The organism is Novosphingobium sp. (assembly GCF_031417815.1).
In the GTDB taxonomy this organism is placed as follows: domain Bacteria; phylum Pseudomonadota; class Alphaproteobacteria; order Sphingomonadales; family Sphingomonadaceae; genus Novosphingobium.
The window spans coordinates 55,618-109,816 of sequence record NZ_JANOWI010000015.1; the positions used below are offsets into that span (position 1 = coordinate 55,618).

General features: G+C 65.3%; 64 protein-coding genes and 1 tRNA gene (2 of these 65 running past the window's edge). 24 read left to right on the plus strand and 41 right to left on the minus strand.

Annotated elements, in window-relative coordinates; all coding sequences use genetic code 11:
- The 3 genes from smc to RMN99_RS03260 all read left to right on the plus strand — a co-directional run.
- Positions 1-2,964: the 3' portion of a chromosome segregation protein SMC gene (gene smc, locus RMN99_RS03250; RefSeq protein WP_309621856.1), read on the plus strand. 462 nt of this gene lie to the left of the window's left edge; 2,964 of the gene's 3,426 nt are visible here — the last part of the coding sequence; the start codon falls outside the window, past its left edge; its stop codon occupies positions 2,962-2,964.
- 126 nt (positions 2,965-3,090) lie between these two features.
- Positions 3,091-3,372 carry a BrnT family toxin gene (locus RMN99_RS03255; protein WP_309621857.1) on the plus strand — a complete coding sequence of 94 codons (282 nt, stop codon included), beginning with the start codon at positions 3,091-3,093 and terminating at the stop codon, positions 3,370-3,372.
- The gene (locus tag RMN99_RS03260; protein ID WP_309621858.1) at positions 3,332-3,613 is read left to right on the plus strand and encodes a BrnA antitoxin family protein; all 282 of its coding nucleotides are present in this window, start codon (positions 3,332-3,334) and stop codon (positions 3,611-3,613) included. The genes RMN99_RS03255 and RMN99_RS03260 overlap by 41 nt, the downstream gene beginning before the upstream one ends.
- On the opposite strand, the gene soxR is transcribed toward RMN99_RS03260, so the two are convergent.
- A complete protein-coding gene (soxR, locus tag RMN99_RS03265) occupies positions 3,610-4,050 on the minus strand; it encodes a redox-sensitive transcriptional activator SoxR (protein ID WP_309621859.1) in 441 nt (146 codons plus the stop codon). The genes RMN99_RS03260 and soxR overlap by 4 nt on opposite strands.
- 106 nt (positions 4,051-4,156) lie before the next feature.
- Between soxR and RMN99_RS03270 the strand changes: the two genes are divergently transcribed.
- Positions 4,157-4,528 (plus strand): VOC family protein, encoded by a 372-nt coding sequence (locus RMN99_RS03270; protein ID WP_309621860.1) that lies wholly within the window; start codon positions 4,157-4,159, stop codon positions 4,526-4,528.
- Here the strand turns inward: RMN99_RS03270 and RMN99_RS03275 are convergent.
- The 3 genes from RMN99_RS03275 to ubiA all read right to left on the minus strand — a co-directional run bounded on the left by RMN99_RS03275 (position 4,525) and on the right by ubiA (position 6,509).
- Positions 4,525-5,154: an SOS response-associated peptidase family protein gene (locus RMN99_RS03275; protein WP_309621861.1), complete on the minus strand. Its 630-nt coding sequence runs from the start codon at positions 5,152-5,154 to the stop codon at positions 4,525-4,527. The genes RMN99_RS03270 and RMN99_RS03275 overlap by 4 nt on opposite strands.
- Position 5,155: 1 nt before the next feature.
- Entirely contained in the window at positions 5,156-5,494 is a 339-nt protein-coding gene (locus RMN99_RS03280) for a hypothetical protein (protein ID WP_309621862.1), read from the minus strand.
- A 106-nt stretch (positions 5,495-5,600) separates the two neighbouring features.
- Entirely contained in the window at positions 5,601-6,509 is a 909-nt protein-coding gene (gene ubiA, locus RMN99_RS03285) for a 4-hydroxybenzoate octaprenyltransferase (RefSeq protein ID WP_309621863.1), read from the minus strand.
- A gap of 47 nt (positions 6,510-6,556) precedes the next feature.
- On the opposite strand from ubiA, the gene RMN99_RS03290 reads away from it, so the two are divergent.
- The gene (locus tag RMN99_RS03290) at positions 6,557-7,306 is read left to right on the plus strand and encodes a 16S rRNA (uracil(1498)-N(3))-methyltransferase (RefSeq protein ID WP_309621864.1); all 750 of its coding nucleotides are present in this window, start codon (positions 6,557-6,559) and stop codon (positions 7,304-7,306) included.
- Here the strand turns inward: RMN99_RS03290 and RMN99_RS03295 are convergent.
- The gene (locus RMN99_RS03295) at positions 7,303-9,243 is read right to left on the minus strand and encodes a hypothetical protein (protein WP_309621865.1); all 1,941 of its coding nucleotides are present in this window, start codon (positions 9,241-9,243) and stop codon (positions 7,303-7,305) included. The two genes, RMN99_RS03290 and RMN99_RS03295, sit on opposite strands and share 4 nt — an antisense overlap.
- Before the next feature lie 166 nt (positions 9,244-9,409).
- Between RMN99_RS03295 and RMN99_RS03300 the strand changes: the two genes are divergently transcribed.
- A complete protein-coding gene (locus RMN99_RS03300) occupies positions 9,410-10,780 on the plus strand; it encodes a glutamate--cysteine ligase (protein WP_309621866.1) in 1,371 nt (456 codons plus the stop codon).
- On the plus strand, positions 10,780-11,079 hold the full coding sequence (locus RMN99_RS03305; protein WP_309621867.1) for a putative quinol monooxygenase: 300 nt from the start codon (positions 10,780-10,782) through the stop codon (positions 11,077-11,079). The genes RMN99_RS03300 and RMN99_RS03305 overlap by 1 nt, the downstream gene beginning before the upstream one ends.
- Here the strand turns inward: RMN99_RS03305 and RMN99_RS03310 are convergent.
- The 5 genes from RMN99_RS03310 to RMN99_RS03330 form a co-directional block, all read right to left on the minus strand.
- A complete protein-coding gene (locus RMN99_RS03310; protein WP_309621868.1) occupies positions 11,076-12,425 on the minus strand; it encodes an isoprenylcysteine carboxylmethyltransferase family protein in 1,350 nt (449 codons plus the stop codon). The genes RMN99_RS03305 and RMN99_RS03310 overlap by 4 nt on opposite strands.
- 51 nt (positions 12,426-12,476) lie before the next feature.
- Entirely contained in the window at positions 12,477-13,823 is a 1,347-nt protein-coding gene (locus RMN99_RS03315; protein WP_309621869.1) for a PQQ-binding-like beta-propeller repeat protein, read from the minus strand.
- Positions 13,824-13,846: 23 nt separating this feature from the next.
- Positions 13,847-14,638, minus strand: coding sequence for a tetratricopeptide repeat protein (locus RMN99_RS03320; protein ID WP_309621870.1), 792 nt, complete (start codon positions 14,636-14,638; stop codon positions 13,847-13,849).
- A gap of 116 nt (positions 14,639-14,754) precedes the next feature.
- Complete coding sequence (locus RMN99_RS03325) at positions 14,755-15,882, minus strand: glycosyltransferase family 4 protein (RefSeq protein WP_309621871.1); 1,128 nt, start codon at positions 15,880-15,882, stop codon at positions 14,755-14,757.
- 5 nt (positions 15,883-15,887) lie between these two features.
- Positions 15,888-16,781, minus strand: coding sequence for an alpha/beta hydrolase (locus tag RMN99_RS03330; protein WP_309621872.1), 894 nt, complete (start codon positions 16,779-16,781; stop codon positions 15,888-15,890).
- A 153-nt stretch (positions 16,782-16,934) separates the two neighbouring features.
- Between RMN99_RS03330 and astD the strand changes: the two genes are divergently transcribed.
- Positions 16,935-18,350, plus strand: a complete 1,416-nt coding sequence (gene astD / locus RMN99_RS03335) for a succinylglutamate-semialdehyde dehydrogenase (protein ID WP_309621873.1) — start codon at positions 16,935-16,937, stop codon at positions 18,348-18,350.
- Between the two features lies 1 nt (position 18,351).
- Here astD and RMN99_RS03340 read toward each other — a convergent pair whose 3' ends face one another.
- Positions 18,352-19,101: a hypothetical protein gene (locus RMN99_RS03340; RefSeq protein WP_309621874.1), complete on the minus strand. Its 750-nt coding sequence runs from the start codon at positions 19,099-19,101 to the stop codon at positions 18,352-18,354.
- Between the two features lie 258 nt (positions 19,102-19,359).
- Here RMN99_RS03340 and rarD point away from each other — a divergent pair, with 258 nt between their 5' ends.
- On the plus strand, positions 19,360-20,268 hold the full coding sequence (rarD, locus tag RMN99_RS03345) for an EamA family transporter RarD (protein ID WP_309621875.1): 909 nt from the start codon (positions 19,360-19,362) through the stop codon (positions 20,266-20,268).
- Here rarD and pyrC read toward each other — a convergent pair.
- Positions 20,245-21,282 (minus strand): dihydroorotase, encoded by a 1,038-nt coding sequence (gene pyrC / locus RMN99_RS03350; RefSeq protein ID WP_309621876.1) that lies wholly within the window; start codon positions 21,280-21,282, stop codon positions 20,245-20,247. The genes rarD and pyrC overlap by 24 nt on opposite strands.
- Before the next feature lie 86 nt (positions 21,283-21,368).
- Here pyrC and RMN99_RS03355 point away from each other — a divergent pair, with 86 nt between their 5' ends.
- Entirely contained in the window at positions 21,369-22,079 is a 711-nt protein-coding gene (locus tag RMN99_RS03355) for a folate-binding protein (protein WP_309621877.1), read from the plus strand.
- Here the strand turns inward: RMN99_RS03355 and RMN99_RS03360 are convergent.
- Positions 22,067-22,663, minus strand: coding sequence for a helix-turn-helix domain-containing protein (locus tag RMN99_RS03360; RefSeq protein ID WP_309621878.1), 597 nt, complete (start codon positions 22,661-22,663; stop codon positions 22,067-22,069). The genes RMN99_RS03355 and RMN99_RS03360 overlap by 13 nt on opposite strands.
- Positions 22,664-22,691: 28 nt before the next feature.
- Here RMN99_RS03360 and RMN99_RS03365 point away from each other — a divergent pair, with 28 nt between their 5' ends.
- A complete protein-coding gene (locus RMN99_RS03365; RefSeq protein WP_309621879.1) occupies positions 22,692-23,585 on the plus strand; it encodes a metal-dependent hydrolase in 894 nt (297 codons plus the stop codon).
- 167 nt (positions 23,586-23,752) lie between these two features.
- Here RMN99_RS03365 and RMN99_RS03370 read toward each other — a convergent pair whose 3' ends face one another.
- The 3 genes from RMN99_RS03370 to rplU all read right to left on the minus strand — a co-directional run bounded on the left by RMN99_RS03370 (position 23,753) and on the right by rplU (position 25,228).
- The gene (locus RMN99_RS03370; RefSeq protein ID WP_309621880.1) at positions 23,753-24,307 is read right to left on the minus strand and encodes a GNAT family N-acetyltransferase; all 555 of its coding nucleotides are present in this window, start codon (positions 24,305-24,307) and stop codon (positions 23,753-23,755) included.
- A gap of 218 nt (positions 24,308-24,525) precedes the next feature.
- Positions 24,526-24,792, minus strand: a complete 267-nt coding sequence (gene rpmA, locus RMN99_RS03375; protein WP_309621881.1) for a 50S ribosomal protein L27 — start codon at positions 24,790-24,792, stop codon at positions 24,526-24,528.
- A 19-nt stretch (positions 24,793-24,811) separates the two neighbouring features.
- Positions 24,812-25,228 (minus strand): 50S ribosomal protein L21, encoded by a 417-nt coding sequence (gene rplU, locus RMN99_RS03380; RefSeq protein ID WP_309621882.1) that lies wholly within the window; start codon positions 25,226-25,228, stop codon positions 24,812-24,814.
- 186 nt (positions 25,229-25,414) lie between these two features.
- On the opposite strand from rplU, the gene RMN99_RS03385 reads away from it, so the two are divergent.
- Complete coding sequence (locus RMN99_RS03385; RefSeq protein WP_309621883.1) at positions 25,415-25,930, plus strand: hypothetical protein; 516 nt, start codon at positions 25,415-25,417, stop codon at positions 25,928-25,930.
- Here the strand turns inward: RMN99_RS03385 and RMN99_RS03390 are convergent.
- From RMN99_RS03390 to coxB, 17 genes are all read right to left on the minus strand, one after another.
- Positions 25,927-26,370: a molybdenum cofactor biosynthesis protein MoaE gene (locus RMN99_RS03390; protein ID WP_309621884.1), complete on the minus strand. Its 444-nt coding sequence runs from the start codon at positions 26,368-26,370 to the stop codon at positions 25,927-25,929. The two genes, RMN99_RS03385 and RMN99_RS03390, sit on opposite strands and share 4 nt — an antisense overlap.
- A gap of 4 nt (positions 26,371-26,374) precedes the next feature.
- Positions 26,375-26,611 carry a MoaD/ThiS family protein gene (locus RMN99_RS03395; RefSeq protein ID WP_309621885.1) on the minus strand — a complete coding sequence of 79 codons (237 nt, stop codon included), beginning with the start codon at positions 26,609-26,611 and terminating at the stop codon, positions 26,375-26,377.
- A gap of 1 nt (position 26,612) precedes the next feature.
- Positions 26,613-27,629 (minus strand): GTP 3',8-cyclase MoaA, encoded by a 1,017-nt coding sequence (gene moaA, locus RMN99_RS03400; RefSeq protein WP_309621886.1) that lies wholly within the window; start codon positions 27,627-27,629, stop codon positions 26,613-26,615.
- Complete coding sequence (locus RMN99_RS03405; protein ID WP_309621887.1) at positions 27,626-27,976, minus strand: Rossmann fold domain-containing protein; 351 nt, start codon at positions 27,974-27,976, stop codon at positions 27,626-27,628. Before RMN99_RS03405 ends, moaA begins: the two co-directional genes overlap by 4 nt.
- On the minus strand, positions 27,976-28,347 hold the full coding sequence (locus tag RMN99_RS03410) for a dihydroneopterin aldolase (protein ID WP_309621888.1): 372 nt from the start codon (positions 28,345-28,347) through the stop codon (positions 27,976-27,978). Before RMN99_RS03410 ends, RMN99_RS03405 begins: the two co-directional genes overlap by 1 nt.
- Positions 28,348-29,238 (minus strand): RsmD family RNA methyltransferase, encoded by an 891-nt coding sequence (locus RMN99_RS03415; protein ID WP_309621889.1) that lies wholly within the window; start codon positions 29,236-29,238, stop codon positions 28,348-28,350.
- Positions 29,238-30,638, minus strand: a complete 1,401-nt coding sequence (thrC, locus tag RMN99_RS03420; protein ID WP_309621890.1) for a threonine synthase — start codon at positions 30,636-30,638, stop codon at positions 29,238-29,240. Before thrC ends, RMN99_RS03415 begins: the two co-directional genes overlap by 1 nt.
- Before the next feature lie 71 nt (positions 30,639-30,709).
- A complete protein-coding gene (locus tag RMN99_RS03425; RefSeq protein WP_309621891.1) occupies positions 30,710-31,291 on the minus strand; it encodes an SURF1 family protein in 582 nt (193 codons plus the stop codon).
- Entirely contained in the window at positions 31,288-31,644 is a 357-nt protein-coding gene (locus RMN99_RS03430) for a DUF983 domain-containing protein (protein ID WP_309621892.1), read from the minus strand. The genes RMN99_RS03425 and RMN99_RS03430 overlap by 4 nt, the downstream gene beginning before the upstream one ends.
- Positions 31,645-31,684: 40 nt before the next feature.
- A complete protein-coding gene (locus RMN99_RS03435) occupies positions 31,685-32,506 on the minus strand; it encodes a cytochrome c oxidase subunit 3 (protein ID WP_309621893.1) in 822 nt (273 codons plus the stop codon).
- Positions 32,507-32,576: 70 nt separating this feature from the next.
- Positions 32,577-33,197: a cytochrome c oxidase assembly protein gene (locus tag RMN99_RS03440; RefSeq protein WP_405029538.1), complete on the minus strand. Its 621-nt coding sequence runs from the start codon at positions 33,195-33,197 to the stop codon at positions 32,577-32,579.
- Positions 33,194-33,328, minus strand: a complete 135-nt coding sequence (locus RMN99_RS03445) for a hypothetical protein (protein ID WP_309621895.1) — start codon at positions 33,326-33,328, stop codon at positions 33,194-33,196. Before RMN99_RS03445 ends, RMN99_RS03440 begins: the two co-directional genes overlap by 4 nt.
- Positions 33,325-34,245 carry a heme o synthase gene (locus RMN99_RS03450; protein ID WP_309621896.1) on the minus strand — a complete coding sequence of 307 codons (921 nt, stop codon included), beginning with the start codon at positions 34,243-34,245 and terminating at the stop codon, positions 33,325-33,327. Before RMN99_RS03450 ends, RMN99_RS03445 begins: the two co-directional genes overlap by 4 nt.
- Before the next feature lie 46 nt (positions 34,246-34,291).
- Positions 34,292-35,074 carry an SDR family oxidoreductase gene (locus tag RMN99_RS03455; RefSeq protein WP_309621897.1) on the minus strand — a complete coding sequence of 261 codons (783 nt, stop codon included), beginning with the start codon at positions 35,072-35,074 and terminating at the stop codon, positions 34,292-34,294.
- A gap of 5 nt (positions 35,075-35,079) precedes the next feature.
- Positions 35,080-36,051, minus strand: a complete 972-nt coding sequence (locus RMN99_RS03460) for an alpha/beta hydrolase (protein WP_309621898.1) — start codon at positions 36,049-36,051, stop codon at positions 35,080-35,082.
- A gap of 73 nt (positions 36,052-36,124) precedes the next feature.
- On the minus strand, positions 36,125-37,810 hold the full coding sequence (ctaD, locus tag RMN99_RS03465) for a cytochrome c oxidase subunit I (protein ID WP_309621899.1): 1,686 nt from the start codon (positions 37,808-37,810) through the stop codon (positions 36,125-36,127).
- A gap of 38 nt (positions 37,811-37,848) precedes the next feature.
- The gene (gene coxB / locus RMN99_RS03470; RefSeq protein WP_309621900.1) at positions 37,849-38,976 is read right to left on the minus strand and encodes a cytochrome c oxidase subunit II; all 1,128 of its coding nucleotides are present in this window, start codon (positions 38,974-38,976) and stop codon (positions 37,849-37,851) included.
- 208 nt (positions 38,977-39,184) lie between these two features.
- On the opposite strand from coxB, the gene pyrE reads away from it, so the two are divergent.
- Genes pyrE through ruvX form a run of 7 tightly spaced genes read left to right on the plus strand, consistent with a single transcriptional unit; the run spans position 39,185 to position 44,513 of the window.
- Entirely contained in the window at positions 39,185-39,769 is a 585-nt protein-coding gene (gene pyrE / locus RMN99_RS03475) for an orotate phosphoribosyltransferase (protein WP_309621901.1), read from the plus strand.
- A gap of 23 nt (positions 39,770-39,792) precedes the next feature.
- Positions 39,793-40,497, plus strand: coding sequence for a pyridoxine 5'-phosphate synthase (locus RMN99_RS03480; protein ID WP_309621902.1), 705 nt, complete (start codon positions 39,793-39,795; stop codon positions 40,495-40,497).
- On the plus strand, positions 40,494-40,895 hold the full coding sequence (gene acpS, locus RMN99_RS03485) for a holo-ACP synthase (protein WP_309621903.1): 402 nt from the start codon (positions 40,494-40,496) through the stop codon (positions 40,893-40,895). Before RMN99_RS03480 ends, acpS begins: the two co-directional genes overlap by 4 nt.
- Complete coding sequence (lepB, locus tag RMN99_RS03490) at positions 40,892-41,848, plus strand: signal peptidase I (protein WP_409035228.1); 957 nt, start codon at positions 40,892-40,894, stop codon at positions 41,846-41,848. Before acpS ends, lepB begins: the two co-directional genes overlap by 4 nt.
- Positions 41,848-42,936: an AI-2E family transporter gene (locus RMN99_RS03495; protein WP_309621904.1), complete on the plus strand. Its 1,089-nt coding sequence runs from the start codon at positions 41,848-41,850 to the stop codon at positions 42,934-42,936. Before lepB ends, RMN99_RS03495 begins: the two co-directional genes overlap by 1 nt.
- A gap of 3 nt (positions 42,937-42,939) precedes the next feature.
- Entirely contained in the window at positions 42,940-44,049 is a 1,110-nt protein-coding gene (locus RMN99_RS03500) for a DUF3089 domain-containing protein (protein ID WP_309621905.1), read from the plus strand.
- Positions 44,031-44,513 (plus strand): Holliday junction resolvase RuvX, encoded by a 483-nt coding sequence (ruvX, locus tag RMN99_RS03505; protein ID WP_309621906.1) that lies wholly within the window; start codon positions 44,031-44,033, stop codon positions 44,511-44,513. The genes RMN99_RS03500 and ruvX overlap by 19 nt, the downstream gene beginning before the upstream one ends.
- On the opposite strand, the gene RMN99_RS03510 is transcribed toward ruvX, so the two are convergent.
- From RMN99_RS03510 to RMN99_RS03520, 3 genes are read right to left on the minus strand one after another with little or no spacing between them, the layout of a single operon-like run.
- Positions 44,510-45,412 (minus strand): transposase, encoded by a 903-nt coding sequence (locus RMN99_RS03510; protein WP_309621907.1) that lies wholly within the window; start codon positions 45,410-45,412, stop codon positions 44,510-44,512. The genes ruvX and RMN99_RS03510 overlap by 4 nt on opposite strands.
- Positions 45,412-46,377: a hypothetical protein gene (locus RMN99_RS03515; protein ID WP_309621908.1), complete on the minus strand. Its 966-nt coding sequence runs from the start codon at positions 46,375-46,377 to the stop codon at positions 45,412-45,414. The genes RMN99_RS03510 and RMN99_RS03515 overlap by 1 nt, the downstream gene beginning before the upstream one ends.
- 14 nt (positions 46,378-46,391) lie before the next feature.
- Entirely contained in the window at positions 46,392-46,544 is a 153-nt protein-coding gene (locus RMN99_RS03520; protein ID WP_309621909.1) for a hypothetical protein, read from the minus strand.
- Positions 46,545-46,670: 126 nt separating this feature from the next.
- Between RMN99_RS03520 and RMN99_RS03525 the strand changes: the two genes are divergently transcribed.
- Together RMN99_RS03525 and RMN99_RS03530 are read left to right on the plus strand one after the other, a co-directional pair.
- Positions 46,671-47,147: a PaaI family thioesterase gene (locus RMN99_RS03525; RefSeq protein WP_405029535.1), complete on the plus strand. Its 477-nt coding sequence runs from the start codon at positions 46,671-46,673 to the stop codon at positions 47,145-47,147.
- Positions 47,144-47,539, plus strand: a complete 396-nt coding sequence (locus tag RMN99_RS03530; protein WP_309621910.1) for a PaaI family thioesterase — start codon at positions 47,144-47,146, stop codon at positions 47,537-47,539. Before RMN99_RS03525 ends, RMN99_RS03530 begins: the two co-directional genes overlap by 4 nt.
- On the opposite strand, the gene RMN99_RS03535 is transcribed toward RMN99_RS03530, so the two are convergent.
- The 3 genes from RMN99_RS03535 to argH all read right to left on the minus strand — a co-directional run bounded on the left by RMN99_RS03535 (position 47,523) and on the right by argH (position 51,184).
- Entirely contained in the window at positions 47,523-48,284 is a 762-nt protein-coding gene (locus tag RMN99_RS03535; RefSeq protein WP_309621962.1) for an NAD(P)-dependent oxidoreductase, read from the minus strand. The genes RMN99_RS03530 and RMN99_RS03535 overlap by 17 nt on opposite strands.
- Complete coding sequence (gene lysA, locus RMN99_RS03540; RefSeq protein ID WP_309621911.1) at positions 48,284-49,546, minus strand: diaminopimelate decarboxylase; 1,263 nt, start codon at positions 49,544-49,546, stop codon at positions 48,284-48,286. The genes RMN99_RS03535 and lysA overlap by 1 nt, the downstream gene beginning before the upstream one ends.
- A 264-nt stretch (positions 49,547-49,810) precedes the next feature.
- Entirely contained in the window at positions 49,811-51,184 is a 1,374-nt protein-coding gene (gene argH / locus RMN99_RS03545) for an argininosuccinate lyase (RefSeq protein ID WP_309621963.1), read from the minus strand.
- A 16-nt stretch (positions 51,185-51,200) separates the two neighbouring features.
- Between argH and RMN99_RS03550 the strand changes: the two genes are divergently transcribed.
- The gene (locus RMN99_RS03550) at positions 51,201-51,776 is read left to right on the plus strand and encodes a redoxin family protein (protein WP_309621912.1); all 576 of its coding nucleotides are present in this window, start codon (positions 51,201-51,203) and stop codon (positions 51,774-51,776) included.
- Between the two features lie 250 nt (positions 51,777-52,026).
- Here RMN99_RS03550 and RMN99_RS03555 read toward each other — a convergent pair.
- Both RMN99_RS03555 and RMN99_RS03560 read right to left on the minus strand, forming a co-directional pair.
- Positions 52,027-52,102 (minus strand) — tRNA-Val (locus RMN99_RS03555).
- 54 nt (positions 52,103-52,156) lie between these two features.
- Positions 52,157-53,143: a winged helix DNA-binding protein gene (locus RMN99_RS03560; protein ID WP_309621913.1), complete on the minus strand. Its 987-nt coding sequence runs from the start codon at positions 53,141-53,143 to the stop codon at positions 52,157-52,159.
- Positions 53,144-53,370: 227 nt separating this feature from the next.
- On the opposite strand from RMN99_RS03560, the gene RMN99_RS03565 reads away from it, so the two are divergent.
- Together RMN99_RS03565 and RMN99_RS03570 are read left to right on the plus strand one after the other, a co-directional pair.
- Positions 53,371-53,979, plus strand: a complete 609-nt coding sequence (locus RMN99_RS03565) for a hypothetical protein (protein WP_309621914.1) — start codon at positions 53,371-53,373, stop codon at positions 53,977-53,979.
- Position 53,980: 1 nt separating this feature from the next.
- Positions 53,981-54,199, plus strand: the beginning of a protein-coding gene (locus RMN99_RS03570) for a hypothetical protein (protein ID WP_309621915.1). The gene runs 279 nt beyond the window's last position; 219 of the gene's 498 nt are visible here — the first part of the coding sequence; it begins with the start codon at positions 53,981-53,983; its stop codon lies beyond the right edge, outside the window.

Genomic DNA, 54,199 nt, shown 5'->3' on the forward strand with positions numbered 1-54,199 from the left:
ATGCTGGAAGAGGCGGCGGGGATCGCCGGGCTCCATGCGCGGCGCAAGGACGCCGAACAGAAACTGCGCGCGACCGAAACCAATCTGGCGCGGCTCGAAGACCTGATGGGCCAGCTCGATCAGCAGATCGGCGGCTTGCGCCGTCAGGCCCGCGCTGCGGAACGTTACAAGACGCTGTCCGACCGGATCAAGATGGCCGAAGCGCGGCTGGTCTTCGCCCGCTGGCGCGATGCTGCGGCTGCGGCAGAGGCGGCGCGCGGCGAGGCACAAGGCGCAGAAACGCGGGTCAATGCTGCGCAGGCGGCAATGAAGACCGCGCAGGACGCGCAGCATAAGCTGGCCGAAATGCTCGCCGATGCGCGTGACGAACTGGCCGACCGGCGCGATGATTGCACGGCGCACGGCCACCGCATGGCGCAGCTGACCAGCCAGCTTGAAGCGGCGGAACAGCGGCTGGGGGATCTCGATCGGCAGCACCAGCGGCTTGAGGAAGACCGCGGCGATGCTGACCGGCTGACCAGCGATGCCGCAACCGCGCTGGCCAGGCTGGAACGCGATTGTGCCGCTGGCGAAGCCGCGCTGGAAACTGACGAGAAGCGCCGCCCGCTGATCGCCGCCGCGCTTGACGATGCCGACCGCGCGCTGCGCGGGGCCGAACTGGCGCTGGCCAAGGCGACTGCCGACCAGGCCGGGGTCGAAGCCGAGTGGCGCGTCGCCGATGCCGAGCTGAACGCCGCCGGGCAGCGGCTCGCGCGGCTGGAAAACGAAGCGCGGCGGCAAGACGAGCTGCGCGCTGCGCTGGAGCGCGAGGGTGATCCTGCCGCCGCGCTGGCCGGGGCCGTGGCCGCGAAAGACAGTGCGGCGGCAGCGCTTGCAGAGGCCCGCGCCGCGCTCGATCTGCAGCAGGCGCGCAAGGCTGAACTGCAGGGTGCGCGCGATGCAGCAGGATCGGCGCTGGCCTCGGCCCGGGCTGATCTTGCCGGGATCGAACGCGAGTACAATGCCTTGCTGCGCGACCGTGAGGCGCGGGCGAAGCAGACCAGTTCAAAGCATGGCCGCCCTGCGCTTGACGCGGTGCGCGCAGCGCCGGGCTATGAGCGCGCGCTGGCCGCGGTGCTAGGCCGCGATGCCAAAGCGCCACTGGGACAGGCTCCGGCGGGCGAGGATGGACGGTTCTGGACCGGGGCGGAAGCGCCCGGCGCGGTGGCGCAAAGCCTTGCCGCGCATGTCACCCAGTGCCCTGACGAACTCAGGGCCCGGCTCGCGCTGGTTCATGTTGCCGATACCGACGATCTCCGCGTGCTGGGTCCGGGCGAATGGCTGGTCACCAGGGGCGGCCGGATTCGCCGCTGGGACGGGTTCGTTGCGCAAGGCGAAGGCGCTGCCGAAGCCGCCCGGTTGGAGGCTGAGAACCGCTTCACCGCGCTTGAAGCCGAGCTGCCGGGCAAGCGCGCTTTGGCCGACGAGGCAGCGGCCGTCACCGCGCAGGTGCAGGCTGAACTCTCCGCCTTGCAGACCGCGCTGATCGGCAGCGAGCGCGCTGTGGCGCTGGCTTCCGAAACCGAACGCGCCGCGCTGCGCACTTTTGACCAGGCCGAGGCCGCCAAGGCCCGGCTTGAACTGCGCCGGGCTGAACTGGCCGAGGCTGCGGGCGATCTGGCACAACAGGTCAGCCAGGCCGGGGCCGAGCGCGATATGGCGCAGGCCCGCCGCGGCGAACTACCCGATCCTGAAGGCGGGCGCGCGCAATTGGCCGCATCGCAGGCCCGCCACGATGCCGCGCGGCAGGCCTTGCAATCGGCCACCGCGGGCCTCGCCGCGCACGATCAGGCCATCGCCGTTGCGCGCGAGCGCGCCCTTGCCCTGCGCGGCGATATCACGGGCTGGCAGGCCCGCGCCGGGGATGCCGCCAGCCGCCTGGCGGGCATGGAACGCCGCTTTGCCGAAGTGGCCGAGGAACGCGCGGTGATCGCCGCCAAACCCGCCGGGCTGATCCGCGAGATCGACGCGGGTGACGAAGTGCGTGCACGGCTCACCGCCGAACTGGCCGCAGCCGAAGCCAAGGTTGGCGAAGTGGGCGAGCAAGCCCGCCGCGCCGATGCCGCCTTCGCCGCTGCGAGCGAAGCGCTGAGCCTCGCCCGCGAGGTCCGCGCCGGGGCCGCCGCCCGGGCCGAGAACGAGGAAGCACGCCGCCAGGAAATGACCGGGATTTCGGGCGAGCGCTTCCAGTGCCCGCCGCCGCTGCTGCCCGAGCGCTTCGCATTCGCCGCCGATACCGTGGCCGCAGCGGGCACCGAAAGCGCCGAGCATGACAAGCTGGTGGCCGACCGCGAGCGGCTCGGCCCGGTCAACCTGATCGCCGCTGACGAACTGGCCGAAGCCGAAGCGAAGCACGGCACCAGTCTGGCCGAACAGGCCGAACTGCACGAAGCGGTCAACCGTCTGCGCGGCTCGATCGGCAACCTCAATCGCGAAGGGCGCGAACGCCTGCGCGCTGCGTTTGAGGCGGTCGACGTGCACTTCCGCCGCCTGTTCAGCCGCTTGTTCGAAGGCGGTCAGGCGCACCTCGCCCTGGTGGACAGCGACGATCCGCTCGAAGCCGGGCTCGAAATCTACGCCCAGCCGCCGGGCAAACGGCTGCAATCGCTCACCCTGCTGTCAGGCGGCGAGCAGGCGCTGACCGCAATTGCGCTGATCTTCGCGCTGTTCCTTACCAACCCCGCCCCGATCTGCGTGCTCGACGAAGTCGATGCGCCGCTCGACGATGCCAATATCGAACGGTTCTGCGACCTGCTCGATGCGATGGTCGGCGAAACCGACACCCGCTACCTGATCGTCACCCACAACGCCGTGACGATGAGCCGCATGCACCGCCTGTTCGGCGTGACGATGGTCGAACGCGGGGTCTCGCGGCTGGTTAGTGTGGATCTGGAGGGGGCGGAGGATCTGCTGGCGGCGGAGTAGGATTGACATTCTTGCAAATATTTTGTAGTTACAAATATCCCGGTGGCAATGGCCGCGCCGCCGGTTCCCTAAGGCCAGTGAATGAAGGAATGGAGTATGACGCGAATTTGAGTGATGGAGGCCTAATTGGACGAAATTGAAATTGAGTTCGATGAGGCCAAGCGCGCTCAAACGCTATTGGAACGTGGGTTGGATTTTCTCGATGCGGCCAAGGTCTTCAACGGATCTCATATGCAGATGGTTGATGACAGGGAGGATTATGGGGAAATTCGCTACAACGTCTTCGGAACACTCGAAAATCGGAGAGTGGCGCTGACTTGGACACCACGGGGTACAAAGCGACGCATCATTTCCATGCGGCACTATCATGACGAAGAACTCGAAGATCACCGCCGAACCTTGGGTTGACCCTGACGATCCTCCGGTCTGGACCGAGGATCACTTTCGTCGCGCCGCGCTCTATGTCGGAGGCAAGCTAATCCGCCCCGCCGATGGTACGTGGACAAAACCCGGCCGACCACTTTCAGAAAATCCCAAGAAGCAGGTAACCCTGCGACTCGATCCCGATGTCGTCGAAAAATTCCGCGCGACCGGCAAAGGCTGGCAATCGCGCATCAACGCGGAATTGCGCAAGGCTTTGGGCATCTAACCCAGCACATACCTTGGCCCCGGCCCCGCCGCACCGGCGCGGTCGTCGCGGTTGTAGAGCCTGCAGCGATCGAGGCTCAAACACCCGCAGCCGAGGCATTCGTCGAGCTTGGCGCGGGTGCGGTTGAGCAGTGCGATGCGCTTGTCGAGCGCCTGGCGCATGGTCCGGTTGATTTTCTGCCAATCGCTCAGCGTCGGCGTGCGGCCTTGCGGCAGCTTGGCCAGCTCGGCCTCGATCTCGGTCAGCCCCAGCCCGACTTTCTGCGCGATCAGGATAAAGCTCAACCGGCGGATATCGCTGCGCAGGAAGCGGCGCTGGTTGCCGCTGGTGCGCAGCGCCTGGATCAGGCCCTTGTCCTCGTAGAACCGGATCGCGGAGACGGCGAGCCCGGTTCGGTGCGCCAGGTCTCCGATCGGCAGCAAGTCGTTACGGTCCATTTGCGGCTCCTGAGAAAAAGCTTGACCTCAACTTAGCTTGAGGTTGCACAAAGGTAAAGCGCATTGATTCGTTTGCGCGGTAAACCTCTGATTGAAGGACGTATCCATGCCAACTGGCTTTCTTGAACACGCCAATATCACCGTCAGCGATCCGGATCGCTCAAGCGCCTTGCTGCAGAAACTGTGCGGCTGGCACGAACGCTGGCGCGGGCCTTCGCAGCTCGGCGGGTGGACCATCCATGTCGGCAATGACCGCGATTATCTGGCGGTTTACACCAACGAGGGACGCGGCGGCCCCTATGCCAAAGGCGCGCCGCTCAACCATGTCGGGCTGGTGGTCGATGATCTGGATGCGGCCGAGCGGATCGTGATCGAAGCCGGGCTGGAGCCGATGAACCACGGCGATTACGAACCCGGTCGGCGGTTCTATTTCTTCGACTGGGACGGGATCGAATTTGAAATGGTGTCCTACGCCTAGAGCATTGCTGGTTGGCCGCCGAGCGGCTGACCATCGACCCAGCGGTCCAGGGTGTGATCGGCCACCAGCGGGCCAGGCCAGGTCCGCACCAGTCCGAGCGCATCGTCCACCGATCCGCTGGTCCACTGGTCGCGCTCGGCGAGCTCAAGGATCACCGGCATCCGGTCATGCACCTCGGCCATCTGCGGCGACGCGTCGGTCATGACCATGGTGTAGCAATCTCCCCACTCCGCCGTGCGCCGCCACAGGCCTGCCACGGTCAGCACATCGCGGTCTGGCAGCGCATACCAGCTGCGCGTCATCCGCCCCGCCGCGCCTTGCGGTTCGGCCCACTGGCTGACCGGGATCAGGCAGCGGCGCTTGACGAAGCTGTCGCGCCAGAAGCCGGTCAGCAGCTTGTCATCGCGGGCATTGGTAACCGGCTTGGGCTTGAGCGGCTGGCCTTGCTTGCCCTTCAGCACCAGCGGGAACCCCCAGTTCATCGGCCGCGCCTGTCCACCCGCCACCACCAGTCCGGGATAGCCGGGATAGACTTCGGACGCATAGTTGGCCGCAAGATCGGGTTCCACCCTGAACAGGTTCGCCACCTCGGCGGTGCCCTTGGTCATGCGGTAGAGGTTGCACATGTTATTTCAGCCGCGCGCAGCCCTGTTCGGTCTGCCCGCCCCATCGAAAGGTGGCCTTGTAAGCATAGACCGTATCGCTCATCCCGTCGCTGCAGGTGCCGGGTTCGATTGTCAGCACGACCGGTTTGCCGTCCATCGTGCCGGAAAATCGCAGCTTCTTCCCCTCAGTCGTGAACGTGGCAGCGATGGCAACGGCTGGCTGCACCTCGGGGCTGCTATAGGCCAACTTCCCGGGCGCAACATCAATCGACCAGAACGGCTCGGTGCCCAGCGCCTGAAAATGGGTGAGCCCAGGCGGCGGCGGGACGAGCGGCGCTGAGGGGTGGACTACAGCCGACACATGTGAGGAAACTATGGTCGCTTTGCTCGTTTCAGGCGACGGAGAGGGCGGCTTAGCTGGATCCTGGCCACACCCCGCCAGCAGCACCAGCCCAGCCACCACCGCGCTACGCATTGCCCACCACCCAGCAAGCGAGCGCGACGAGCAGACCGGTTGTGCGGTTAGAGCGGAACCTGGCAAGGGCATTGTCAGCATCGCGATCCTCCAGCGTCAGCACTTGCCAGCCAAGGTGCGCCGCGGCGGGCAAAAGTGCAACCAGCGCCAGCGGATCGGGGCGCAACAGCCAGAACGCCAGCGCCCACAGCAAGACCGCCCCGGCATAGAACCCTGCCACGCCGGAGCGCAGGTGCTGGCCGAGCGTCAGCGCGCTCGAGCCGATCCCGACCGAGGCATCGTCCTCGCGGTCCTGGCAGGCGTAGATTGTGTCATAGCCGATGCACCACAGCACCGAACCGGCATAGAGCGCGGCCATCACCTCGAACCGGTCGCTGCGTAGCGCGAACCACCCCACCGGCACGCCCCAGGTGAAGACCAGCCCCAGCCACGCCTGCGGGAAGCCGGTGATCCGCTTCATGAAGGGATAAGCCGCGACCAGCGCCAGACTGCCTAGTGCGACCATTTGCGCGATCACACGCAGTTGCAGCAGCACCACCAGCCCGATCAGACACAGCACTACCAGCCATGCCCATGCAGCACGCTTGCTTACCCGGCCGCTGGCGACCGGGCGCAGCGCGGTGCGCGCCACTTGCCGGTCAAGATCGGCATCGACGATATCGTTGAACACGCAGCCCGCCCCGCGCATCGCCACGCTGCCCAGCAGCAGCCACGCCAGCAGCGCCCACTCGCTTTGTCCGCCCGCCAGCAGCAGCCCCCAGGCGCAGGGCCAGAACAGCAGCCACCAGCCGATCGGCCGGTCGAACCGGGCCAGCTGGGCATAATCGCGCCACGGCTGCGGCAAGGCAGCGACGATTCCCCGATGCTGGCTATCAGGAACAATCTGTGCGGTGTCGGACATACATTCGCTCTCTAGCCCGCCGATGGAAATGCGCTAGAGCATTCCCGATGCCCGCCACCCCCACCTGGCCTCCGAAAAGCGCACCGCGCCTGTTTGTCGAACAGGGGCTGAGCCTTGGCGCGCAGATCGTGATCGAGGGCGGACAGGCGCACTATCTGGCCCGGGTGATGCGCGTGGCCGCAGGCGATGCGGTGGTGCTGTGCGACGACCAGACCGGCGAGTGGGCGGCGCGGGTCATATCTGCCGACAAGCGCACAGTTACACTCACGCCTGAAACGCTGCTCCGCCCGCGCGAACAGGTGCCCGATTTCATGCTGTGTGCGGCGCTGCTCAGGAAGGACCGCTTCGATCTGGTGCTCGAAAAGGCCTGCGAGCTGGGCGTGCGCAAAATCCAGCCGGTGCTGACCCGGCGCTGCGTGGCCGACAAGCTCAACCTCGAGCGCGCCCGCGCGGTGCTGACCGAGGCGGCCGAGCAATGCGCCCGCACTGCCCTGCCCGAACTGGCCGCACCGGTGAAGCTTGATGCACTGCTGAACGGTTGGCCGGCCGAGCGCGCGCTGTTCTTTGCCGATGAAAACGGCGGCGAAATTGCTGCGCAGCAATTTTCGGCAAACCCCGGTGCGGCGGCCTTGCTGACCGGCCCCGAAGGCGGCTTCGACCTCGCCGAGCGCACCGCGATCCGCGCCCTGCCTCAGGCCCGCGCAATTACGCTAGGCCCGCGCATCCTGCGCGGCGAGACTGCGGCGATCGCGGGAACGGCGCTGTGGATGGGCATCTGCGGCGATTGGGCGCGCTAGCGCACCGTGACCCGGTAGAGGACGGCGAAGCTGGTGGCGGTTGGCAGGCTGGCCCGGCTGATTGTGATAGTGCTGCCGGCAAAAGACGCGCCGATCGGGTCGGTCTCGTCGCTCCCCGCCGCATCGTCATCCTCGGCGGTCGCTGCGCTGGCGCAGTTGCTGCCTGAAACCAGCGATCCGGCAACATAGGTCAGATCCGATGGCAGGCTGTCGGTCGCCAGCACCGTGCCCGCCGATGCGGTTCCGCTGTTGCCGATGGTCACGCAATAGCGCAGCTGCGCGCCCGGCACAGCCTTGTAATTGCTCGCGCCTACCCCGTCCGAAATGATCGTCATCGCCTTGGTCACGCCGACCGCCGCAGCATCGACACTGAATGTACCCTCGTCGATGCTCCACCAATTGGCCAGGACCAGCGCTGTGCCCTGTCCGTTGCGATGAACCATTCCCGCCTGCCCTTGGGTGCTGGTGCTGGCATCCCGGGCATAGACCCGCAGGATCCAGCCGCTCGACGATCCGCTGGATAGCGGCATGGTATAGGTGGGGTTGGCGGCGTCCGATCCGTTGTTGGTCCAGACCGCGTCGTTTGCGGTTGCATCGCCGTGTGTGCCGTCGTTGTAGAGTCTTACCGCGCTTGCCACCGCGGTGCCCGATCCGTTGATCAGGTCGGCGGTAACCGGGTTGCTGGCTGCGGTCGGCTTGGCATCGACGGTGGCGCTTACGGTCAGCACTTTGCCCGGCGGCTGCGATCCGGCCGGACCCGTAACGGCGACGCCATAGCCCTCGGCGCTGCCCAGCGTGCCCGCGATCACCGACCATTCGACGTTGTCGATATGGAACCAGGTGCGGTATCCTTGGGTGTTGTTGGCAGCGATGGTCAGCGTCACCGTCTGTCCGGCATGGGCCGCAAGCGAGACGCTGCGGTTCCACCACGGCTGGCCATGCTGCGCCACGGTCATGCCGTTCTGGTGCGTGCCCCCAGTGGACATGTCGAAACCATTGTATTGGCCAAAGCCGGCCGAATTGTTGCGAGCCTGCCCGCCGCCGATGTTGGGTGCGTTGGGAATGGTTGTGTACGATGCCAGCGCATTGCCAACGACCGTCGTGGTTGTGTTGCCAGAGATCGTGACCGTCAAGTTGTCATAGCTTTCAGCGTCCCACCCCTCAACCCGCCAGTTGATCGTGAAATTGCCCGGGTTGCTGGCCGGTACGGTGAAGGTGCGGGACAGAACCGCGGTGTTCGGCTGTGCGGCACCGGTGGTCGGCTCGTTGTTGCTGCGCGCGCCCATCAGGTATGAAAAGCTGCCGGTCTGGGGGGTACCGTCGGTGGTGAAGGGATTGTTAAGCGTCGCGGTGCCGTCGGTCACGCTGATGGTTTCGCTGGGCCGCACCGCCAGATCGTAAGCGCTGTTGGACCGGGTCGCGCTGGCCCAACCGGCAGGTAACTGGGTGCCGCTGGCGGACTGTTCGAAGTTGCCGTTGATCGGGGTCTGCGGATTCGCACTCTTGCTGCCGTTCTGGGTGACGTCGAAATAGACGTAATAGGTCGGCGCGCCGCCATCCTCGACGATCCAGCGAACTTCGCCGCGGGTGTTGGTACTGTCACTCGCCCCGGCATAGATCGCATCGTTGTATTCCTGCACCGCAGCGATGCTGCCGCCGGGCCGCACGACGCGGACCGAATTGGGGTCGAAACTGCCCGAAATGCCAAGCTGCACCATCAGTGCCGCAAAATCGACATCGACCTTGGCGGTGGCGTTGGCGCTCGAGGTGGCACCCAGCGTTACCGGAACCCGGTAGTGCCAGTCCGACCCGCTGCCCACGCCATCGGGATCCCACCACCCGGGGACACGCTGCGCCGCGCCGGCGCGGCCGAGAAACAGCGCCAGCAGCAGCGCCGGAACAAGTATCAGGAACAGGGTGCGGCTGGTACGTTTCATGACTGAGGCTTATCATGGTTAACACAAGCGCAGGTTTACAGCTGCTTACGAGCTAATACGCAGGAACCGCTGCAAGCCAGGGTGCTAAGGAAGGGCTGCATTCTGTCTGGTCCGGCCGTGCTGAATTTTCTGGCGCGGCGCGCAACAAAACGTTAGCTCCCCCGCCATGAGCACGAGACAGGTTTCAGATCGCAACGATCCGATCATTGAAAGCCGCGACCAGCTGGTTGCCCCGATGATCAAGGGCGAAAAGCCGCGCGAACGCTGGCGGATCGGGACCGAGCACGAGAAGCTGGTCTATTGCACCGGCGATCACCACGCGCCGAGCTATGACGAACCGGGCGGCATCCGCGATCTGCTGGGGGCGCTGGAAGACTATGGCTGGACGCCGGTGATCGAAGGCGGAAACGTGATCGCGCTTTCGGGCAGCGATGGCGCGGTGAGCCTGGAGCCTGCAGGGCAGCTTGAACTGTCGGGCGCGCCGCTTGAAACGCTGCACCAGACCTGCGCCGAAACCGGGCGTCATCTCGATCAGGTCAAGGCGATCGGGGCGAAGTCCGGAAAGGGTTTCCTTGGCCTCGGCATGTGGCCCGACAAGCGCCGTGATGAACTGCCGATCATGCCCAAGGGCCGCTATGCGATCATGCTGCGCCACATGCCGCGGGTGGGCAGCCTTGGGCTCGACATGATGCTGCGTACCTGCACCATCCAGGTCAATCTCGATTACCAGAGCGAAGCGGATATGGTGCAGAAGTTCCGCACGTCGCTGGCGCTGCAGCCGCTTGCCACCGCGCTGTTCGCCAATTCGCCGTTCACCGAAGGCAAGCCCAACGGCTTCCTCTCGTACCGCAGCCACATCTGGACCGACACCGATCCGGCCCGGACCGGCATGCTGGGGTTCGTGTTCGAAGGCGGGTTCGGCTATGACCGCTATGTCGAATACATGCTCGACGTGCCGATGTACTTCGTCTTCCGCGACGGGAAATATATCGATGCCGCGGGGCAGAGTTTCCGCGACTTTATGGAAGGCAAGCTCCCCGCGCTGCCTGGCGAACGACCGACCGAGACCGACTGGATCGATCACCTGTCCACCGCCTTTCCCGAAGTGCGGCTCAAAAGCTTTCTCGAAATGCGCGGCGCCGATGGTGGGCCGTGGAACAAGATCTGCGCACTGCCGGCGTTCTGGGTCGGGCTGCTCTATGATCAGGGCGCGCTCGATGCGGCATGGAACCTGGTCAAGGACTGGGACATGGAGGGCCGCGAGCGGCTCCGCGCCGAAGTGCCCCGGCTGGGCCTCGATGCCCCGATCCCCGGCGGCGGCACACTGCGCGATATCGCCGCCGAAGTGCTGGCGATCAGCCGCGCGGGGCTCAATTCGCGCAGCCGGCTCAATTCGATGGGTGATACCGAAGCCGGGTTCCTGGGTCCGCTCGACGAGATCGTGCGCAGCGGCAAGGTGCCCGCGCAGGTCCTGCTTGACCAGTACCACGGCGAATGGGGCGGCGATATCAGCCGGGTCTACGAGCTGAGTTTCTGATGATCGTGGTGGTTGGCCAGTTCCGCTTTGCGCCCGAACGGATGGACGAAGCGCGCGCGGTGATGCGCAAGGTCATCGCCGCGACCCGCAGCGAAGACGGCTGCATCCAGTACAATTACGGTGAGGACGTGCTCGATCCCGGGCTGATCCGGGTCAGCGAACTGTGGCACAGCCGCGCGCAGCTGCATGCGCACATGCAGACGCCGCACATGGCCACGTGGCAAAGCGAACGCGTCGCGCTGGGGCTCAGCGAACGGTCAATCGCGGTTTACGAAGCGGGCGACGGCACCGCGCTCTAGCGCCGTTTCACCGCCGCCCAGACCCGGTTAAGCCGCGCGGTCACCAGTCCGTGCTGATCCATCCAGTCGGAATATGCGCGGTACTTCGGATCCTCGGCCAACAGGTGCTTCTCCTCGGTCTTGGCGCGCCAGAAATAGAGCGCGCTGACGCAGCCAAGGAAGAAGGCGTTGCGCACCGAATTGGTCAGCGACCACGGATCGACCACGAACGGCATCGAAGCGCACCACCAGAACAGGTTCTTGGACAGATAGGCGGGATGCCGGGTGAAGCGGTAGGGGCCATTGGTCAGCACGCCGCGGTAGGTGAGGTTCGAAAAGCGGATCCCGAAGGCCATGGTCGCCCAGGCATAGACCGCGGTCAGGAACACCAGCAGCGCGGCCCAGATCCACAGCATGGCGGCGCTGCCATCAAACAACAGCGCCCAGGTATCATCGCCGTGGGTATCGGTGAGGTAATAGAGCGGGCGGCCCACCTCCATCAGCTGAAACGGCGGATAGCACGCCAGCGCGGCCACCCATCCGGCCAGATAGGGATTGGCCGAGCGGATCTGCGCATCGAGCGGCTTCATCGTCAGGATATAACCGACCGTGCCGATCTGCTCGTCGATCACGAACATCAGCGTGATCAGCAGCATCGACAGGCCAACCGGGTTGGGCCGACCCAGCGCGTCGAAGAACATGCCCGACCAGTCGGGCGTGACCAGATTGGCGAAACCGCCCGGCACGATCATGATCATGAAGGCGGTGAAAAAGCCCTTCACCGCCCAGGCGCGCAAGTGAATCCAAACCATCTGCGCCTCATACGGTTCGCGCCCGATCAGCAGCGCGCCGAAATGCCAGCATGGATCGCGCGGTTCCGCCAGCACGCGTTCCAGCCACAGCACATAGGGGATCGACAGCACGAACAGCGGCAGCACCGCCGCCCCCAGCACCTGCATCGCGATCAGATAGGGCGGCTGCCAATACCACCGCGCCAGACAATAAAGCGTGGCAATCAGTGCCCAGGTGGCCCACAGCCCGGCCAGTTTGGTGATCGCGGTATCGGTTACGGCGCCGAGCGGGCGCGGCTTGTCCCAATCGATCCCGGTCGAGGCGCGGCGGTGAACCTTGACCACCAGCACGTCCCACAGCACCATCGGCGCTGCGCAAACCACCAGTCCGGTCAGCGCGGCATTGGGCCCGGTCAGGCGTTCGGCGCGGCTGGGCAAGTCGAGCAAGCCGACGATTTCGGGCCAGAAATGGCACAGCATGATCCAGCCGGTCAGCGCGCCCAGCCCGAGCAGGCCGGTGACAGCGGAAACGTCGCTGGGCGGCCGCGAGGCGGTTATGGCAGGGCTGGGCTGCATCAGCCCGGCCTTAGCGCAGCAGTGGTTAAAGGCCGGGTAACGCAGATTGCCTTACTTGAACGCGGTGATCTGGCCCATATCGTCGAGCACATAGAGCATCGATCCGGCGACCACCGGGGCCAGCGTGATCGGCGCGCCCAGTTTGGCCGCCACGCTTGGCACCCCGTCAGCCGCAGCGGCCGACATGACCTGGCCAGCGGAATTGACGAACCACAGCCGGTCGCCCGCCAGCACCGGGCCGGACCAGAACAGCGGACCCTTTTTCTTCTTCTGGTTGCGGAAGGTATCAAGCTGGGTCAGCCAGCGGATCTTGCCGGTGGCGCGCGCGATGCACAGCAGGCGGCCATCGTCGGTCAGCGTGAAAATCCAGTCCCCCGCCACCGCCGGGGTCGAAATCCCGGCCAGGTTGAGTTCCCAGATGCGCTGTCCGGTGACCAGTTCATAGGCGGCCATGCGTCCGCCCTGCCCCAGCGCATAGACCCGGCCGCGATCGATGATCGGATCGGCATCGATATCGGTCAGCACGCCAACCGAAGTGGACAGCGAAGTCCGCGCCAATGCATCGGTCCACACTTCGCGGCCGTTTTCATAACGGTAGGCGATCAGTTCCCCGGTTGAGAAGCCGGCGATGATCGTGCCCTGCCCGGCGGCCGGTGCGGCCACGCCGAACACGCCGGTCTGCCCGACCGAGGCCGAGGCGTTCCACACCTGCTTGCCGTCATCCGCGCCCAGCGCGATGATCTGGTTGGCCTGGGTCATCACGAAAACCGAATTGAACGCGATGGTCGGCGAGCCGCGTAACGGCCCCGCAGGTTTCACTTTCCACACCACCTTGCCATCGGCGGCATCGAGCGCGGCGACTTCGCCAACCCCGGTGGTGATGTAGACACGGTCGTTCGCAAAGCTTGCCCCGCCGCCATAGACCGAGCTTGAGCCATCGCCCTTGATCGCGAAGGTCGCGGTCCACAGCTCGGACCCGGTCTTGGCATCGAACGCGTGGACCATGCCCACGGTGTCCATCACGAACAGCTTGCCCCCGCCGATTACCGGCGAAGCGGCCAGCCGCAGCTTCTTGGTCGAACCCGCGATCCGGGCGGTCCAGACCTTTTGCGGCGCGGCGGCCAGGGCCAGGTTGCCATAGCTTTTATTGGCGGTGCCGCCGGCCTGGGCCCATTCGGCATTTTCGGCCGGGGGGGGCAGCACCACGGCGATGCTGGCCAGCGCCGGATCGACCGTTGCGCTGGTATCGATCGTCGAAAGGATCGGCATGCGGTTGCCCACGGTCGGGGTGGCCACGGCCTTTTTCTTGCCGCCCAGCGCACCGCAGCCGACCAGGCCAAGAGCCAGGGCCACAGCCAGCGGAGCAGCGAGACGGCGATTACGCAAAATCGAATACATCAGGTTTTCCTTGGCAGTTGCCATCAAGTCTTGGTGGTCGCGGCGGCGGCATCGGCCGCCCCGCTCGCTTCGCCCGCGGCCGCGGGCTTCACATCATCGCCGCCGTCATAGCCCAGACCGCTGGCGATCTGGCGAACCCGGACGCGCAGCGATTCCGGCACGGTCTTGTCGTTGCCGATCTGCGCAAACAAGGGCCCGGCCAGTTCGGGCTTGCCCATTTCGAGCCAGGCCATGCCGAGCAGTTCGCCGGCGCTGCCAAAGAACGGATTGCCCGGCACGGCCAGCGGCTTGAGCCGGGTGACCACGTCCTCGGGCTTCATCGTATCGAATTTGATGGTGACCGCACGGATTGTCGCCAGATCGCGGAACGACTGCGGCATCGCCGCATCAGAAGCAATCGCTTCAAACCGCTTTGCGGCTTCCTCGGTCTTGCCCTGATCGACCGCGATTGCCGCCAGCGTCATCGCCACCACCGCGCGGTTGCCGGCGCTGCCCTGGTTCTTGAGTGCTTCCAGATCCTTGGCCGCAGCATCGAGCTGGCCGGCGTCGATCTTGTCCATCGCCAGCACCACCTTTTCGGTGATTTCAGAAGCCGCGGATTTGCGCTGATTGTCCCACACCATGTAGCCGGCCATCGCCAGCAGCAGCACGGCGATGGCCGCGCCAACCGGCTTGGCCCAGCGCTTGACTGCTTCGACCATCTGTTCTTCACGCAGCGCTTCATCGACTTCGCGCAGGAAGCCGTCTTGCTGCGCTGCATCGCGTTCGTCCGCGGTGGTTTTGGGAGCATCGTTGCTGGGAGGTTGGCTGGCCAAGGGTACTGCCTTCTGGTGGCGGGTTAGTGGATTGCGGGCTGTTTAGCGAATGGGCTGGCCTTTTCAACGCGCAACTTGTGGCTATGCCCCGCTGAAGCGCGGGTGAACGGGGTTCCTCAGGGAAATTCGGCCCGGCCCAGCGCCCCGCCATAGAGCAGCCGATAGGCACCGATCATCGTCTGCTCGTCATATTCGGCCCGGGCCTTGGCCAGGTTGGCCTGGCCGATCTGGCGGCGCAGCGCCGCATCGGCGGTCAACGCGCCGATCGCCGCGGCAAGGCCGGCCGCATCGCCCTTGGCGCAGATAAACGGGCGGTTCGCATCGGCTACCATGCCCGCGATATCCCCCACCGCCGGGGCGGCGACCGGCAGGCCCGCTGCCATCGCTTCGACCACGCTGATCGGGAACTGTTCGCTGTGCGAGGATAGCGCGAACAGATCGAACAGCGGCATCACCGCCGCCGGATCGGGAGCGTGGCCCGGCAGGAACACCTGACCAGCCATCGCCAGCGCGGCAATCCGCGCCTCGATCGCCGCGCGTTCAGGGCCTTCGCCGACGATCACCAGCTTCCACCCGCTGGCCATCCGCTGGCAGGCCTCGACCAGCGCCGGCAGGTTCTTCACCGCGCGCAGACCCGCCATGGTCCCGATCCACTTCTCGCCCGGCGGCTTGGCCAAGCCCGGCAGCGCATCCGCCTGCGCCGGGCGGGCGAAATCGCCAAGCCGGATACCGTTGGCAATCCGGTGCACCCGGTCAGGTGCCAGCCCCCATTGGCGCCGCGCGATCCGTTCCAGCACCTGCGATGGCACAACCACCGCCGCCGCCCCGGCGAGCGCAAAGCGGCGATAGAGGTTGCGCGACAGTTTGAGCCGGTCAGCCTCGTCGTGGTTGAACCCGTCCTCGTGATGGATCAGTGGGGCAAGGCCGAGCCTGCGGGCATGCAGCCGGTGGGCGGCAACCGCATCCATCGCGCCCCAATTGTAAGTCAGGATCAGGTCGAAGCCGCGCATCGCGCCGGCCAGGTGCGCCAGCCGCGCCAGACCGGGCCGGCCCGACAGCGCCGGAAAGTCTTCCGGATAGGTTACCTTGACCTGCGCGGCGATTGCCTTTGCGGCACCCAATTGGCCGGGCACGCCGCTGACCAGCACGTGTTCGATCCCGCCGCCAAAGGCGTTCATCAGCTTCGCCGCGCGCAATTCCTTGCCGCCGGGCGAAAAGCTGGAATGGAGATGGAGGATCCGCAAGGTGCTCAGGCGACGCGGGCCAGCAGCCGGTCGATCGCAGAGGCTGCCGCCGCTTCATCCAGCATCGGCGCGTGGCCGACCCGCGGCACGGTCACCGCTTCGGCCTGGGGCAGCGCCTTGGCCATCCGCGCGAACACATCGGCGCTCAACACGTCCGAAAGTTCGCCGCGCAGCAATGCTACCGGCTTGCCCGTCAAGGCCTGGAACGCCGGCCACAGATCGGCCCCGCTTTGCCCGCCGGGCTGCGACAGCGGCTCGGCAATGCGCATGTCGTAATCGAACACGATCCGCCCGTTCGATCCCACCACCATGCAGCGCTTGGCCACGCCGAGCCATTGGCTGGCGGAATAATCGGGAAAGACCAGACCTTGCGCTTCTTCCAGCGCGCGGGCGGCGTGCATCCAGGTGGGGAAACTGCGCCCTTGCCCGACATAGCTGCGGATCCGTTCCAGCCCTTCGGGTGAAATCTCAGGCCCGACATCGTTGAGCAGCGCGCCGACCAGCCGATCGGGCATGGTGATGGCCATGATCATCGTCATCAGTCCGCCCAGCGACGTGCCGAAGCCGACAAACCGTTCGATCCCCGCCTGGTCGAACAATGCGCCCATATCCTCGACATATTGCAGCGGGTTGTAGCTGGCCGGGTCCTTGGCATAGGCGCTGTCACCGCGGCCGCGCAGATCGGGGCAGACCACGCGCCATTCGCCGCCCAACCGCTGCGCAACATGGGCGAAATCGCGGGCATTGCGAGTCAGCCCGGGCAAGCACAGCACCACCGGACGATCAGCCGGGCCAGAATAGTCACGGTAGTGCAGCTTCAACCCGTCCTGGCTGGTCCAGAACTGGTCGGTATAGCTGCCTGCGGGCAGCGCCTGGGCCGGGGCGGGTGTTGCATTCATCGCTGGGCCGCCTTCTTACCGATTGGTCACCACCGTGCAAGCACTGGCGTTCAAGCCCCCCCTTCGTCAAGCAAGCCTTTGCAATCGCGCCATCTCCCGCTAAAGGCGGTTGGGCAACCAACACATGCGGGCAAGCGCAGGCGGGGATATCACTTGAGCGCTCCAGAAATCGTTTCCTATGAACCGGCTACCGGCGCTGAAATCTGGCGCGGCAAGCACGGCAATGTTGACGATGTGGTTGATCGTGCGCGCCGGGCCTGGCCGGCCTGGGCCGCCCAGCCGCTGTCCAACCGGATCGAACTGGTGCGCCGCTTTGCCAACGAAGTGCGCAAACAGGCTGAAGAACTGGCCACCCTGATCGCCCGCGAAACCGGCAAGCCGATGTGGGAAGCACGCACCGAAGTGGAAAGCGTGGTCAACAAGGTCGAAATCTCGATCCGCGCCTATGCCGAACGAACTGCGCAGCGCAAACTGGACAACGCGCTGCAAGGCACTGCGGCGCTGCGCCACAAACCGCACGGCGTGCTGGCGGTGCTGGGGCCCTACAACTTCCCTGCACACCTGCCCAATGGCCACATCGTGCCGGCGCTGATCGCCGGCAATGCGATTGTCTTCAAGCCATCGGAAAAAACCCCGGCGACCGCCGACCTGCTGGTTCGCTGCTTTCACCGGGCCGGGATCTCGGCGGCGGTAATCCAGCTTTTGATCGGCGGACCCGAGGAAGGCCAGGCGCTGGTCGGCCACGAAGGGATCGACGGGATCCTGTTCACCGGATCGGCCCATACCGGGATCGCGATCAACCGCCGCCTGGCCTTGCGGCCAGACAAGATCGTGGCGCTGGAAATGGGTGGCAACAACCCGATCGTGGTGTGGGACACCCCCAAGCTGACCGATGCCGCCGTGCTGGTTGTCCAATCCGCCTTCACCAGCGCCGGGCAGCGCTGCACCGCCGGGCGCCGCCTGATCGTCAAGGCGTCGCTCTACGATGCGCTGATCTCCGAAGTGAAACGCCTGGCCGACCGGATCATCGTGGGTGCACCGTTTGACGAGCCGGCCCCGTTCATGGGCCCGGTGATCGACAATGCCGCAGCCGATGGGCTGACCGAAAGTTTTCTTTACCTGCTCAGCCACGGCGGCAAGGCGATCAAGCACATGGTCCGCACTGACGATAACCTGCCGTTCCTTTCGCCAGCGATCATCGATGTGACCGGGATCAAGGACCGGCCCGATGTCGAACTGTTCGGCCCGCTGCTGCAGGTCATCCAGGTGACCGATTTCGACGAGGCGATTGCCGAGGCAAACAACACCCGGTTCGGCCTGGCGGCCTCACTGGTCGGCGGCAGTCCGCAGGATTACAACCGCTTCTGGGCCAATGTCCGCGCCGGGGTGATCAACTGGAACCGGCCGACCAACGGGGCCAGTTCGGCCGCCCCGTTCGGCGGGGTCGGCCTGTCGGGCAACCACCGTCCCAGCGCCTATTACGCGGCCGATTATTGCGCCTATCCGGTCGCCTCGACCGAACTGGATCAGCCGCGCGCCTTGATCGGCGTGGGCCTGCGCGAAGATTAACCTACAGGCCTGAGGTAACCAGATCGACTTCGGTCAGTCCGTCGGCGCGCTGGCGGGCATAGACCATGAAGCCGCGATCCTCGAGCCCGCCGCTGACCACTTCATCGCTGCCTTCGCGCGCGCGCTGCGGCATCAGGTTGGCCTTGCCCGCGCTGGCATAATAAAAATCGATCACGTCGCCGACCGGGACCGGGGTGACGAACCGGACCGAGCGCAGCTTGCACAGCGGATCGTCGCTGCCACCCGCAATCAGGGTGTGCCCGCGTGGATAGACCTGCAAGGCAATTGGCAGCTTTGCCGCCCAGGTTGCTGAAAATCCGAAGGATTGCCCGCAAACGCCATCGGCCAGCCCCAGCGCGGCGGCCACCGCCAGCGGCGTCTGCGCGCCGGCCAGCTGCGATTGCGGTGCGGTACGCTGCGGTGCGGGGGCCGGATCGATCTTGCCCCCGAACGGGCTGGCCGCCGCGGTGCGGGCGCGCTCGATCTCTTCGGGCGAGCGGTTGAACGGCGGGATCTGCGCGCTTGCCGGTCCGCCCCCGGTCAGCGCCGCATTGCCGCGGTTCTGCGAAGCGAGATCGGGATCGGCCATGATCGGATCGTTCACGGCATCGGCCACCACCGGATCCTGTTCGGCGGTTGGATCAACGGCAGCGTTGCTGCCGCAGCCGCCCAGCCCTGCCAGCAGTACGGCAGCACCCAGACGGGACATCCAGACTTTTGGCTTGCGGCTGGCTTTGGTGGGCGAAATCATGGCTGCCGCACCATGGCGAGGGTGCCACCGCTTGCCAAGCGCCAATCACCGGCAGAGCCGGTTTGGGAGCGCCGTGCCGTGTTGCAGGCTCGGCGCTCCCCGCAGCGCACTTGTGCGACCCGGCGCTGCGTTTCCCGCCAATCTCGCATGCTTGGCCGCATGTTCCGATCCGGACGCGCGCCCTACGTGCCCACGGCTGAATGGCGGACAACATGGCCGGGCTTGCCGCGACCTGCCTTTGCCGCTAGCCGACCGCGCATGACCGCACCCTTCGCTTCGCATCGCAATGCCGGCCTGTTCATGGCGCTGGGTGCCTATGCGGTGTGGGGCGTGATGCCGCTTTACTTGCGGCTGGTGCACTGGGTTCCGCCTTATGAATTCATCGCCTGGCGGGTGCTGTTCACGCTGCCGGTATGCCTGGCTTTCGTGGTCCTGTTCCGCCAGTTCCCGGCACTCAAGGCCGGTTTGACCAACCCCAAACTGCTGCGCCTGCTGGCGCTCAGCGCGCTTCTGGTGGGGATCAACTGGACGATCTATATCGCCGCCGTTCAATCGGGGCATGTACTGGCATCCAGCCTGGGCTATTACATCAACCCGCTGGCCAATGTGTTCGCCGGAACGCTGTTTCTGGGCGAACGGCTCAGCCAGCGGCAATGGCTCGCGGTGGCGCTGGCGGCGCTGGGGGTTTCGCTGCTGGCGTGGGACGCGCGCGAGATGCTGTGGATCAGCCTGTCGCTGGCGGTGACCTTTTGCGGCTACGGGCTGGTGCGCAAGCTGGCCCCGGTGGAATCGCTGCCCGGGCTGACCATCGAAACGCTGATCCTGCTGGTCCCCGCGGCATTGGTCGCCTGGCACTTTGCCGGGCTGCCCGCAGGATCGGCGATGGACCATGGTCTTGGCAACGCCGCGCTGGTTTCGGTCTCGGGCCTGATGACCGGAATTCCGCTGCTGCTGTTCGCCGCGGCGGCCCGGCGGATGGACTATTCGGCGCTGGGGATGACCCAGTTCATTTCGCCGACGATCGTCTTCGTGCTGGGCGTGACCGTGTTCGGCGAGGCGCTGAAGCCCAGCCAGCTGGCCTGCTTCGGCTTCATCTGGGCGGCGATTGCGGTGTTCGTGTGGGACATCGCGGCGCGGCGCGGCTCACCCGCACAAGCGCCAGCCTAGCACTTCGCCCGCACGGTACGGCACGATCGGCGTGCCATTGGCGTCGATGATGTCAGGCACCAGGGTTTCGGCGCGCTCCAGCGTGATCGTTTCGCTGTTGACCGGCAGGCCATAGAAAGCCGGGCCGCTCAGGCTGGCGAACGCTTCAAAGTGCTCCAGCGCGTTCTCTTCGCCAAACACCTCGGCATAGGCTTCCAGCGCATAAGGCGCGTTGAAGATTCCGGCACAGCCGCAGGCCGCCTCTTTGGCATCCTTGGCATGCGGCGCAGAATCGGTCCCGAGGAAGAATTTCGGCGATCCCGCTGTCGCCACCGCGCGCAGCCGCAGCCGGTGCGCCTCGCGCTTGGCCACGGGCAGGCAATAGGCATGCGGACGGATCCCGCCGGCGAACATCGCGTTGCGGTTGATCTGCAAGTGCTGCGGCGTGATCGTTGCCGCGACATTGTCGGGCGCTGCCAGCACGAAATCGGCAGCTTCGGCGGTGGTGATATGTTCGAACACGATTTTCAGGCCCGGGAAATCCTTGACCAGCCCGGCCATTACCCGGTCGATGAACACCGCCTCGCGGTCGAAGATGTCCACCGCCGGGTCGGTCACCTCGCCGTGGACCAGCAGCGGCAGGCCTGCTTCCTGCATCGCTTCAAGCGCGGGATGGATTTTGCGCACATCGGTAACCCCGTGCGCCGATCCGGTGGTGGCATGCGCCGGGTAAAGCTTGGCCGCAGTAAACACGCCCTCAGCTTTGCCGCGCAGCAATTCCGCGCCGTCGATCCCGTCGGTCAGATAGCACGTCATCAACGGCGTGAAATCCGTGCCGGGCGGAAGGGCCGCCATGATCCGTGTCCGATAGGCGCGCGCGGCTTCAACCGTGGTGACCGGCGGGGAGAGATTGGGCATCACGATGGCCCGCGCAAATTGCCGCGCGGTATGCCCCGCCACGCCTTTCAGCACCGCGCCATCGCGCAAGTGGACATGCCAATCATCGGGGCGGGGAATGGTCAGGCGATTCGTCATGGCCGAGGCCATGGCACAAGTTCCCGCGCAGGTCATGCGCCAGGCGCAGCATTGCCAAGCGCATGATGAACGCCCACCTACGTGGGATGACTGCCACCCGCCTGACCAGCCGCGCCGTGATCCGGCTTGCTCCGCTTGCGCCGGGGGAAGATCTGCGCGGCTTCCTGCAAGGGCTGGTGACCAACGATGTCAGCGGCCCGTTGCCGTGCTGGGCCGCGCTGCTCAGTCCGCAAGGCAAGATGCTGTTCGATTTTCTGGTCTGGGCTGATGGGGACGTCCTGCTGATTGATTGCGAGACGGACCAGGCCGAGGCGCTGGCCAAGCGGCTTTCGCTCTACCGTCTGCGCCGCAAGATCGGGATTGCGATTGACCCTTCCGTAGGGGTGCACTGGCAGCCCGGCCCTGGCCCCTCACCCGATCCGCGTCTGGCCGCGCTGGGGCAACGCTGGCTGGGCGATGCGACCGGCAAAAGCGCTGATAGTCTGTGGTTTGCGATGCGGCTTTCGCACAGCGTCTGCGAAGGCCAGGCCGAGCTGGCCGACTTGCTGTGGCTGGAATGCAACGCCGCCGAACTGAACGGGGTGAGCTTCACCAAGGGCTGCTACGTCGGCCAGGAAAACACCGCGCGGATGAACTGGCGCGCCAAGGTCAACCGGCGGCTGGTGGTTGTGCCACTTGCAGCAAGCGATCCCAAGCGGCAGCGTGCGGCTTACCCGGCGCTGGGGCTGGCGGTGGATCACTTGCGGGTGGAGGATATTCGGCCAGAATGGCGGCCGGCCTGGCTTCAGCCGGGCTGAACCGGCACCACGATTCCCGCGGCAATCGCACCATCGACCAGCATCTTCTCCGCCATATCGCGCGCCGAGGTGCGCGCTATTCCGAGCGATTGTGACAGCGGCCCGCCCATCAGCGCATCGCCCAGCGCCATCAGGCACAGCGCATGCGTTACGTCGTGCATCCGGCCGCCTTCGTGCGTGCCCAGATCGTCGACCAGTTCGTGGATCGTTTCGAGCAGCGGATCGAGCGCATCCTCGTTGCCGTTCATCAGCATCCAGGTGGCCAGCGCGCCGCCGCCTTCCTTGTCGAAAGCATCGAAGGTCAGGTCGACCACATCGCGCGGGGATCCCTCGCCCGCGCGGGTGGCCAGAACCGCATCCTCGATCGTCGCGCAGATCGTCACCGCCAGATGCCGTGCCAGCTCCTTTTGCAGCCCCGCGGCCGAGCCGAAATGGTGCAGCAGATTGGCGTGAGTGCGCCCGATCCGCGATGCCACGGCTTTAAGCGTAACCGCCTGCGGACCAAATTCGATCAGCAGCGCGCGCGCAGCCTCAAGCGCCACGGTGCGGCTTTCTTCCTGGGTCAGGCGCTTCCTTATTGACATCAGTGTCAGTTACTTTATATGAGGCGGCATGAACGCACACACTTCCATTCCGCTTGGCCTAGAACCGGCAGCCGCATCGGGCAAGGCCGTTCCCACCCCCGCCGATCTGGCGATCGTGGTGCGCGACCAGCGCTTTGGCCGCGCGCAGAAGCCTGGCCGCTGGTGGCTGGGCGGCGATCCGATCGGCACCGCCTGGCACAATGCGCTGTCCGCTACCTTCCCGCGCGGCGAGGCGATGTTCATCGAAGCCGTGAAGGCCCACCGTGACGGCGTGCCGCCCAAGCTTGAGGCCGAGATCCGCGCGTTCGTGAAGCAGGAGATCAACCACACCCGCGAACATGTGGTGTTCAACAAGGCTGCAGCCGAGGCGGGCTATGACATGGACAAGATTGACGCGCGGGTTGGTGAATTGATGGCGATGATCAAGCAGCGCCCGGCGATCGTCAACCTGGCGGCAACGATCGCGCTGGAACACTACACCGCGATGATGGCGCATGAATTCCTAGCCAATCCGCAGCATTTCAAGAACGCCGAACCGGAAACCGCGGCGATGTGGCGCTGGCATGCGATGGAGGAGATCGAACACAAAGGCGTCGCCTATGACACCTTCCTTCACGCCACCCGCGACTGGAGCCGGCTGCGGCGCTACCGGCTGAAATCGGTGATGATGCTGCTGGTTACCTTCAACTTCCTGCGCAACCGCTGGAACGACACGCTGGAACTGCTCGCGCAGGACGGGCTGACCGGCTGGAAAGTGAAGGGCAAGCTGGCCTGGTACCTGATCGGCACCCCCGGCGTGCTGCGCAAGATCTTCCCCGCCTGGGTCAGCTATTTCCTCCCCGGCTTCCACCCCTGGAACCACGATGACCGCGCGCTGATCGGCAAGGCGACAAGCGAATTTCCCGACGCGGTGATGGCGTAGCCAACAAGGTCCTCTCGATTTTTGGCGACGGCCACAAATGGGGAGGTGGCAGACGCCGAAGGCGACTGACGGAGGGGCTTCTGGGCTGGCGCCAATACCCCTCCGTCACGCCTTCGGCGCGCCACCTCCCCAGTTGCACTGCGTAAGAATGGAGCGGATCTTTTCGCTTACGCCACGCGCATATCCGCCGGGTCGTCGCAATTGCCCGGTTCGGCCAGTTCGAGGCCGTGCTCGATCGAATCCACTGCGCAACCGCGCGCCAGGCTGAAGCGCTGGCGCTGCTGTCCGGTTGGCGTGAAGCCAACCTTGCGCAGCACCCGGCCCGAGGCGGGGTTGTCGACAAATTGGCCGGCCATCAGCTTGCGGTGGCCCAGCGTGCGCGCCAGGCCAATCACGGCGCGCGCGGCTTCGGTAGCATAGCCCCTGCCCCAGAAATCGCGGGCGAACCAGTAACCCAGCTCAACAGCATCGCCGTCCTGCGCCAGACCGACACAGCCGATGATCCGCGCCGGTTCGCTGCTGGTCGGCAGCGTCACGAAAAAGTGCGGGCAGCGCGGATGCTGCGGCTGGCTGGCGAACCAGCGGGCATCGTCGGCGGTATAGGGCCACGGCACCTGCGCCAGGTTCCTGGCGACCTCTTCGTCGTCAATCCGGGCCAGCAATTCCTGCCAGTCCTCGGGCCAGCCGGGCCGCAGGAACAGCCTTTCGCTGCGAATGAACATTGTCTCTACTCCCATCACCGGGTCACCTCCGCGTTCTAGGCGCGCGGTGTGACATTGCCATTACGGCTTGCGTCCGGATGGTCCCGCGCCGGGGCATCCTGATCAAACCGTGCTGAGGGAGAGACGAAAAAAGGGAGATGGGCCTGGCCCTCTCCCTCATTCGGCCGGTCTGAACCGGCGGGGCCATCCATCAAGGACAGCCCGTTATCGGCTGTCCGCTATTCGGCTGCCTGCGGCATGTCGACCGAGACGTACTTGCGGCCGAGTTTGCCGAGGTGGAAGCGCACGCGGCCCGCGACGAGCGCGAACAGGGTGTGATCCTTGCCCAGGCCAACACCGGCACCCGGATAGACCCGGGTTCCGCGCTGGCGGATGATGATGTTACCGCCGATCACTTCCTGACCGCCGAACTTCTTGACGCCAAGGCGGCGGCCAGCCGAATCGCGGCCGTTGCGCGAAGAGCCACCAGCTTTTTTATGTGCCATCTCGATCTACTCCGAAGTCTTATTCAGCAGCCGGCTCGGCCTTTTTGGCCGGGGCTTTCTTGGCGGGCTTTTCAGCCGCAGCGGTTTCGTCAGCCTTGGGAGCAGCGGCTTCCTTCTTGGGAGCGGCCTTCTTTTCCTCGGCCCCAACGGCAACGATGCGCAGCAGCGTCAGCTGCTGGCGGTGGCCGTTCTTGCGGCGATAGTTATGGCGGCGACGCTTCTTGAAAACGATCACCTTTTCGCTTTTCGCCTGAGCGATGATTTCGGCCGAAACGACGATGCCCTTGGCATCCTTCACTTCGCCGCCGTCACCCGCCAGCAGGACATCGCCCAGCGTGATGGTTTCACCGGCTTCACCGCTGAGCTTTTCAACCGCGATCTTGTCTCCGGCGGCAACCCGGTATTGCTTGCCGCCTGTGCGCACAACTGCGAACATGGTGCTCTTATCCGTTCTATTGCGTCAAACCGCCCGGCGATTCGGACAGTATTTGGGCCCCTCACCTACGGCAGGGGGCCCGAAAGAAGGGCAGCCCCTAGTCCAAGGTGCCCAGACTGTCAACGCCAAGAACGGTAAAGATGCGTCCTATCTGGCAAGTTGCGCCCGCCATGCTATGCCCGGACCATGTCTTTCCGACCTGCCCCGGCCGCGATCCTGATTTGCGCCCTTTCACTCGGCGCCTGTGCGCAGGACACCAGCGAATTCCCCTCGCTCGCCAAGCGCCCGGCAGAGCGGGTTACGGCCACCTATGGCACGCCGCCGGCACCAGCCGTGCAAGTACCCCTGCCGCAGCCATCGGCGCAGGTGCTGGGCGCGGTCGATTCGCTGGTTGCCAAGGCGCAGCAGGCCGATGCCCGCTTTCGCCGCGGTGAGGCCACTGCGCGCCGCTTGGTCGGCCAGTCAGGGCGGGCACGCGTGGGCAGCGAGCCATGGGCGGTGGCCACCATGGCCGTATCCGAACTCGAAGCGGCGCGCGGCCAGGCGATGGTGCCCCTGGCCGAACTTGACCGGATGTTTGCCGAAGCGATGACCCGCGGCGAGGACGTGACCCGGGTTGCCGACGCGCGTGACCGGGTGATCGGCATAATCGCCCGGCAGGACCAGACACTGATCGGCCTGCTGCGCCAGCTGGACAACTAATCCCAGCGGGCCAGATCGGCATAGTCCTCAGCACGCGGTTCGATCCAGGACCACTGCCCGCCGCGTTTTTCGCGCTTCCAGAACCACGCACGGCTTTTGAGGTGGTCCATCGCGAATTGGGCCGCATCGAACGCCGCGCGGCGGTGGCTGGCGGCGGCGGAGACGCAGACGATCGGCTCGCCGGGGCGAAGTTCGCCCACCCGGTGCAGCATCAGCAGGCCGATCAAGCCAAACCGATCCGCCGTGCGGGAAGCCAGTTGCTCCATCCCCGACAGTGTCAGCGGGGCATAGTGGCTGAGTTCAAGCGCTGCGACCCCGTCACCCCCGCGCACTTCGCCCACGAACGTGCAGACCGCGCCCAGCCCTGGATGGGCCGCGGTGAAGGCGCCAACGAACGCGCCGGGATCGAACGGCCGATCGAGCAGGCACACCTTGATCACCGGCCTAACCCCCGCTGACCGGGGGAAGGAAGGCCAGCTCGTCGCCATCGGCCAGGATCACGGCTTCGGGATGAGCAATCAGTTCGCCGTTGAGCGCCACGCGCACCCGTTCATCCAGCAAGGCGACCGCGAGCGCGGCAGGCAACCGCGCCAGTACATCAGCCAGCGCGCCCGGCTTTACCGCACACTCGGCGGCGCCGGCCACATCGGCCAGCTTGCCCAGGAACACCAGCCGCGCCATCTCAGCCGCCGGTCATCGACATGTGGCGCGCCAGCGCAGGCGCGGCGCCGCTGCGATCGATCGCAAAATGATGGCGCAGCGGCTTGATCCGCATCGCTTCATCAAGTGCGGCTTGCAGCGCTGCATCGGGTTCTTCGCTGCGCAGCGCGGCGCGCAGATCAACCTGCTCCCGGCCGCCAAGGCAGGCGTATAGCTGGCCTGTCGCGGTCACCCGCACGCGGTTGCAGCCGTCGCAGAAATTGTTGGTCAGCGGGGTGATGAAGCCCAGCCGCCCGCCCTTGCCATTGGCGGTTTCGGCGACATCGACATAGCGCGCCGGGCCGCCGCTGCGATGCGAGCTGGGTGTCAGTGTAAAACGCTGCTCCAGATCGGCGCGCACAGTGCTGAGCGGCAGATACTGGTCGAACCGGTCTTCCTCAACCTCGCCCAGCGGCATCACCTCGATCAGGGTCAATTCCATACCCTTGGCATGGGCCCAGCCCATCAGGTCAGGGATCCCGGCTTCGTTGGTGCCCTTGAGCGCGACGGTGTTGAGCTTGACCTTGAGCCCCGCCGCCCGCGCCGCAGCGATGCCTTCCAGCACCTGCGGCAGGCTGTCACGCCGCGCCAGCCGGGCAAACTGATCGCGGTCCAGCGTGTCGAGCGAGACGTTGATCCGCCGCACCCCGGCTGCGAACAGGTCTTCGGCAAAGCGGGCCAGCTGGGTGCCGTTGGTGGTCAGCGTCAGTTCGTCGAGGCCATCGCCGAGCTTGCGGCCCAGCGCCCGGACCAGCTCGATCATGTCGCGCCGGACCAGCGGTTCGCCCCCGGTCAGGCGGATCTTGCTGACCCCGCGGGCGATAAACCCCAGTGCCAGCTTGTGCAGTTCTTCAAGGCTGAGCACGTCCTTGCGCGGCAGGAAGACTTGCGCTTCGGGCATGCAATAGGTGCAGCGCAAATCACAGCGATCGGTGACCGACAGCCGCAGATAGCTGATCCGGCGATTGAACTGGTCGATCAGGGGTGCGGCGCTGGTCATTCGAATGCCATTACCACAGGTCCGGCCCCGGCGTCATCCAAAGGCAGGTATTGCCCGGTGATCCCGGCCCCGCCCGCCAGATAGGCCAGCGCCGCCGCCTGTGCCGCCGCGCCGCCGCCTGACACCGCATTGACCCGCGCCGGAGCATGCTCGCGCGCCAGCATCTGCACCGCGGCCAGGCGCCAGCCGGTGTGGGTATAATCCGCTGCAGCGAAAGCGATCACCAGATCCTCCCCGACACGGGGAGGATTGAGCAGCGCAACCGCCTTTGATAGCCATTCCGCATGAAACGCCGCCGCCGCAGCGCTGGGCTCGATCGGCAGGACGCAAACCTCCAGCACTGCCATCAGCGCCGCTCGCGGCTGAGCGTCATGCCGATCTGTTCGCCGTTCTCGCTGATCGCCAGCTTGACGATCTTGACGCTGACGGCTTCAACCCGCGCGTCCTGAACGAACAGTGTGTCGCAGATGTGATCCGCCACCGCCTCGATCAGCTTGAAATGAACCCCCTCGGGCAGCGCGCCTGACGCCGCGAACTTGAGGTCCATATAGTTCTTGCTGGCTTCGAGCGGCGTATCGGGAGCGTAATGCGGCGCGGGCTTGAGCCGTACCGAGACGGTAAAGCGCAGCGGCTGCGGGCGGCCGGTTTCTTCCGAATAGATGCCCGTAAGCACGTCATGCTCAAACTCGGCGACTTCAAGGATCAGGCTGTCGGCCATTCAAGCGTTGCTCCACCGCGCGAAGATCGCGGTGGGCAGCAGGCGTCCGTCCTCGCCGTCCTCGCGCACCGCCAGATCGCCATGCTCCAGTTTGCCCGGCAGGTCGCGGAAAATTTCGTCCATTAGCCCGATCAATGCCAATGATGACATCCGCACCGCATAGACCGTGAGGAACAGGAACCGGCTGTCGGCATCGAGCAGGCGGCGGCAATCGGCCAGCAGGCCAGACAAGTGCTCCTCCAACCGCCAGACCTCGCCCTCGGGCCCGCGCCCGAATTTGGGCGGATCGAGCACGATCCCGTCATAGCGCTTGCCGCGCCGCACTTCGCGCGCAGCGAACTTGGCAGCATCATCGACAATCCAGCGCAGCGGACGGTCTGCAATCCCCGCCAGCTCGGCATTGGCGCGGGCCTGCGCGACCGATTTTTTGCTGGCATCGACGTGGGTGACCGGCCCGAACCGGCTCAACGCCTGGGTGCCGACGCCGGTGTAGCCGAACAGGTTGAGCGTGACCGCATCGTTCCGCCCGTCCAGCCGGTCACCCATCCAGTCCCACACCGGGGCCATATCGGGGAAGAAACCCAGATGCCGGAACGGGGTGCACTGCGCGGTGAACCTGGCCTCGCCCCAGCTGAGCGGCCAGCCATCGGGCGGCACCGCGCGGCTGCCATAGGCCCAGCGCCCGCCGCCATCTTCGTCGCTGCCGGGGACGAATTCGCCGTCGGCCTCCCAGCGTTCGAGCCGCGGGGTCCACATCGCCTGCGGTTCGGGGCGGATGAAGCTGTAGGGGCCATAGCGTTCGTATTTGCGGCCGTGCCCGCAATCGACCAGCCCGTAATCGGCCCAGCCCTCCCCCGTCATCACCACGGGATCTGGGATCAGTTCGGCCATCAGCCCCGCGCCGTGGCGTGGGCGGCCACATAGTCCGCGATCCCGGCATAATCGCCGGGCAGCTCCACAAAGCGTTCCTCGCGTTCGAACAGATCGCCAATCCGGCTGGGCAGCGAGGGCCGGCGGCCGGTGGCGCGTTCCACCGCGTCGCGGAATTTGGCCGGGTGCGCGGTGGCCAGCGTTACCACCGGAACTTCGCGTGGCAGGCCCGCCTCGCGGGCAGCATGAAGCCCGATCGCGGTATGCGGATCGAGCAGTTCGCCCGCCGCGTCCCAGGCCCAGCGGATCGCCTGCGCCATCTGATCGGCATCGGCGCGTGCGCTGGTGAACAGCCGGGCCGCGCCTTCGCGCTGCGCGTTGGTCAGCTGCATTGCCTTGGTCGCTTCGAAGCCCGCCATCTGCGCGGCCAGCGCGGCGCCATCGCGCCCGCCCAGATCGAACAGCAGGCGTTCGAAGTTGGACGAGACCTGGATATCCATCGACGGAGTGGCCGTCGGCGTGACGGTGCCGGCCGAATAGTCCCCGGTGCTGAGCGCGCGGTGGAGGATATCGTTGACGTTGGTCGCCACGATCAGCCTGGCCACCGGCAGGCCCATTTGCGCCGCGACATAGCCTGCGAAGACATCGCCGAAATTGCCGGTTGGCACGGCAAAGGCAACCTGACGGTGCGGCGCGCCCAGTTGCAGCGCGCTGGCGAAATAGTAAACCACCTGCGCCATCAACCGCGCCCAGTTGATCGAATTGACCGCGCCAATGGCAAACCGGCCGGTCATCGCGGTATCATTGAACATCCGCTTCACCATCGCCTGAGCATCGTCGAACGAGCCGTCGATCGCAATGTTGTGAACATTGGGCGCCAGCACCGTGGTCATCTGGCGGCGCTGCACATCGGACACCCGGCCCTTGGGGTGGATCATGAAGATGTCGATTCTGGCGCGGCCCGCCACGGCATCGATCGCCGCCGATCCGGTATCACCCGAGGTGGCCCCGACAATCGTCAGCGGATCGCCGCCGCGGCCCCGGAATTCCTCGAATAACAAGCCCAGCAGTTGCAGCGCCACGTCCTTGAACGCCAGCGTCGGCCCATGGAACAGTTCGAGCAGCCAGTTCTGTTCATCGAGCTGCTTGAGCGGCGTGACCGCCTTGTGGGCGAAGCGGCCATAGGCGATCGTGGTCAGCGCGCGCAGGCGTTCGGGGGTGAGGCTTGTCCCGATAAAGGGCTGCATCACCCGCGCCGCCAGCTCGGCATAGGGCAGTCCGGCCATCGCCGCGATCTCGGCAGCTGAGAAGCGCGGCCACGCGCGCGGCACATAAAGCCCACCATCGCTGGCAAGGCCCGCCAGCGTGGCCTGTTCGAAATCGAGCACCGGAGCGCTGCCGCGGGTGGAGACATATTCCATGGTGGCCGGGCGTTAGCGGGCCGGGGCGCAATTGAAAACCCCGCGCGGGTGCGCCCGCTTATCGAAAATTGCTATGCGGAAAGCCGTTTGCGCAGCGCCAGGCCGTAAATCACCAGCGCGGTAGCTGCGAACAGGAACCACTGGAACGCATAGGACAAGTGGTTGTTGGGCAGGTCTTTGGGATCAGGGCGGGCATTCGCCTCAAGCCCGGCAAGCGGCGCGTCGACAAACAGCCGCGCCGGAGCAGCAATGCCCTCAGCGACAATCCCGCCGATTGCGCCGCCAGCCCATTGTCTTGGCGCAAAGTCACGTGACCAGCCGAGCACGATTTCGGCCTTGCCACCATCCGCAAGGGTGCAGGCCACCATGTGCGACCACCCCGACTCGCCTTTCGCATTGCGGCCCGAGAGCGGTTGATCGGCGGCGGGCGCGCGGCAATCGATGCGGCTGTGGCGGAACAACAGTTGCTCCGCATCGGCCTTCGTGCGCGGCCACGGCACATCCGCATTCATCCCCTGTGCAGCGGCATAGCGCTGCTGCAGGAGCGCCTTCTGATGCAGCCGGTCAAGCTGCCAGAACCCCAGCCGCACCATCACGCCAACTGCCGCCAGTACCAGCAACGTGGGGATAATCGGAATACGTTTCAGGGTCATTCGGGTCTGATGTCCTTGCCGGTCGCTTCAATCGCCTTGCGCTGGAATTCGGCGTAAAGCAGCGCGGCCTTGGTAACGCGTAGCCCCCAGATCGTTGCGCCAAGGATCACCGGCGCCCACAGCACCAGATGCACCCACAGCGGTGGCTCAAATGTCAGCTGCACCCACAGCACCGGGCCGACCACCAGCGCGCCGATCACCATGGTCAGGAACGCCGCCGGGCCATCGCCAACGTTGAAGGCTTGGTAATCCAGCCCGCAAGTGCCGCACTTGGGCGCAAACCCGGTCAGTCCGGAAAACAGCCCCTTGGCACCGCAACGCGGGCACAGTGCAAAAAAGGCAGCCGCGGCCAAGCCGGGCTGCCCATTTGCGAGTGGTGTTTCGTCGGTCAAATCAGTGGACCGGATGGCCCCAACCACCCCAGACATAGATGGCGACGAACAGGAACAGCCACACCACATCGACGAAGTGCCAGTACCACGCAGCCGCTTCGAAGCCGAAGTGCTGGCGCGGCGTGAAATCGCCGTTGTAGGTGCGCTTGAGGCAGACGATCAGGAAGATCGTGCCGATGATCACATGGAACCCGTGGAACCCGGTCGCCATGTAGAACGCGCTGCCATAAGTGTTCTTGCCGAAATCGAACGGCGCGTGGGCATATTCGTAAGCCTGGATGAAGCTGAACAGAACGCCCAGAATGATGGTCATCCACAGGCCCTTCTTGAGGCCTTCGCGGTCACCATGGATCAGGCTGTGGTGCGCCCAGGTGACGGTGGTGCCCGAACACAGCAGGATCAGCGTGTTGAGCAGCGGCAGATCGAACGGATCCATCACCGCTTCGATCGCCTTGGGCGGCCATTGCCCGGCCACCACTTCGGCGATTGTCGATGGGAACAGCGAAAAATCGAAAAAGGCCCAGAACCAGCCGACGAAGAACATCACTTCGGAAGCGATGAACAGGATCATGCCGTAACGCAGATGCAGCTGCACCACCGGGGTGTGGTGGCCTTTGTGCGCTTCGGCCACAACCTTGGTCCACCACATGAACATGGTCAGCAGGATTCCGGCCATCCCCAGCGGGAACACCAGTTTGCCTGCCGCGATATTGTGCATGAACAGAACCAGCCCGCTGGTCATGGTCAGCGCCGAGAGCGAGCCTACGAACGGCATGATATCAGGATCGAGGATGTGGTACTGGTGGTTGATCTTGCCGGCCATGATCGTATCAGGTCCCTGTTGTCGTAAGTGGCCGGCAGGCTGCCCCACCGGCGTCAATTGCAATTGGCCCTTATCGCGCAGGGCGCGGCTGGTCCAGTGCCTTTGCAGCCTGTTTCCCCGTTGCAGCCGATTGATCGACCGAGACGTGGAAAGTGTAGCTCAAAGTGATCTGCTTGACCTGCGCGGCATCGGGATCATCAAGGATCGCCGGATCGACATAAAAGTTCACCGGCATGGTGATCTTCTGCCCCGCCTGCAGCGTCTGCTGGTTGAAGCAGAAGCACTGGATCTTCATGAAATAGCGCGCCACATATTCGGGCTCGACATTGAAGCTGGCGATCCCGGTGATCGCCCGGTCGGACAGGTTCTGCGCGCTGTAATACGCCATCTTGCGTTCGCCGAGGCGCATTTCCTGGGTGATCTGATCGGGGCCAAAGCGCCACGGCATCCCGGCCTCGACATTGCCATCGAAACGCACCGAGATGGTCTGGCTGGCGATCTTGACCGCGCCCGCCTGTGCTTCGCTGGCGCGCTGGGTGGTGCCGCCAAAGCCGGTCACCTGGCAGAACAGCCGGTAGAGCGGCACCGAGGCGAACCCGAGGCCGAGCATCGCCAGCGCGACCCCGCCCGCAATCATGGCAACGCGGCGATTGCGATAGCGCGCGCCGGACACAGTCGTGGTCACGGTCAGTGCAGCCGCTTGACGATGGTGATGGCGAAGAACAGCACCACCAGCGCGCCCAGCACCAGTGCCAGCGCATTGTTGCGGCCGCGGATGATGCGGCGGCGTTGTTCCATCGGATCGGGTGTCTGGTCGCTCATGCGTGGACTCCAAGGATCAGTCGATCAGCCACCAATGCGCCGAACAGTGCAAATAGGTAGATGACCGAAAAGGCAAACAGCCGTTTTTCGGCCGCCATGTCCATATCGTTGGCGGCGGTGCGGAAGGTGGCAACCTTGATGCTGAGGAACAGGAATATGGCCCCCAGCAGTAGCGCGCTGAGGCCATAGATCCAGCCGGTCAACTCCAGCAGGAACGGCGCCACGGCGATCGGCAGCAGCAGCACGGCATAGATCAGGATCTGGCGCCGCGTGCTCTTGTGTCCGGCCACCACTGGCATCATCGGCACGCCGGCAGCGGCATAGTCGGTCTCGACAAACAGCGCGAGCGCCCAGAAATGCGGCGGGGTCCAGAAAAAGATGATCGCGAACAACAGGACCGGCATCAGCGTCACATCGCCGGTTGCAGCGATCCAGCCGATCATCGGCGGAAAGGCCCCTGCCCCGCCGCCGATCACGATGTTCTGCGGTGTGCGCGGCTTGAGCCAGATGGTATAGACTACCGCGTAGTAAACGATTGACACCGCCAGGATCGCGGCGGCCAGCCAGCCAACCCCCAGCCCCATCACGATCACCGAGCCGACCGACAGCGCGATCCCGAAATCGCGCGCCGCGCTGCGCTCCATCCGCCCGGCCGGCAGCGGGCGATTGGCGGTACGCTTCATCTTGGCATCGAGATCGGCTTCCCACCACTGGTTGAGCGCGGCCGCACCGCCGGCCCCCACCGCGATGCACAGGATCGCCACGAAACCGATCACCGGATCGACACCCGTCGGCGCGGCCAGCATCCCGCACAGCCCGGTGAAGATCACCAGGCTCATCACCCTAGGCTTGGTCAGCGCCAGGAAATCGCGCCAATCGGCGGGCAGCGGCAGTGTGGAGGCGGAAGTTGCGGTCATGAGTCTCGCGCGGCCTATAGGCGGGTTACCGCCCCCTAGGAAGTGATCAAAAGGGACTTCCGGCGATTCTGCGATCACGCACCGCTTCGGGGTCCTGGCGGGCGGCAAGATCGAACGGGGCCAGCTCTGCCGGGACAAACCAGTGCAGCTCATTCCCCAACCACGCCGACCATGCCGCCTGCGCCACCGCATCGGGACTAATCACCCGTAGCGGCCCGTCGCTGGGCAGCTGCGCCTTTTCTTCAGCTGACAGCATCCCGGTATCGATGATGCCGGGAATAAGGTCAGCCGCGCGAACGCCGTGCGCCGCCAGTTCGACCGACAGCGCCTCGGTCAACCCGCGCACCGCGAACTTGGTGGCCGAATAGACCGCCATGCCCTGCTGGCCAAAAATGGCGGAGGCCGAGGCCGTGGTCAGGCACAGCGAACCCGGCGTGCGGCACAGCAGCGGCAGCGCCGCGTGGATCAGGCTCATCCCGCCCAGCAGGTTGACCTCGACCAGGCGCTGGACCTTGTCCCATGCCATGTCGGCAAACAGCCCCTTGGCATCGATCCCGGCGTTGTTGTGGAGCACATCGAGCCGCCCGGCGACCGCGTCAAAGGCCGCCACCGCACTCAGCACTGCGGCCCGGTCGGTCACATCCAGTGCCAGGGTCCAGACCTGCGTTCCAAGCTCGTCCGCCAGCCGCGCCAGCCCCGCCGCATCACGGTCAAGCGCGCCGACCAGCCAGCCCTGCCCGGCAAACAGCTGCGCCGTGGCCCGGCCAATGCCCGATGCCGCGCCGCTGATCAGGATCGCACGGCGGGGTTCGTTTGCAATATCGTCCATGGTCGTCACAGCCTTTCCAGCCAGTCGAGCAGCAGCGTATTGACCTCGTTGGGGCGTTCCTGCTGGGTCCAGTGGCCCACCCCGGCCAGCACGTGGCCTTCGACTTTGGGCGCAAACATCCGCATCATCGCGACCGGATCAGCCACCGCGCCGAACAGCGTGGTGGCGGGATCGCGGGTGCCGCCGATGAACAGGCACGGCTGTTCAAGCTGCTTGCCCTGCATCGGTTTAAGCCATTCATAGTCGCGTTCATGATTGCGATAGCGGTTCAGCGGCCCGCGAAAGCCCGAGGCCTTGAATTCGGCTTCGTAGTAATCGAGATCTTCGCTGGTCAGCCATGGCACTGGTTGCGGCTGCGGCAAATCCTGCAGGAACGTGGCGCCGGCCGGCTTGTTCCAATAGTCACCCGGCGGCACATCACCCGAGATCGAGTACATCATCGTTTCGACAAAACGGCGCGGATCGGCCTCCGCCTCGGCTTCGGCTACCCCCGGTTGCTGGAAGTATTCCTGATAGAAAAACCGGCCCTGGCTGGTGAAATGTTCACGGAACACCTCGGTAAACGGGCGCTGCGGCGCACCCGAGAACGGCACCGAGAGTCCGGCCACCGCGCGCACCCGTCCCGGGTTGGTGAAAGCGGTGTTCCACACGATCGGCGCGCCCCAATCGTGGCCGATCAGCACCACCGGCTGGTCGGGCGAAAGGAAATCGGCCAGCCCGATCAGATCGCCCGCGATCGCCTCCAGCGTGTAATTCTCGACCCGTGGCGGCTTGTCGCTGCCGCCATAGCCGCGCACATCGATGGCGCAGGCGGTGAACCCGGCCTTGGCGACCGGGCCCAATTGATGGCGCCACGAATACCAGCTTTCGGGAAAGCCGTGGACCATGATGACCAGCGGCGCATCACCGGCCGTTGGGCCTTCGATCGCGCAGCGCAACCGCACCCCGCCGACGTCGATCATCAGAAACTGCGGCATTGCGTGTCTCCCAACGAAAACGCCCCGACCTTGAGGGCCGGGGCGCTTCGTGTCCAGTGCGGACCGGTTTAGCCTAGTGTTGATCCTTGTCGTCGATCACCGGCAGCGTTTCGAACTGGTGGAACGGCGGCGGGCTGGACAGGGTCCATTCGAGCGTGGTCGCGCCTTCACCCCAATAATTGCCTTCAGCCTTCTTGCCCATGGTGAAGGCATAGATGATGTTGACGAAGAAGATCAGGATCGAGCTCGCCATCACCAGATAGCCCAGCGACGACCAGTGGTTCCAGTATTCATAGGCCGGGGCATAGTCCGGATAGCGGCGCGGCATGCCCTGCAGACCAAGGAAGTGCTGCGGGAAGAAGATCATGTTCACACCCACGAAGAATATCCAGAAGTGCAGGTGCGCCAGGAATTCGCTGTGCATCTTGCCGCTCATCTTGGGGAACCAGTAATAGAACCCGCAGAACAGCGCCGTCACCGCGCCAAGGCTGAGCACATAGTGGAAATGCGCCACCACGAAGTAGGTATCGTGGACCACATCGTCGATCCCGCCGTTGGCGAGGTAGACGCCGGTTACGCCGCCGACGGTGAACAGGAAAATGAAGCCGATCGCCCAGACCATCGGGCTCTTGAATTCGATCGAGCCGCCCCACATCGTTGCGATCCAGCTGAAGATCTTGATGCCGGTGGGCACCGCGATCACCATCGTGGCGAGCGTGAAATACATCTTGGTATCGAGCGTCATGCCGGTGGTGAACATGTGGTGCGCCCACACCACGAACCCGACCACGCCGATCGCAACCATCGCGTAAGCCATGCCGAGGTAGCCGAAAATCGGCTTTTTCGAGAAAGTCGAGATCACCTGGCTGACGATGCCGAAGCCCGGCAGGATCATGATGTACACTTCGGGGTGGCCGAAGAACCAGAACAGGTGCTGGTAAAGCACCGGATCGCCGCCGCCTTTGGCATCGAAGAAGGTGGTCGAGAAATTGCGGTCGGTGATCAGCATGGTGATCGCCGCCGCCAGCACCGGCAGCGCCAGCAGTAGCAGGAATGCGGTGACCAGCACCGACCACACGAACAGCGGCATCTTGTGCAGCGTCATGCCCGGTGCGCGCATGTTGAAGATGGTGGTGATGAAGTTGATCGCCCCCATGATCGATGCAGCACCGGCAAGGTGGAGCGAGAAGATCGCAAAGTCAGTGGCCGGCCCGACCGAGCCGTAGGTCGACAGCGGGGCATAGGCGGTCCAGCCGATACCCGCACCGTTACCGGTCGAATCGCCGGGCACGAAGGCCGAGATCATCAGGCTGCTGAAGCCCGCGACGGTCAGCCAGAACGAGATGTTGTTCATCCGCGGGAAGGCCATGTCGGGCGCGCCGATCATCAGCGGCACGAACCAGTTGCCAAAGCCGCCGATAATCGCCGGCATGACCATGAAGAACACCATGATCAGCCCGTGCGCGGTGATCAGCACGTTCCACAGGTGCAGTTGCGCATCGAAATTGGCATTGGGCTCGCCCAGGAACGCGGCAACAGTGCCCAGCACCTGGATGCCCGGCTGGTTGAGTTCCCAGCGCATCAGGCCCGAAACCGCGCCGCCGATGACCCCCGCGAAAATCGCGAAAATCAGGTAGAGTGTGCCGATATCCTTGTGGTTGGTCGACATGAACCAACGTTTGAAAAATGTCGGCTTGTGATCATGCTCGGCATGATGGTCTTCGATGTGGGCCTGGAACTGTTCGGCGGTAGTGGCCATGGGATGCAACCTTCTTTGGCTCGATGTCTTTGATGCGCTTAGCGGGCAGGCTTGCCGGCTTCGGCAGGCTTGGCGCCAGCGGCAGGCTCGGCAGCGGCCGGGGCTTTGGGAAGCCCGTCAATCGTGCCGCCCTGGGCGATCACCCAGGCGTTGTATTTGTCACGCGGGAGCGCTTCGATCACGATCGGCATATAGCCGTGCCGCGCGCCGCACAGTTCGCTGCACTGGCCGAAATAGACACCCGGCTTTTCGATCCGGAACACCCGTTCGTTGAGGCGGCCCGGCACGGCATCGATCTTGAGCCACAGCGACGGCATGGCAAACGCGTGGATCACGTCTGCACCGATCGACTGGAGGCGGATATCCTCACCCGCCGGCAGGACCATGCGGTTGTCGACCGCCAGTTGCTGGGGGCCATCGGCATCGGTGCGGAACCGTTCGCCGGCCTGCGCCACGTCCTTTTCCTTGAGCAGGTTCGAGATCACTTCGAACCCGCCATTATCGGGATAGGTATAGGTCCAGTACCACTGGTTGCCGGTCGCCTTGACGGTCAGCGTATTCTTGCCCGGATCCTTGAACTGGGCTTTCAGCAGGCTGACCGACGGCACCGCGATAGCGACGAGAATGAGGATCGGAATGCCCGACCACACCACTTCGAGCAACGTGTTGTGCGCTGTTTTCGATGGCACCGGATTGGCGCGCTTGTTGAAGCGGATCATCACGTAAAGCAGCAACAGCATCACAAAAGCGGTGATCACGACCATCACCCAAACGAGGCCGATGTGCATGGTGTTGGCTTGCTGCCCCGTTGGCGAGAACTGCTGCTGGACGTCGATCGCGCCGGAAATCGGCATGCCGACGCCTTCGACCGGTGCCATCGGGGTATAGCCGCCCGGGGCGACCTTGAACTTGGGATCGTTGGGATCGACCGCCGGAGCAGCCGGAGCTGCGGCCGGCGCAGCTGCCTTGGCGGCGGGCGCCGGCGCGGCTTTGTCAGCTGCCGCTGCGGCAACCGCCGCATCGACGCCAACGGTAGCGGCAGCAGCCGGGGCATTGGCGGCAGGTGTGGCCCCCGCCGCCGCGGCGCCGACCAGTAGGGCCAGCGACAGCCCGATTGCCTTGATTGCGCTTCCCGCGGTGCGGGCCGATGTGTGACTGATCGTCATCGTTGCTTTTGCTTTCGCCCTCTTGCTATCCTGGACCCGGTTCGGAGCCAGCCGCGGTGCGGTGGTCCCAACCCCATGGAATCTCGAAATCAGGCGGCCTATACGCGCGCTGTACGGGCACCTCAAGCGCCTCTAGGGGAAATTTTGTTGGCGCGACAAAACATCTAGGTTCCACGCTTTGCCGATTATCGAAAGGTCAGGGGTAAAAATGCAGGACGAAGACGTTCTTGCCGAGTTTCGCGCCAGCAAGGCATTGCTGGAAGGGCATTTTCTGCTCTCGTCGGGTCGCCACAGCGCGCATTACCTGCAATGTGCACGGGTGCTGGCCGATCCGATGCGCGCCGGAAGACTGGCCGAAGCGCTGGCATCGCGGATCCCCCGCGATCTGCGCCGCGACATTGCCAAGGTGGTTTCCCCGGCGATGGGCGGGGTAATCATCGGTCACGAAATGGGGCGCGCGCTGGGGGTCGAAGCGGTGTTCGTCGAACGCCCGGAGGGCACGTTCGAACTGCGCCGCGGCTTCACCATCGAACCGGGCGAAAAGGTGCTGATGGTCGAAGACGTGGTCACCACCGGGCTGTCGAGCCGCGAAGCGATTCGCGCGATCGAGGCCGCGGGCGGCGAAGTGATCGCGGCTGCGGCGCTGGTCGATAGGTCTGCCGGTTCGGTCGATCTGGGCATTCCCTTCTTCCCGCTGATCGCCATCAGCTTCCCCACCTATGCCACCGATGAACTGCCGCCCGAACTGGCGGCAACACCGGCGGTGAAGCCGGGGAGCAGAGTGAAGCCGTGATTCCAAGCCGCCTCCGCCTTGGCGTGAACATCGATCATGTAGCCACGATCCGCAACGCGCGCGGCGGGGGTCATCCCGATCCGGTACGTGCGGCCGAGATCGTTGCGGCTTGCGGCGGCGACGGGATCACCGCGCATTTGCGTGAGGACCGCCGCCATATCCGCGATGAGGACCTCGCCCGGATCCAGGCCGCCACCAATCTCCCGCTCAATCTCGAAATGGCGGCGACCGAGGAAATGCTCGAGATCGCGCTGCGCCACAAACCGCACGCCGCCTGCATCGTCCCCGAACGGCGCGAGGAGCGCACCACCGAGGGCGGGCTCGATGCCGCTGGGCAGCACAACCGGCTCTATCCGCTGGTCCAGCGGCTCAGCGATGCGGGGATCCGCGTCAGCCTGTTCATCGCCCCCGATGAGCGCCAGATCGAAGCGGCGATGCGGCTGAAAGCCCCGGTGGTGGAACTGCACACCGGCGAATATGCCCATGCGACCGGCGAAGCGGTGGCGACCGAGCTGCGGCGTCTGGCCGAGATGGCCGCACTGGCCGTCAAGAACGGGATCGAACCCCACGCCGGCCACGGGCTGACGTACGAGAACGTCCAGCCGGTCGCCGCGATCCCGCAGCTGGCCGAGCTCAACATCGGCCATTACCTGATCGGCGAGGCGATCTTTTGCGGGCTGGAACCGGCGGTGCTGCGGATGCGCGAACTGATGGATGCGGCGCGGTGATCCTCGCCATCGGCTCTGACCTCTGCAATATCGACCGCATCCAGGCCTCGCTCGACCGCTTTGGCGAGCGGTTCGAGAACCGCGTCTTCACCGAAGTCGAGCGCGCCAAAGCCGCGCGCCGTTCGTTCACCAAGGCCGGGACGCTGGCCAAGCGCTTTGCCGCCAAGGAGGCCTTTTCCAAGGCGGTCGGCACCGGGTTCAAGGCCGGGGTGTTCATGAAGGACATCGGCGTGGTCAATGCCCGGTCGGGCGCGCCGACGCTGCAGCTCACCGGCGGGGCCGCCGCGCGGCTTGCCAGCATCGTTCCCGAAGGCCATGAGGCCGTGATCCATCTGACATTAACGGACGACCACCCATGGGCGCAGGCCTTCGTGGTTATCGAGGCCCGCAAAACGTGACCGAATCGACCAGTTCCCTGCCTGAAATCGCATCCCCCGCTGTGCCACCTGCCGATCCGCCTGCCGCGGCCGAGGCCGTGCGTGCCGACGAAACCAGCGAAGATACCGGCCCGCCGCTGGACTGGGTGGGCGAGATCCGCGGGCTATTCTGGATGCTGTTCGCGGTGCTGACGTTCCACAGCTTCATCGCCAAGCCGTTTTACATTCCCTCGATCTCGATGATGCCCAACCTCTTGGTGGGCGACCGGCTGGTGGTATCGAAATTTCCCTATGGCTGGAACTGGGCTTCGGCCAGCTTTCACGTGCTGCCGCGCGGCACCCGGCGGGTACTGGCGGGCACGCCGCAATACGGCGACATCGTGATCGTGGTGCCGCGCAACCGCACCGACGATCTGATCAAGCGTGTGGTTGCCTTGCCGGGCGACCGGATCGCGGTGGTCAACGGCCAGATCGTGCTCAACGGCCAGGCCGTGCCGCAAGCGGTCGAGCCCGATCTGCAACTACCCGCCGATCCTAACCTCAAATGCGATGATCGCGCGGTGGCCTATTATTGCTACGAGGAATTCGGGCGCTTCATCACCACGTTGCCATCGGGCCGCAAGGTGCTGGAATTGCCGACCTTGCGCGAAACCATGCCCAATGGCGCAACCTATCTGGTCATCAAGGACAAGGTCGATCCCGAGGCCGACAACTTCGCCGAGATCACCGTGCCCAAAGGCCACGTGTTCCTGATGGGGGATAACCGCAACCATTCGGCCGACAGCCGCTTTCCCACCTGGCGCGATGGGCTGGGCGGGCCGGTGCCGCTTTCGGACGTGGGCGGGCGCGCCGAATTCATCACTTTCTCGCTCGATGGCGAACAGCGCGGCGATCCGCTGTCAATCTGGAATTCCTTGCGCCCGGGCCGTTCGTGGACCAGCCTGCGCCCGGTCCACATCGTGAAAGACAAGTGATGGCACCGGCCAAGTCCCGCTCTCCCCGCGCGCCCAAACCCAAATCTGGCGCCGAAAGCGATCACGCCGGGCCGACCGACATCACCGATCCCCTGATCCGCACCGAGGCCAAGCGCGCCGCTGTGTGGCTGGGCATGGCCGCGCTGCTGGTGCTGACAATCTATCTGGCCCAGCCGCTGCTGGTGATTTTTGGTGGGATGGTGTTTGCCGCAATGATCGATGGCGGCGCGCGGCTGTTGGGCCGGGTGCTGCCGATCGGGCGCGGCTGGCGGGTCACCATCGTGCTGGTGCTGGCCGTTGCTTTCCTCGCCTGGGTAGCGATGTTCGCCGGCACCCAGATCACCGCCGAAGCCGCGCAGTTGCCCGGCATCATCAAGACCCAGGCCTTCAAGTTCGCTGATTGGCTGCAATTGCAGGGGGTCAAGTTCGAAACCCAGTCGCTCAGCGGGCTGATCGACAAGGCGGTGGGCGGCGTAAGCCAGCTGACCAGCGCGGTCGGCGGGGTGATCGGCGCTTTCACCACCGCCTTTCTGATCGCCGTGATGGCGATCTATTTCGCGCTCGAACCGCAACTTTACCGGCGCGGCTTCGCCTGGCTGTTGCCGCTGGGTGAGCGCGAACACTTCGAAGGCACCGCCACGATCATGGGCAAGACCCTGCGGCGGCTGCTGGCGGGGCGCTTGCTGGGGATGGGGATCGAAGGCGTGGCCACCTGGTTCCTGTTGGCGGGCTATGGCGTGCCGATGGCGGGCCTGCTGGGCCTGCTCACCGGGCTGCTCGCCTTCCTGCCCAATATCGGTGCGCCGATTTCGGGAGCGCTGATGATCATGGTCGGCTTTTCAGGCGGGGCCGAAATGGGGCTCTACTGCGCGATCGTCTATGTTGTGGTGCAAGTGGTCGATGGCAACATCATCGTACCGATGGTAGCCAAGCGTACCGCCGATCTGGCCCCGGCACTGGTGCTCGGCGCGCAGCTGATCATGGGCGCACTGTTTGGCCTGCTTGGCCTGATGCTGGCCGATCCGCTGGTGGCGATGATCAAGGTCGCGCTGGAACGCCAATCCGAACGCAACGAAGAAGCCGGGTGAAACGTGGCGCGCAAGTTTCTCTATGTAGTTGCTATTTTGATCGCGCTGTTCATCGGCGCGCGGATTGCGCTGGGGTTCTTCCCGCAGCAGCTCACCCGTCTGACGCTTGAGCCAACCAGCCGGTTCGAACCGCAACCGGTGCTGGCCAGCAATGCCTATGCCGATCCGGCGCTGTGGCTTTCGCGCCCGGGCATTACCGGCGAAGACCCGGCGCGCTGGACGCCCGAAGGGTTCGTGCCCGATGGCCCGCCGATTGATGCGGCGGTGTTCTTCATCCACCCCACCACCTACCTCAAGCGCGATCACTGGAACGCACCGCTGGATGATGCCGATGCGCTGAAATTCGCGCGTGTGGTGACCCGCGCCAATGCCAGCGTGTTCGGCCGCGCCGGCGAGGTATGGGTGCCGCGTTATCGCCAGGCCACGATCGGCGCGTTCGTTTCCGACAAGCCCGAAGCGCGCCAGGCGCTCGATCTGGCCTATGCCGATGTCGCCCGTGCCTTTGACCTGTTCATCGCCGCGCAGCCCGCTGGCCGACCGATCGTGATCGCCGGGCACAGCCAGGGCTCCTACCTTGCCAAGCGGTTGACCGAGGACAAGATCGCCGGCACCCCGCTCGCCGCGCGGCTCGTGGCGGTCTACGCGATCGGCTGGGTGGTCGATCCCGCTCAGGACTTGCCGCGGATGAAGCTGCCGGCCTGCGCCGCAGCCGATCAGGCGGGTTGCGTGATCAGCTATCTGACCTTTGCCGATCAGGCCGATGTTGCGATGATGCGCGATGCCTATCGCCGCTTGGCCGGCGGCGCGGCCGCGCAGGCCACGCAGATCCTGTGTTCCAATCCGCTGACCGGCGGCCTGGGCGGATCAGCCCTGGCCGCCGCGAATATTGGCGCAATCGTCCCTGATGTGACAATGCAAAGCGCCAAGGTGACGCCCGGGCTGGTCGGCGCGGCCTGCGCCGCTGATGGCACCCTGCGGATTGGCGAAGGTCCGGATATGGGTCCGTTCGTGCTCCCCGGCGGTAACTATCACATCTATGATTACGCGCTCTACTGGACCAACCTGCGTCAGGATTTTGCGCGGCGGGTAGCGGCATGGCAAGCGCGCCGTTGATCACCACCCTGGCTGCCGAATTTCGCGAGCGCCTGCCCGCAGGCGGCGCGCTGATGGCACTGGATCTTGGCACCCAGACCATCGGCACCGCTTTTTGCGATGCGGGCTGGCGCTTTGCCTCGCCCGGCAAGACGCTGAAGCGCCGCAAGTTCGGTGCCGACCGCGAGGCCCTGGCGGTGCTGGTGGACGAACGCAGCGTGGCTGGCGTGGTGATCGGCCTGCCGCTCAACATGGACAGCTCCGAAGGGCCGCGCGCGCAATCCAGCCGGGCCTATGCCCGCAACCTCTCGGCCGCGCTTAGCCTGCCGATCCTGTTGTGGGACGAACGCTGGTCCACCGCCAGCGCGGCCAGCGCGCTCATCGCGCAGGACATGAGCCGTGCCCGGCGCGCGACGCGGATCGATGCCGCCGCCGCCGCGGTAATCTTGCAAGCCGCGATCGACGCTTTGACGGGCAGCGCCTAACCCGCCAGTTCGGCGCGGCGCGCGCGGGCTTCCATCGCCACCAGCCGGCTGCCACAATTTTCGGCCCGGGCCCATAGCGTGTCGCGCGCTCCCGGATCGCTATCGCGCCCCGCCAGCGCATCGAAGGCGACCAGCCGCAACCGGTCACTAGGGTGGCGCAGGGCAAAGCGCTCCGCCAGATCAAGCGCCGCTTCGCTGCCCAGCCCCACCGCCACGCGCAGCAGCGCCTGGCTGGGAGTGGGCGAGAGCATCGCGGCGATCGTGCCGCCCTCAAGATCGAACTTGTACTGATCGCACCAGTCCTGCACGGCATGGGTGTGCATGATGTTGAGCGAGACCGACAGAGTGTCTGCGGGTAGCTGCGCGTGGACATCGTGATTAGCGCGGTAAAGCTGGATCTTGCCCTGCTCCAGCCGCGCCCGCTCGATGAATTTGAGCGAGGCGACCGGCTCGCCGCGCCAGCCGTCCACCGCTTCGAAATCGTACTCGTAATAGTCGCTCCAGTACCCCGGCCCGAAGTAGCCGAGCGTCAGGAAGTTGAAGTTGTGATCGTGCGGCAGGCCGATCGCGAAAGCCGCATCGCCGCTGGCCCGCACCATGTGCTCACCCGCCGAGGGCCAGATATTGGCGCGGATGAAGAATTGCCCCTGCGGCGGAACCAGCATCACCACCTGCGGGCCATAGGCATTGCTCAGCCCATCCCCGTTGTGACGGCGCGCCAGTTCCTCGATCAGGATGTCGCCCAGAAAATGCTGGTCGTTGCCCAGCCGCCGCAGCCAACGCGCGGCATGATCGAGGCTGCCTGGGTCGAGCGGATCGAACCCGCTGGTGTTCAGGGCATCGCGCACTTCGGCAAGCGTGGCGACTTCGGCATCGGCGATGTCAAGAACCAGCGGCATCAAGCAATCCCTTCCAGCTGCGGATAGGCCTCAATCAACTGCGCGCGCAGAGCCCCGGCGGGCGCGGCCAGCGGATCTTCGGCGCGTCCCGCGATCCGGCACAAGGAGGCAAAGCCGGTGGCGGTATCGAGCCCAAGGCATTCCTTGAGCGATTGCCAGCGCAGCGATTGACCCGCCTCTTCCTCGGCCATCGCCGCCAGCAGCGGCGCCGCATCGCTGCGCCCCATCCGGCCAAGCAGCGCTGCCGCCAGCTCCAGCCGGGTCTCACGCGGGCTGGCGGCGGCTTGGGCGATGAAGCGGCCATCGGCCAGGCCATATTCGCGGGTCAGCGCGCCGCCTGCCTCCCTGCGCTGCAGCCGCAACAGGACCAGCGGGGCGTCAAGCGCCGTGATCATGCGGCATTGCTCGCCGCTGTTGCGGTGCAGGCATTGGCCCGGCTCAAGTCGCAGCTCCTCGCTGTCGAGATCGGCACCACCGGGCCGCATCGCGCGCAAGCTAACCAGCTTCGCCGCGCCGCTGCCCGCCAGAATGCGCTCGTGCAACTGGCCGGGCGCGAAGGTTACGCTGGATGCGGGCCGCTGGCGCGACAGACCGACAGGATCGAGCACCTGAACGCTCAGCGCTGCCCCGCCGCCAGTGCACAGCACCAGTGTGGCCGACTGATCATCAGCATAGTGGCGCAGCGGCACCGCCCCCAGCGGATGCTGGCCAAGCGCCGCGACCAGCGGATCGATCAGCCTTGCGATCAGCGCCCCGGCCATCGGGTCAGCCGGATCGAACAGGGCCGCAAGTCCATTTTGTGCGGCAAGCTTGGCCCCCTGGCTGAAGGCCTCGAAATCGCTTTCGATCTGCCGCACCAGCGCGCTTTCACGCCACTGCGCGATTGCCCCACCAAGCGCATCGTGGGCAAGCTGCTGCGGAGCCGGATCGCTCCGCAGCGCCAAAAGATCCGGGTGGATCGCCATCCTGATTGCCCCGCTCAGGGCTGGATCAGCCGTTCGTAGACGAACACCATCATGATGATCACGGTATCATCGTTGCCGGCCTGGCCGGGCTGAAACAGGCTGCCAAAAGCGGCGGTCAGGGTGTTAAGATCGGGCAAGGCCGAAATATCGATTTTGGGCAGATTCATGGCAGTTCCCTCTGGTTGTAGGCAGCGAAGCAAGTGCACCCCGCGGCGACCAAGCTGCGCAGGAGAAGGCCCGGGTTTGAAATTAAAAGATTGTAATCGGGCCTTGGCAGCAGCACACAAGCGCCCATGAATGCCCCGGATTCCGCTCCTCCGCCGTTTGCCATGCCGCCCGGTTTCGTGTTCGATCCGGCACGCGCCGTCAGGGGCATGGGCCGCCATGGCCACGGCGGCTGGCTGGGGTTTGACTATCACGCCCACGGGCCCGACTGGGTTGAACTGATGCTGCCATGGCGCGAAGAGCTGGTCGGCGTGGCCGAAACCGGCGTGCTGGCATCGGGTCCGATCATCAGCCTGATGGACAATGCCACATCGATGTCGGTCTGGACGGTGGCAGAACGCTTCACCCCGCATGCCACGCTGGACCTGCGGGTCGATTACATGCGCGCGGCGGTGCCGGGCAAGACCATCATCGGGCGCGGCGAATGCTACAAGCTGACCCGCACCATCGCCTTCATTCGCGGCGTTGCCTATGACGAGGATCTGGACGATCCGGTGGCCCATGTCACCGGAACCTTCATGGCCACGCACGGAACCTATCTGTGAGCAGCCCGCTGCCACCTTATGCCCAGGCGCTGGGAATCGCGCTCGATCATGACGAGGACGGCGTCCCGATCCTGTACTTTGACTATTCCGACCGCGTCGCCGGGCGGCCTGGTTTCCTGCATGGCGGCGCGATGAGCGGCCTGATGGAAATGGCCGCGATCGCTGCCTTGCGCCATGAACTTGACCGGCGCGGCGAGTCGATGAAGCTGAAGCCGGTCAATGTCCAGGTCGAATTCATGCGCGGCGGGACCCAGCAGCGCACCTTTGCAATGGGCACGGTAACCCGCGCTGGCCGCCGCGTGGCATTGGTCAATGCCGAGGCCTGGCAGGATGATCGCAGCAAGCCGATCGCATTGGCGCAGATGAAACTGCTGCTCAGCCCCGACGAATGATCACAGTCAGTCCGCGGACAGCAGTGACCGGCTGATCGGCCAGCGCGCGCAAGGCATCGGCGCGGGCCAGGGCCAGGATTGCCGGCGCCACAGCGGGATCGTGAATGACCAGATCGGCGCTCGCCAGCCAGCGCGCCTGGCGCAGGGTGAGATCATCGGGATCGCCACTGGCAATGGTGAATTCGGCGCGGGTATCGGTGCCGGCCGGTGGCACATCGCCGTGCAACCATCCCCCAAAGCGATCGGCATCGAACTCGTCCAGCGGATCAGCGATGCCGCCGCGGGTCAGTGCCCGGTCGATCTGGTGGCGCCGCTCGGCCATGGCGGGCCAGCGTCTGCGCATGGCATCGCGCGCCGCCCCCAGCGCTGCGGCCAATTGCCCCAAAGATTGCGGCAACACGGCTTCAAGCCGCATCCGCAGCGCCTTGGCCAGCCCCGCCGAAACCCCGCCGGTACCGACCGCGACCAGCACCGCGCCGCGCTCAAGCAGGCTGGGGACGGTGAACTGGCACAGGTCTGGCCGGTCGACCACGTTGACCAGCACGCCGCGCGCCTTCAACCGCGCTGCTGCGTCCTCGGGCGCATCGCGCGCGATGAAGGCGAACGGGGCCAGCGCCGCTTCGTCGTTGCTGACAATGCCCCCGGCCCGCTCCACCAGTCGCCGCTTGGCCGCCGCCGCCTCCCCCTCGCCCAGCACGATCACCGTCTGTCCGGTGATGCGGTGGTAGAGCGGCAGGCTGTGCATCACGTCAGCCAGTCCGGCACGCGTTCGGCTGCGCTGATCGCTTCGGGCAGAATCCGGTCGGCCACCACGGCAAATCTATCGCCATCGACCATTACTTCGCAGATGAAACCGCGGCTGTTGTAAGACGATGCCATGGTCGCGCCATAGGCCCCGGCGGTGCGGAACACGGCCAGATCGCCGGCCTCAATCGCATCCATCTCGCGGCCCATGGCAAAGGTATCGCCGGTCTCGCAAATCGGGCCGACCACTTTGGCCTCCATCCGGCTGCCAGTGGGCACGACCGCATCGATTTCGTGCCAGGCACCGTACATCGCCGGGCGCGCCAGATCGTTCATCGCCGCATCGACGATGACGAACGGCGCGCCGTTGCCGCTGCGCTTGACCCGGATCACCCGGGTCAGCAGCACGCCGGCATTGCCGCAGATCACCCGGCCCGGCTCGAACATCAAGGTCACGTCCCAATCTGCGCAGACCCGCCCGACCATCTGGCCATATTCTTCGGGCGAAGGGAATATCTCGCCCGCCTTGTAAGGCACGCCAAGCCCGCCGCCGAGATCGGCATGGGTGACGGTCTGGCCTGCACTGCGCAATTCGGCGATCAGCTCACCCAGCTTGACGAACGCGTCCTCAAGCGGCTGCAGTTCCTGCAGCTGGCTGCCGATGTGCACCGCGAGCCCACGCATATCGATCCCGGGCAGGCCCGCAAGCCGCGCATAGATCTCCGCCGCACGGTCAATCGGCACGCCAAACTTGTTCTCGGCCTTGCCGGTCGAAATCTTCGCATGCGTGCGCGCATCGACATCGGGATTGACCCTGAGCGCGCAAGCCGCAACCTGTCCGCGCGCAGCCGCCAGCGCCGCCAGCTCCACGCCTTCTTCCTCGCTCTCGATGTTGAACTGGCCGATCGCGGCATCCAGCCCCTGCACCATTTCGTGTGCCTGCTTGCCCACGCCCGAAAAGACGATGTCGCTTGCAGGCATCCCGGCGGCCAGCGCGCGGGCCAGCTCGCCGCCCGAAACCACATCGGCGCCCAGCCCCTCGCGGGTCATCACCTTGAGCACGGCAAGGTTGGGATTGGCCTTGATCGCAAAGGCGATGTGCGTGCGCGGAAGGTGCGCCAGCGCTGCCTTGAACACGCGGGCATGGCGTTCCAGCGTGGCGCGCGAATAGACGTAAACGGGGGTTCCGACGGCTTCGGCAATCACGCTCAGCGGCAGGTCTTCGGCGTAAAGAACGCCGTCCCGGAATTCAAAATGGTCCATGATTTTATGGCTGCTTTTCGTCTTCGGAAGGGGGCAGATCGAACGGGTCCTGGAGGCGCTCCTCCGACCGTTTTCGCAGTTCGACGCTGCGTTCCGGCGCAGCCTGGGGCGGAGGTTTGAGCAAAGTTCCCGCGCTCGGCTTGACCTCGGCCCCGAACGGCGCAACCGGGAGCGATTGGCCGGCGACAGGCTTGAGCGGCGCGGTTGCTCCGCAGCCGGCCAGGCCAAGAACCAGAACGGGCAGCACCCATGCACGCATCGCGTCTACTCCAGACCCAGCGCGAGGCGCGCTTCGGCCACGCGGGCCTTTACCTGATCCGGCGCGGTTCCGCCATAGCTGGCGCGCGAGGCCACCGAGGCATCGACCGAAAGCGCTGCAAAAACGCGTTCATCAATCCGGGAATCGATAGCTTGCAAATCGGTCAGTGGCACGGCGTCGAGCGCCAGCTCACGGCTTTCCGCCAGTTTCACCGCGGCGCCGGTGATGTGGTGCGCCTCGCGAAACGGGATGCCCGCCTGGCGCACCAGCCAGTCAGCCAGGTCGGTCGCCGTAGCATAGCCCAGTTCGGCGGCGGCGCGCATCCGTGTCGTGCGGAAGGTGGCGCCTGCGATCATCCCGGTCATCGCGGCGAGGCACAGGTCAAGCAGGCCCGCGGCCTCGAACACCGGCACCTTGTCGTCCTGCATGTCTTTCGAATAGGCCAGCGGCAGGCCTTTCATCGTCACCATCAGGCTGGTCAGTGCGCCAACAATCCGCCCCGAATGGCCGCGCACCAGTTCGGCGGCATCAGGGTTCTTTTTCTGCGGCATGATCGAGCTGCCGGTCGACAAGCTGTCAGGCAGGGTCACGAAGCCAAACGGCTGGCTGGCCCAGATGATCAGTTCTTCGGCAAGGCGCGAAAGGTGCAGCGCGCACTGCGCCGCGCTGGTCAGATATTCGATCGCGAAATCGCGGTCCGACACGCCATCAAGGCTGTTGCGGGTGGGAGCATCGAAGCCCAGCGCGCGGGCGGTGATGTCGCGGTCGATCGGGAAACCTGTTCCCGCCAGTGCCGCCGAACCCAGCGGCGACTGATTGAGGCGCACCCGGCAATCGGCAAAGCGCGACCGATCGCGCTGCAGCATCTCGTAATAGGCCATCAGGTGGTGACCCAGCGTAACCGGCTGCGCGACCTGCAGATGGGTGAACCCGGGCATGATGCTGGCGGCATGTTCATCCGCGCGCGTCACCAGCGCGATCTGCAGCGCCTTCAGCCCGGCCTCGGCCCCATCAATCGCATCGCGCACCCACAGGCGGAAATCGGTGGCCACCTGATCGTTGCGCGAACGTGCGGTGTGAAGCCGGCCTGCAGTAGCGCCGATCAGTTCAGCCAGCCGGCTTTCGGTGACCATGTGGATATCTTCCAGGTCCCAGTTTTCAGGCACGCCGTGGGCGGCATATTCGCCCGCGATGGTTTCGAGCCCGGCTGCTATCGCGGCGGCATCGGCTGCGGAAACGATGCCTTGCTGCGCCAGCATCGCCGCATGGGCCTTGCTCGCCGCGATGTCCTGACGCCACAAAGCCTTGTCGAACGGGATCGAGGCATTTATCTCGCGCATGATCGCCGAGGGTCCGCCTGCGAACCGGCCGCCCCACATCGCATTGGAGCTTACCTTGCTGTCCCGTTCCGTATCGTTATCCCGCTCGCTCAAGATCGTTGCCCTTGGCTGTGCCCTGTTGCTTGCCGGGTGCGATAGGCAAAGCGAGGACAAGGCGCAACCGCAAGCATCGCCCGCCGGTGCGGCCGAGGTCGGCAAGATCGACCGCAGCCACAAGGGTAGCCAGATGCCCGATTTTCAGCTCAAGGATCCCGCCGGCAAAGAACTCAACCTCGCCAGTCTCAAAGGCAAGCCGGTGCTGATCAACCTGTGGGCGACCTGGTGCGCACCGTGCGTGGCCGAACTGCCGCAGCTGGATCAGCTGGCGATCGATAACCCGGCGATCCGCGTGCTGACGGTCAATCAGGATATGGACAAGCTGGACAAGGTACCGGCGTTCCTGGCGCAAAAGGGCGGTGCAAAGCTTGAGCCATGGCTCAATCCCGACAATTCGCTGACCTTCCAGTTCGGCGCCGAAACGCTGCCTGCAACGGTCTATTACGACGCGGGAGGGCGCGAAGTGTGGCGTATCGTCGGTCCGCGCGAATGGCTGGATGCGGAAACGAAGGCGCTGCTGGCCGAGGCGAAGTAGGCGCAGACCTGGTATCGCTTGCGCCCGGGCGTTTTCGGTGAAGATGGGCCCGGGACCAAGTGGCTGTCGGGACCGGGATCGCTAAACCGAGAGCGTGCCCCGTCGCTTGCGCTCGGGAGATTTGCCGGCGAATGTCCCCCGGACCCAACTTAGGCCGGAACCGGGATTTGCAGGTGGATAGCGTGCCCCTTCGCTTGCGCTCGGGAGTTTTCGGGAAGATGTCCCCCGGACATCTTCTGATTCCGAAAACTGGTGGGCGCTGACGGGCTCGAACCGCCGACCCTCTCGGTGTAAACGAGATGCTCTACCAACTGAGCTAAGCGCCCGGCCCTAAAGCCAAGGTCTGCGCCCCTAGCCGAAGATGCCCGTGCTGCAAAGGGTCAAACGAGCCGCGCGGTCTGGCTGCCCAGATCGGCGAAATAGCGGGCCATGGCATCGGCCGCCTTGTCGGTCAGGGTGATGAAGGCGCGGCGGCGGTCAGCCTCGTCGTCGACCCGTTCGAGCAGGCCGGTGTCGATCATCTGCCCGATCCAGCGCAGCGCGGTGGTCGGCGGCACGCCCGATGCGATGCACAGGCTGGTCACCGATACGCGGGTATGTTCGGCGCGCGCGGCCGTGAGGTCGAGCAGCATGTCCCAGGCCGGATCACCAAACAGATCGCCATCGAAAAAGCGCGCGCGCGCCTGGCGCTGGCGGATGACCCGCCGCACCAGCCGCGGATCGGGCAGCGCCGGGCGCGTGGCGCGCACCAGCCGCGCCGAGCCATCCTCCGCCTCGGCCCCGGCAAAGGCCGGACGCGGGCTTTCAAACCGGAACGCGCTGTCACCGCCAGGGCGATCAACCGGCCCTTCGAGCCGTTCGAGCCGCTGGGCAATCTGGCTGACCTGTTCGGTAAGCCGCAGCAGCACCAGCCGGTCATCCTCAGAAAGTTCGCGCAACCGCTGACCCGAAAATTCGCCCAGCACGCGGCCCAGCGCAACCACCCGCTCGGCCCGGCCCGGATCGACCAGGATCTGTGCGCCGGATTGATCAAGGCATGCGAACACGTCTTCCAGCCCGGCAACACTGGTCGAGACGATCAGCCGCGTGCCGCTGTGCACCGCGCGCAGATCGAGCCGTGTCAGGGCGGCGAGCGCAGCGGCACCGGGCACCGGGCAATCGACCAGCACGACTTCACCCAGCGGCTGGGCTTCGCCTTCAAGCAGCCCATCAAGATCACCGCCTGCGGCAAAACGAAACCCTGCCGCTTCGGCATCCTCGCGCATCTGGCTGGCGAGGTGCGGACGATCGGCGAACACCGAAAGGCTGAGCGGCACGCCCGCAGCATCGTTGGCGGCACTGTCGTAAGCGAAATTCGGTTGGGCCATGGGTTCCGACTCCTGTTCCGAACACAAGTAGAACAAAACAGGTTCATGTCAAGATCAGCGGACACACGGTCTCGACCGCCGCCCAGTCAGTACTTTGATCCAGTATCGCGCGATCGCCAAATCCGAGTCGATAAATCCACAGTCGGCCAAGAACAGATTGCGATGAAACCAGTTCTTAAGGGCATGCACCCTAAGCAAACGCCGAAAGTATTACGGAGGGACTGGGGATGAGTGCCAAGCTATTTTTCCTGACCGGCCTGCTGGGTATCGGCGGCTATGTCGGTTACAAGGCGACCAGTTACGATCCGGCGGCCGTGCCCTATTCCAAAGCCGAGGTGCAGACCATGCTGGCCAGCGCCCGCACCACGATCCCGCGGCGCGACAACGATGGCAATATCAGCATCTGGGGCACCGGGCGCACCAGCGAAGGCGTGACCATGGCGATGCAATATTCCGCCGATGCTCCCGTTCTCGAATGCCGCGCGGTGATTACCGAAGTTGGCCCCAAGCAAAGCCGCGTTGTCGCCAATTGCGGCGCGGCCAACAGCACTTCGGCCATTGCCAACACGCAGGTGCTGCTGCTGGCACCGATGTTCGACGAGCACATCCAGTCCAAGTTGCAGGGCCGCGCGTTCGATCGCAAGCGCGCCCAAAGCAGGGAAATGGGCGTCGTGATGGGCAATATGGGCGGGATGCAGAAGGAAGCGCTCAAGGCGGCCGACCAAGTTTCCGGGTCGTCGTCTGGCAGTTCTTCAGACTGGGGCGCAAGCTCGCGTTCCGGTTCCAGCCCGTCTTCGGGCGGCTGGGGCGCCGATACCCCCAGCGGCAGCAAGTAAGATGAGCCTCATTCGTCTTGCTTTCCCGCTCACCAGCCTGGTCGTCGGCGGGGTGTGGATGGCCAGCGGTTCGTCGCAGGCCGAACTGGCCTTCGACCTTCCCGCCAAAGACGTGGTCCAGCGGATCACCGCCAGCCGCACCGTCGAGGGGACCGGAATGGGCAGCCTCAGGCTGTCGGGCTATGCACTGAACCCGCGCGAGGTGCGGATCACCGTTGCA

Coding starts and splice junctions, on each gene's coding strand:
- thrC (WP_309621890.1), bottom strand. CDS start 30,638: ATGGAATATGTCTCCACCCGCGGCAGCGCTCCGGTGCTCGATTTCGAA.
- pyrE (WP_309621901.1), top strand. CDS start 39,185: ATGCAGGACGAAGACGTTCTTGCCGAGTTTCGCGCCAGCAAGGCATTG.
- RMN99_RS03520 (WP_309621909.1), bottom strand. CDS start 46,544: ATGAATCTGCCCAAAATCGATATTTCGGCCTTGCCCGATCTTAACACC.
- RMN99_RS03305 (WP_309621867.1), top strand. CDS start 10,780: ATGATCGTGGTGGTTGGCCAGTTCCGCTTTGCGCCCGAACGGATGGAC.
- RMN99_RS03460 (WP_309621898.1), bottom strand. CDS start 36,051: ATGCCGCAGTTTCTGATGATCGACGTCGGCGGGGTGCGGTTGCGCTGC.
- RMN99_RS03290 (WP_309621864.1), top strand. CDS start 6,557: ATGCCCGCCACCCCCACCTGGCCTCCGAAAAGCGCACCGCGCCTGTTT.
- soxR (WP_309621859.1), bottom strand. CDS start 4,050: ATGGACCGTAACGACTTGCTGCCGATCGGAGACCTGGCGCACCGAACC.
- RMN99_RS03310 (WP_309621868.1), bottom strand. CDS start 12,425: ATGCAGCCCAGCCCTGCCATAACCGCCTCGCGGCCGCCCAGCGACGTT.
- RMN99_RS03410 (WP_309621888.1), bottom strand. CDS start 28,347: ATGGCCGACAGCCTGATCCTTGAAGTCGCCGAGTTTGAGCATGACGTG.
- RMN99_RS03510 (WP_309621907.1), bottom strand. CDS start 45,412: ATGCCGCTGGTTCTTGACATCGCCGATGCCGAAGTCGCCACGCTTGCC.
- RMN99_RS03515 (WP_309621908.1), bottom strand. CDS start 46,377: ATGGCGATCCACCCGGATCTTTTGGCGCTGCGGAGCGATCCGGCTCCG.
- RMN99_RS03270 (WP_309621860.1), top strand. CDS start 4,157: ATGCCAACTGGCTTTCTTGAACACGCCAATATCACCGTCAGCGATCCG.
- RMN99_RS03360 (WP_309621878.1), bottom strand. CDS start 22,663: ATGTCAATAAGGAAGCGCCTGACCCAGGAAGAAAGCCGCACCGTGGCG.
- RMN99_RS03495 (WP_309621904.1), top strand. CDS start 41,848: ATGGCACCGGCCAAGTCCCGCTCTCCCCGCGCGCCCAAACCCAAATCT.
- ruvX (WP_309621906.1), top strand. CDS start 44,031: ATGGCAAGCGCGCCGTTGATCACCACCCTGGCTGCCGAATTTCGCGAG.
- RMN99_RS03565 (WP_309621914.1), top strand. CDS start 53,371: ATGAGTGCCAAGCTATTTTTCCTGACCGGCCTGCTGGGTATCGGCGGC.
- RMN99_RS03365 (WP_309621879.1), top strand. CDS start 22,692: ATGAACGCACACACTTCCATTCCGCTTGGCCTAGAACCGGCAGCCGCA.
- RMN99_RS03370 (WP_309621880.1), bottom strand. CDS start 24,307: ATGTTCATTCGCAGCGAAAGGCTGTTCCTGCGGCCCGGCTGGCCCGAG.
- RMN99_RS03425 (WP_309621891.1), bottom strand. CDS start 31,291: ATGACCCTGAAACGTATTCCGATTATCCCCACGTTGCTGGTACTGGCG.
- RMN99_RS03435 (WP_309621893.1), bottom strand. CDS start 32,506: ATGGCCGGCAAGATCAACCACCAGTACCACATCCTCGATCCTGATATC.
- RMN99_RS03330 (WP_309621872.1), bottom strand. CDS start 16,781: ATGAATGCAACACCCGCCCCGGCCCAGGCGCTGCCCGCAGGCAGCTAT.
- RMN99_RS03455 (WP_309621897.1), bottom strand. CDS start 35,074: ATGGACGATATTGCAAACGAACCCCGCCGTGCGATCCTGATCAGCGGC.
- RMN99_RS03525 (WP_405029535.1), top strand. CDS start 46,671: ATGAATGCCCCGGATTCCGCTCCTCCGCCGTTTGCCATGCCGCCCGGT.
- RMN99_RS03560 (WP_309621913.1), bottom strand. CDS start 53,143: ATGGCCCAACCGAATTTCGCTTACGACAGTGCCGCCAACGATGCTGCG.
- moaA (WP_309621886.1), bottom strand. CDS start 27,629: ATGACCAGCGCCGCACCCCTGATCGACCAGTTCAATCGCCGGATCAGC.
- RMN99_RS03405 (WP_309621887.1), bottom strand. CDS start 27,976: ATGGCAGTGCTGGAGGTTTGCGTCCTGCCGATCGAGCCCAGCGCTGCG.
- RMN99_RS03445 (WP_309621895.1), bottom strand. CDS start 33,328: ATGAGCGACCAGACACCCGATCCGATGGAACAACGCCGCCGCATCATC.
- RMN99_RS03450 (WP_309621896.1), bottom strand. CDS start 34,245: ATGACCGCAACTTCCGCCTCCACACTGCCGCTGCCCGCCGATTGGCGC.
- RMN99_RS03295 (WP_309621865.1), bottom strand. CDS start 9,243: ATGAAACGTACCAGCCGCACCCTGTTCCTGATACTTGTTCCGGCGCTG.
- coxB (WP_309621900.1), bottom strand. CDS start 38,976: ATGACGATCAGTCACACATCGGCCCGCACCGCGGGAAGCGCAATCAAG.
- lysA (WP_309621911.1), bottom strand. CDS start 49,546: ATGGACCATTTTGAATTCCGGGACGGCGTTCTTTACGCCGAAGACCTG.
- RMN99_RS03535 (WP_309621962.1), bottom strand. CDS start 48,284: ATGCACAGCCTGCCGCTCTACCACCGCATCACCGGACAGACGGTGATC.
- ctaD (WP_309621899.1), bottom strand. CDS start 37,810: ATGGCCACTACCGCCGAACAGTTCCAGGCCCACATCGAAGACCATCAT.
- RMN99_RS03415 (WP_309621889.1), bottom strand. CDS start 29,238: ATGGCCGAACTGATCCCAGATCCCGTGGTGATGACGGGGGAGGGCTGG.
- pyrC (WP_309621876.1), bottom strand. CDS start 21,282: ATGACGAATCGCCTGACCATTCCCCGCCCCGATGATTGGCATGTCCAC.
- rplU (WP_309621882.1), bottom strand. CDS start 25,228: ATGTTCGCAGTTGTGCGCACAGGCGGCAAGCAATACCGGGTTGCCGCC.
- RMN99_RS03355 (WP_309621877.1), top strand. CDS start 21,369: ATGACTGCCACCCGCCTGACCAGCCGCGCCGTGATCCGGCTTGCTCCG.
- rpmA (WP_309621881.1), bottom strand. CDS start 24,792: ATGGCACATAAAAAAGCTGGTGGCTCTTCGCGCAACGGCCGCGATTCG.
- RMN99_RS03340 (WP_309621874.1), bottom strand. CDS start 19,101: ATGATTTCGCCCACCAAAGCCAGCCGCAAGCCAAAAGTCTGGATGTCC.
- RMN99_RS03260 (WP_309621858.1), top strand. CDS start 3,332: ATGACGAAGAACTCGAAGATCACCGCCGAACCTTGGGTTGACCCTGAC.
- RMN99_RS03275 (WP_309621861.1), bottom strand. CDS start 5,154: ATGTGCAACCTCTACCGCATGACCAAGGGCACCGCCGAGGTGGCGAAC.
- RMN99_RS03300 (WP_309621866.1), top strand. CDS start 9,410: ATGAGCACGAGACAGGTTTCAGATCGCAACGATCCGATCATTGAAAGC.
- rarD (WP_309621875.1), top strand. CDS start 19,360: ATGACCGCACCCTTCGCTTCGCATCGCAATGCCGGCCTGTTCATGGCG.
- argH (WP_309621963.1), bottom strand. CDS start 51,184: ATGTGGGGCGGCCGGTTCGCAGGCGGACCCTCGGCGATCATGCGCGAG.
- RMN99_RS03385 (WP_309621883.1), top strand. CDS start 25,415: ATGTCTTTCCGACCTGCCCCGGCCGCGATCCTGATTTGCGCCCTTTCA.
- ubiA (WP_309621863.1), bottom strand. CDS start 6,509: ATGTCCGACACCGCACAGATTGTTCCTGATAGCCAGCATCGGGGAATC.
- RMN99_RS03315 (WP_309621869.1), bottom strand. CDS start 13,823: ATGTATTCGATTTTGCGTAATCGCCGTCTCGCTGCTCCGCTGGCTGTG.
- RMN99_RS03395 (WP_309621885.1), bottom strand. CDS start 26,611: ATGGCGCGGCTGGTGTTCCTGGGCAAGCTGGCCGATGTGGCCGGCGCC.